The sequence below is a fragment of the Streptomyces sp. NPDC006458 genome (genome assembly GCF_040612135.1).
In the GTDB taxonomy this organism is placed as follows: domain Bacteria; phylum Actinomycetota; class Actinomycetes; order Streptomycetales; family Streptomycetaceae; genus Streptomyces.
Map to the genome: position 1 here is coordinate 1 of NZ_JBEXPR010000020.1, position 56,672 is coordinate 56,672.

General features: G+C 71.4%; 52 protein-coding genes, 5 tRNA genes and 1 pseudogene (1 of these 58 running past the window's edge). 37 read left to right on the forward strand and 21 right to left on the reverse strand.

Translation table 11 applies throughout. The annotated features are described in order from the left end of the window. Both ABZZ79_RS25605 and ABZZ79_RS25610 read left to right on the forward strand, forming a co-directional pair. Nucleotides 1-216: carboxyl transferase domain-containing protein (locus ABZZ79_RS25605; protein ID WP_356692406.1), on the forward strand; the 216-nt coding region annotated here is incomplete at its 5' end. Between the two features lie 57 nt (nt 217-273). Next, entirely contained in the window at nt 274-465 is a 192-nt protein-coding gene (locus tag ABZZ79_RS25610) for an acyl-CoA carboxylase subunit epsilon (protein WP_356692408.1), read from the forward strand. Between the two features lie 171 nt (nt 466-636). On the opposite strand, the gene ABZZ79_RS25615 is transcribed toward ABZZ79_RS25610, so the two are convergent. The 8 genes from ABZZ79_RS25615 to ABZZ79_RS25650 all read right to left on the reverse strand — a co-directional run bounded on the left by ABZZ79_RS25615 (nt 637) and on the right by ABZZ79_RS25650 (nt 11,035). Further along, the gene (locus ABZZ79_RS25615) at nt 637-1,218 is read right to left on the reverse strand and encodes an ATP/GTP-binding protein (protein WP_356692410.1); all 582 of its coding nucleotides are present in this window, start codon (nt 1,216-1,218) and stop codon (nt 637-639) included. Beyond that, nucleotides 1,199-1,765, reverse strand: coding sequence for a DUF742 domain-containing protein (locus tag ABZZ79_RS25620; RefSeq protein ID WP_356692412.1), 567 nt, complete (start codon nt 1,763-1,765; stop codon nt 1,199-1,201). Before ABZZ79_RS25620 ends, ABZZ79_RS25615 begins: the two co-directional genes overlap by 20 nt. 94 nt (nt 1,766-1,859) lie before the next feature. Continuing rightward, nucleotides 1,860-2,273, reverse strand: a complete 414-nt coding sequence (locus ABZZ79_RS25625) for a roadblock/LC7 domain-containing protein (RefSeq protein WP_055493648.1) — start codon at nt 2,271-2,273, stop codon at nt 1,860-1,862. A 10-nt stretch (nt 2,274-2,283) separates the two neighbouring features. Further along, the gene (locus tag ABZZ79_RS25630) at nt 2,284-5,475 is read right to left on the reverse strand and encodes a nitrate- and nitrite sensing domain-containing protein (protein ID WP_356692414.1); all 3,192 of its coding nucleotides are present in this window, start codon (nt 5,473-5,475) and stop codon (nt 2,284-2,286) included. A 378-nt stretch (nt 5,476-5,853) separates the two neighbouring features. Further along, nucleotides 5,854-6,444 carry an ATP/GTP-binding protein gene (locus ABZZ79_RS25635; RefSeq protein WP_356692416.1) on the reverse strand — a complete coding sequence of 197 codons (591 nt, stop codon included), beginning with the start codon at nt 6,442-6,444 and terminating at the stop codon, nt 5,854-5,856. Next, nucleotides 6,425-6,823 (reverse strand): DUF742 domain-containing protein, encoded by a 399-nt coding sequence (locus ABZZ79_RS25640; RefSeq protein ID WP_356692418.1) that lies wholly within the window; start codon nt 6,821-6,823, stop codon nt 6,425-6,427. Before ABZZ79_RS25640 ends, ABZZ79_RS25635 begins: the two co-directional genes overlap by 20 nt. Nucleotides 6,824-6,937: 114 nt before the next feature. Continuing rightward, a complete protein-coding gene (locus ABZZ79_RS25645) occupies nt 6,938-7,351 on the reverse strand; it encodes a roadblock/LC7 domain-containing protein (RefSeq protein ID WP_003993189.1) in 414 nt (137 codons plus the stop codon). A 9-nt stretch (nt 7,352-7,360) separates the two neighbouring features. Further along, nucleotides 7,361-11,035, reverse strand: coding sequence for a nitrate- and nitrite sensing domain-containing protein (locus tag ABZZ79_RS25650; protein ID WP_356692420.1), 3,675 nt, complete (start codon nt 11,033-11,035; stop codon nt 7,361-7,363). A 555-nt stretch (nt 11,036-11,590) separates the two neighbouring features. Here ABZZ79_RS25650 and ABZZ79_RS25655 point away from each other — a divergent pair. The 9 genes from ABZZ79_RS25655 to ABZZ79_RS25695 all read left to right on the forward strand — a co-directional run bounded on the left by ABZZ79_RS25655 (nt 11,591) and on the right by ABZZ79_RS25695 (nt 15,574). Further along, nucleotides 11,591-11,767, forward strand: a complete 177-nt coding sequence (locus tag ABZZ79_RS25655; protein WP_356692422.1) for a hypothetical protein — start codon at nt 11,591-11,593, stop codon at nt 11,765-11,767. A 144-nt stretch (nt 11,768-11,911) separates the two neighbouring features. Then, nucleotides 11,912-12,688, forward strand: coding sequence for a fumarylacetoacetate hydrolase family protein (locus ABZZ79_RS25660; protein WP_356692424.1), 777 nt, complete (start codon nt 11,912-11,914; stop codon nt 12,686-12,688). Beyond that, entirely contained in the window at nt 12,681-14,165 is a 1,485-nt protein-coding gene (gene gltX / locus ABZZ79_RS25665; protein WP_356692426.1) for a glutamate--tRNA ligase, read from the forward strand. Before ABZZ79_RS25660 ends, gltX begins: the two co-directional genes overlap by 8 nt. 94 nt (nt 14,166-14,259) lie before the next feature. After that, complete coding sequence (locus ABZZ79_RS25670; RefSeq protein ID WP_356692428.1) at nt 14,260-14,991, forward strand: HAD family hydrolase; 732 nt, start codon at nt 14,260-14,262, stop codon at nt 14,989-14,991. A gap of 90 nt (nt 14,992-15,081) precedes the next feature. Next, nucleotides 15,082-15,153, forward strand: a tRNA-Gln gene (locus ABZZ79_RS25675). Nucleotides 15,154-15,174: 21 nt separating this feature from the next. Next, nucleotides 15,175-15,247: transfer RNA gene (locus tag ABZZ79_RS25680), tRNA-Glu, on the forward strand. 61 nt (nt 15,248-15,308) lie between these two features. Then, nucleotides 15,309-15,381, forward strand: a tRNA-Glu gene (locus ABZZ79_RS25685). 20 nt (nt 15,382-15,401) lie between these two features. Continuing rightward, nucleotides 15,402-15,473, forward strand: a tRNA-Gln gene (locus ABZZ79_RS25690). 28 nt (nt 15,474-15,501) lie between these two features. Next, nucleotides 15,502-15,574, forward strand: a tRNA-Glu gene (locus tag ABZZ79_RS25695). A gap of 60 nt (nt 15,575-15,634) precedes the next feature. On the opposite strand, the gene ABZZ79_RS25700 is transcribed toward ABZZ79_RS25695, so the two are convergent. Continuing rightward, entirely contained in the window at nt 15,635-16,279 is a 645-nt protein-coding gene (locus ABZZ79_RS25700) for a MerR family transcriptional regulator (protein WP_356692430.1), read from the reverse strand. 506 nt (nt 16,280-16,785) lie between these two features. Continuing rightward, entirely contained in the window at nt 16,786-17,502 is a 717-nt protein-coding gene (ndgR, locus tag ABZZ79_RS25705; protein ID WP_015036427.1) for an IclR family transcriptional regulator NdgR, read from the reverse strand. A 188-nt stretch (nt 17,503-17,690) separates the two neighbouring features. Between ndgR and leuC the strand changes: the two genes are divergently transcribed. The 4 genes from leuC (at nt 17,691) to ABZZ79_RS25725 (ending at nt 20,985) form a co-directional block, all read left to right on the forward strand. Then, on the forward strand, nt 17,691-19,115 hold the full coding sequence (gene leuC, locus ABZZ79_RS25710; RefSeq protein WP_356692432.1) for a 3-isopropylmalate dehydratase large subunit: 1,425 nt from the start codon (nt 17,691-17,693) through the stop codon (nt 19,113-19,115). Nucleotides 19,116-19,121: 6 nt separating this feature from the next. Further along, nucleotides 19,122-19,715 (forward strand): 3-isopropylmalate dehydratase small subunit, encoded by a 594-nt coding sequence (gene leuD, locus ABZZ79_RS25715; RefSeq protein ID WP_356692434.1) that lies wholly within the window; start codon nt 19,122-19,124, stop codon nt 19,713-19,715. Between the two features lie 266 nt (nt 19,716-19,981). Then, on the forward strand, nt 19,982-20,212 hold the full coding sequence (locus tag ABZZ79_RS25720; RefSeq protein WP_356692436.1) for a hypothetical protein: 231 nt from the start codon (nt 19,982-19,984) through the stop codon (nt 20,210-20,212). A 137-nt stretch (nt 20,213-20,349) separates the two neighbouring features. Beyond that, nucleotides 20,350-20,985 carry an HU family DNA-binding protein gene (locus ABZZ79_RS25725; RefSeq protein WP_356692438.1) on the forward strand — a complete coding sequence of 212 codons (636 nt, stop codon included), beginning with the start codon at nt 20,350-20,352 and terminating at the stop codon, nt 20,983-20,985. A gap of 120 nt (nt 20,986-21,105) precedes the next feature. Here ABZZ79_RS25725 and ABZZ79_RS25730 read toward each other — a convergent pair whose 3' ends face one another. Next, nucleotides 21,106-21,309, reverse strand: coding sequence for a hypothetical protein (locus ABZZ79_RS25730; protein ID WP_356692440.1), 204 nt, complete (start codon nt 21,307-21,309; stop codon nt 21,106-21,108). A 9-nt stretch (nt 21,310-21,318) separates the two neighbouring features. Further along, nucleotides 21,319-21,957: a 2-phospho-L-lactate guanylyltransferase gene (cofC, locus tag ABZZ79_RS25735; protein WP_356692442.1), complete on the reverse strand. Its 639-nt coding sequence runs from the start codon at nt 21,955-21,957 to the stop codon at nt 21,319-21,321. A gap of 189 nt (nt 21,958-22,146) precedes the next feature. Between cofC and ABZZ79_RS25740 the strand changes: the two genes are divergently transcribed. From ABZZ79_RS25740 to ABZZ79_RS25750, 3 genes are all read left to right on the forward strand, one after another. Further along, entirely contained in the window at nt 22,147-22,917 is a 771-nt protein-coding gene (locus ABZZ79_RS25740) for a 1-acyl-sn-glycerol-3-phosphate acyltransferase (RefSeq protein WP_356692444.1), read from the forward strand. Then, nucleotides 22,914-23,933, forward strand: a complete 1,020-nt coding sequence (locus tag ABZZ79_RS25745; RefSeq protein ID WP_356692446.1) for an NAD(P)H-dependent glycerol-3-phosphate dehydrogenase — start codon at nt 22,914-22,916, stop codon at nt 23,931-23,933. Before ABZZ79_RS25740 ends, ABZZ79_RS25745 begins: the two co-directional genes overlap by 4 nt. A 92-nt stretch (nt 23,934-24,025) precedes the next feature. Further along, entirely contained in the window at nt 24,026-25,183 is a 1,158-nt protein-coding gene (locus ABZZ79_RS25750) for a D-alanine--D-alanine ligase family protein (RefSeq protein WP_356692448.1), read from the forward strand. An 80-nt stretch (nt 25,184-25,263) separates the two neighbouring features. Here the strand turns inward: ABZZ79_RS25750 and ABZZ79_RS25755 are convergent, their stop codons facing one another. Next, nucleotides 25,264-25,776, reverse strand: coding sequence for a DUF3515 domain-containing protein (locus tag ABZZ79_RS25755; protein WP_356692450.1), 513 nt, complete (start codon nt 25,774-25,776; stop codon nt 25,264-25,266). 20 nt (nt 25,777-25,796) lie between these two features. Further along, entirely contained in the window at nt 25,797-26,030 is a 234-nt protein-coding gene (locus tag ABZZ79_RS25760; RefSeq protein WP_003997603.1) for an Lrp/AsnC ligand binding domain-containing protein, read from the reverse strand. A gap of 206 nt (nt 26,031-26,236) precedes the next feature. Between ABZZ79_RS25760 and ABZZ79_RS25765 the strand changes: the two genes are divergently transcribed. Then, a complete protein-coding gene (locus ABZZ79_RS25765; RefSeq protein WP_356692452.1) occupies nt 26,237-27,202 on the forward strand; it encodes a thiamine-phosphate kinase in 966 nt (321 codons plus the stop codon). Beyond that, on the forward strand, nt 27,199-28,008 hold the full coding sequence (gene thiD / locus ABZZ79_RS25770) for a bifunctional hydroxymethylpyrimidine kinase/phosphomethylpyrimidine kinase (RefSeq protein ID WP_356692454.1): 810 nt from the start codon (nt 27,199-27,201) through the stop codon (nt 28,006-28,008). The genes ABZZ79_RS25765 and thiD overlap by 4 nt, the downstream gene beginning before the upstream one ends. A gap of 180 nt (nt 28,009-28,188) precedes the next feature. Here thiD and rpmB read toward each other — a convergent pair whose 3' ends face one another. Then, nucleotides 28,189-28,374 (reverse strand): 50S ribosomal protein L28, encoded by a 186-nt coding sequence (gene rpmB / locus ABZZ79_RS25775; RefSeq protein WP_003993230.1) that lies wholly within the window; start codon nt 28,372-28,374, stop codon nt 28,189-28,191. 248 nt (nt 28,375-28,622) lie between these two features. Between rpmB and ABZZ79_RS25780 the strand changes: the two genes are divergently transcribed. Beyond that, a complete protein-coding gene (locus tag ABZZ79_RS25780; protein WP_356692456.1) occupies nt 28,623-30,338 on the forward strand; it encodes a DAK2 domain-containing protein in 1,716 nt (571 codons plus the stop codon). 174 nt (nt 30,339-30,512) lie between these two features. On the opposite strand, the gene ABZZ79_RS25785 is transcribed toward ABZZ79_RS25780, so the two are convergent. After that, nucleotides 30,513-33,581, reverse strand: a complete 3,069-nt coding sequence (locus ABZZ79_RS25785; protein ID WP_356692458.1) for a tetratricopeptide repeat protein — start codon at nt 33,579-33,581, stop codon at nt 30,513-30,515. Then, a complete protein-coding gene (locus ABZZ79_RS25790) occupies nt 33,581-35,413 on the reverse strand; it encodes an HSP90 family protein (RefSeq protein ID WP_356692460.1) in 1,833 nt (610 codons plus the stop codon). Before ABZZ79_RS25790 ends, ABZZ79_RS25785 begins: the two co-directional genes overlap by 1 nt. A gap of 172 nt (nt 35,414-35,585) precedes the next feature. On the opposite strand from ABZZ79_RS25790, the gene recG reads away from it, so the two are divergent. The 8 genes from recG to mutM all read left to right on the forward strand — a co-directional run bounded on the left by recG (nt 35,586) and on the right by mutM (nt 42,878). After that, complete coding sequence (recG, locus tag ABZZ79_RS25795) at nt 35,586-37,787, forward strand: ATP-dependent DNA helicase RecG (protein ID WP_356692462.1); 2,202 nt, start codon at nt 35,586-35,588, stop codon at nt 37,785-37,787. A gap of 20 nt (nt 37,788-37,807) precedes the next feature. Continuing rightward, a complete protein-coding gene (gene rsmD / locus ABZZ79_RS25800; protein ID WP_356692464.1) occupies nt 37,808-38,470 on the forward strand; it encodes a 16S rRNA (guanine(966)-N(2))-methyltransferase RsmD in 663 nt (220 codons plus the stop codon). A gap of 26 nt (nt 38,471-38,496) precedes the next feature. Continuing rightward, nucleotides 38,497-38,976, forward strand: a complete 480-nt coding sequence (gene coaD / locus ABZZ79_RS25805; RefSeq protein ID WP_356692666.1) for a pantetheine-phosphate adenylyltransferase — start codon at nt 38,497-38,499, stop codon at nt 38,974-38,976. Nucleotides 38,977-39,034: 58 nt separating this feature from the next. Then, on the forward strand, nt 39,035-40,126 hold the full coding sequence (locus ABZZ79_RS25810) for a cell division initiation protein (protein ID WP_356692466.1): 1,092 nt from the start codon (nt 39,035-39,037) through the stop codon (nt 40,124-40,126). A gap of 144 nt (nt 40,127-40,270) precedes the next feature. Beyond that, nucleotides 40,271-40,924, forward strand: a complete 654-nt coding sequence (locus tag ABZZ79_RS25815) for a YceD family protein (RefSeq protein WP_356692468.1) — start codon at nt 40,271-40,273, stop codon at nt 40,922-40,924. 2 nt (nt 40,925-40,926) lie between these two features. After that, on the forward strand, nt 40,927-41,100 hold the full coding sequence (gene rpmF / locus ABZZ79_RS25820) for a 50S ribosomal protein L32 (RefSeq protein WP_197990530.1): 174 nt from the start codon (nt 40,927-40,929) through the stop codon (nt 41,098-41,100). Nucleotides 41,101-41,119: 19 nt separating this feature from the next. Next, nucleotides 41,120-41,938 (forward strand): ribonuclease III, encoded by an 819-nt coding sequence (gene rnc / locus ABZZ79_RS25825; RefSeq protein ID WP_356692471.1) that lies wholly within the window; start codon nt 41,120-41,122, stop codon nt 41,936-41,938. Between the two features lie 79 nt (nt 41,939-42,017). Next, the gene (mutM, locus tag ABZZ79_RS25830) at nt 42,018-42,878 is read left to right on the forward strand and encodes a bifunctional DNA-formamidopyrimidine glycosylase/DNA-(apurinic or apyrimidinic site) lyase (protein WP_356692473.1); all 861 of its coding nucleotides are present in this window, start codon (nt 42,018-42,020) and stop codon (nt 42,876-42,878) included. Here mutM and ABZZ79_RS25835 read toward each other — a convergent pair. Together ABZZ79_RS25835 and ABZZ79_RS25840 are read right to left on the reverse strand one after the other, a co-directional pair. Next, nucleotides 42,851-43,237 (reverse strand): helix-turn-helix domain-containing protein, encoded by a 387-nt coding sequence (locus tag ABZZ79_RS25835; protein ID WP_356692475.1) that lies wholly within the window; start codon nt 43,235-43,237, stop codon nt 42,851-42,853. The genes mutM and ABZZ79_RS25835 overlap by 28 nt on opposite strands. A gap of 55 nt (nt 43,238-43,292) precedes the next feature. Continuing rightward, a complete protein-coding gene (locus tag ABZZ79_RS25840; RefSeq protein WP_356692668.1) occupies nt 43,293-44,423 on the reverse strand; it encodes a CAP domain-containing protein in 1,131 nt (376 codons plus the stop codon). Nucleotides 44,424-44,593: 170 nt separating this feature from the next. On the opposite strand from ABZZ79_RS25840, the gene ABZZ79_RS25845 reads away from it, so the two are divergent. From ABZZ79_RS25845 to smc, 3 genes are all read left to right on the forward strand, one after another. After that, entirely contained in the window at nt 44,594-44,875 is a 282-nt protein-coding gene (locus ABZZ79_RS25845; protein ID WP_356692477.1) for an acylphosphatase, read from the forward strand. A gap of 382 nt (nt 44,876-45,257) precedes the next feature. Then, nucleotides 45,258-45,461, forward strand: a complete 204-nt coding sequence (locus tag ABZZ79_RS25850; RefSeq protein ID WP_351837238.1) for a hypothetical protein — start codon at nt 45,258-45,260, stop codon at nt 45,459-45,461. A gap of 434 nt (nt 45,462-45,895) precedes the next feature. Then, on the forward strand, nt 45,896-49,516 hold the full coding sequence (gene smc / locus ABZZ79_RS25855) for a chromosome segregation protein SMC (protein ID WP_356692479.1): 3,621 nt from the start codon (nt 45,896-45,898) through the stop codon (nt 49,514-49,516). 26 nt (nt 49,517-49,542) lie between these two features. Here the strand turns inward: smc and ABZZ79_RS25860 are convergent. Further along, nucleotides 49,543-50,127 (reverse strand): annotated as a pseudogene (locus ABZZ79_RS25860) (LLM class flavin-dependent oxidoreductase); the annotation flags it as partial. A gap of 481 nt (nt 50,128-50,608) precedes the next feature. Here ABZZ79_RS25860 and ftsY point away from each other — a divergent pair. After that, nucleotides 50,609-51,820 carry a signal recognition particle-docking protein FtsY gene (ftsY, locus tag ABZZ79_RS25865; protein WP_356692481.1) on the forward strand — a complete coding sequence of 404 codons (1,212 nt, stop codon included), beginning with the start codon at nt 50,609-50,611 and terminating at the stop codon, nt 51,818-51,820. Nucleotides 51,821-51,900: 80 nt separating this feature from the next. On the opposite strand, the gene ABZZ79_RS25870 is transcribed toward ftsY, so the two are convergent. Then, nucleotides 51,901-52,563, reverse strand: a complete 663-nt coding sequence (locus tag ABZZ79_RS25870) for a bifunctional DNA primase/polymerase (protein WP_356692483.1) — start codon at nt 52,561-52,563, stop codon at nt 51,901-51,903. Between the two features lie 434 nt (nt 52,564-52,997). Between ABZZ79_RS25870 and ABZZ79_RS25875 the strand changes: the two genes are divergently transcribed. The 4 genes from ABZZ79_RS25875 to ABZZ79_RS25890 all read left to right on the forward strand — a co-directional run. Beyond that, entirely contained in the window at nt 52,998-54,476 is a 1,479-nt protein-coding gene (locus ABZZ79_RS25875) for a hypothetical protein (RefSeq protein ID WP_356692485.1), read from the forward strand. Nucleotides 54,477-54,881: 405 nt separating this feature from the next. Further along, nucleotides 54,882-56,219 (forward strand): ammonium transporter, encoded by a 1,338-nt coding sequence (locus tag ABZZ79_RS25880; RefSeq protein WP_356692487.1) that lies wholly within the window; start codon nt 54,882-54,884, stop codon nt 56,217-56,219. Continuing rightward, on the forward strand, nt 56,216-56,554 hold the full coding sequence (locus ABZZ79_RS25885; RefSeq protein WP_003997576.1) for a P-II family nitrogen regulator: 339 nt from the start codon (nt 56,216-56,218) through the stop codon (nt 56,552-56,554). The genes ABZZ79_RS25880 and ABZZ79_RS25885 overlap by 4 nt, the downstream gene beginning before the upstream one ends. Before the next feature lie 23 nt (nt 56,555-56,577). Continuing rightward, nucleotides 56,578-56,672, forward strand: the 5' portion of a protein-coding gene (locus tag ABZZ79_RS25890; protein WP_356692490.1) for a [protein-PII] uridylyltransferase. It continues 2,353 nt past the right edge of the window; 95 of the gene's 2,448 nt are visible here — the first part of the coding sequence; the start codon lies at nt 56,578-56,580; the stop codon falls past the right edge of the window.

The window sequence follows — 56,672 nt, forward strand, 5'->3', positions numbered from 1 at the left end:
ATCGCCGACGCCGAGGACCCCGAGGCCATGCGGGCCCGCATGGTCAAGGAGTACAAGGCCGAGCTGATGCACCCGTACTACGCGGCCGAGCGCGGCCTGGTCGACGACGTCATCGACCCCGCCGAGACCCGCGAGGTGCTGATCAAGTCCCTGGCGATGCTCCAGACCAAGCACGCCGACCTGCCGTCCCGCAAGCACGGCAACCCCCCGCAGTAACCCAGCGGATCATCCGCGGTACCCCCGCGGAAACCTCTCTCACGGAGACTGAGACCTATGAACTCCCCTGACATCCGCGTCGAGAAGGGCCACGCCGACCCCGAGGAGGTCGCCGCTCTCACGGCGATCCTCCTGGCCCGCGCGGCCGCCCAGCCGGCCGGCGACCAGGCCCACCCGGGCCGCCCCCGTGCCGGCTGGCGCCGACTGGAGCGCGAGTCCGGCTTCCGCGCACCGCACAGCTGGCGCTGAGCCCACCCGGACGAAACAGCAGGGCCCCTCTCACCACGAGAGGGGCCCTGCTGCATGCCGTGGAAGGGGGCGCGGGGACTGCGCGAACGGCCACCGCCCACTGCGGACGGTCGAGGACCGTCCGGGGCAGCTCGGTGGCCGCGAGGTTCTGCGCCGACCGCGGGAGGAGGATTACCGCAGGCGGGCCATGAGGGCGTGTTCGACCAGGGTGATCAGGGCGGACTTGGCGTCGGCCCGGCCTCTGGCGTCGGTGGTGATGATCGGGGTGTCGGGGCCGATCTGGAGTGCTTCGCGGACTTCTTCGGGGTTGTAGGGCTGGTGTCCGTCGAAGCCGTTGAGGGCGACGACGAAGGGCAGGCCGCTGTTCTCGAAGTAGTCGACGGCGGGGAAGCAGTCGGCGAGGCGTCGGGTGTCGACGAGGACGACGGCGCCGATGGCGCCGCGGACGAGGTCGTCCCACATGAACCAGAAGCGGTCCTGGCCCGGGGTACCGAAGAGGTACAGGATCAGGTCCTGGTCGAGGGTGATGCGGCCGAAGTCCATGGCGACCGTGGTGGTCGTCTTGTCCCCGGTGTGGGTGAGGTCGTCGATGCCCGCGGACGCGGACGTCATGACGGCCTCGGTGCGCAGCGGGTTGATCTCCGAGACGGCACCGACGAACGTGGTCTTGCCCACGCCGAAGCCGCCCGCCACCACGATCTTCGCTGAGGTGGTGGAGCGGGAAGGACCGCCGCTAGAGCTTGCGAAGTCCACTGAGCACCCTTTCGAGCAGTGTCACGTCAGGCTGGCCACCGGCGTTCTCGGCGCCGCCGGGCTGATGGATGGCGACCAGGCCCGCCTCCGCCAAGTCGGCGACGAGGATCCTGGCCACGCCGAGGGGGATCGTCAGCAGGGCCGAGATCTCGGCCACCGACTTGATCTCCCGGCACAGATTGCAGATCCGCTGATGCTCGGGCAACTGCCCCTGCATCTGGTGCGGAGCTGCGGTGGTGTGCACCAGCGCCTCGATGGCGAGCTGGTACCGGGGCCTGGTGCGGCCGCCCGTCATGGCGTACGGACGCACCAGGGGGTTGTTCGTCGCCCCTGCGGGCGCCGGCTCAGGGGCACGTCGCGGCTGCACCGGCTGGATGCGCGGAGCCTGCGGCTGGTCGTACGGCGAAGGACCGGGGCCCTGCGGAGCGTACGGCTGCCGGTGGCCCGGCGCGGAGGGGAAGTTGTACCGGTTCTGGGAACCGTCGTTCTGACCCTGGGCCGGGTCGTACGACCAGTTACCCGATGAACCGCTTGGGGGTGTTGCCACTTTCTCCTCCTCCGACTGTGCCGGGCACCCATCCATGTGGAGCCGCGTCCCGAAACCTTACGGTCTCGGGAGGCGAAAACGCACCGTCCGTTTCTTAGTTGAGAAGGCTGCCCTGGAGTTCCGCACGCAGGTCCGGTGTGAGAACCGTGCCCGCCCGATCCACCAGAAGCGCCATCTCGTACCCGATGAGACCGATGTCCGCATCGGGGTGTGCGAGAACCGCGAGCGACGAACCGTCGGAGATGGACATGATGAACAGGAATCCCCGCTCCATCTCCACAACCGTCTGGTTCACGCTGCCGCCCTCGAAGATGCGCGAGGCACCGGCGGTCAGCGAGGTCAGACCGGAGGCGACGGCCGCGAGCTGATCGGCCCGGTCGCGGGGGAAGCCTTCGGACATCGCCAGAAGGAGTCCGTCGGCGGAGACCACCACGGTGTGGGACACCCCGGGGGTGTTGTCCACGAAGTTGGTGATCAACCAGTTCAGGTTCTGTGCCGCCTGGCTCATCGGGCTCACACTAACGCTCCTGGTTGTAGGTGCTGTCAGGACCGAAGCCCTGACCGTTCGTTTCACTTCCTGCGCTGCGTCCCCGCTGGACACCCCGGCGCAGGTTGCTCAACCTGCCCCGTACGTCCTCGGGGGCGCGGGAGACCTGTGGGCCGCCCTGCGGGGTCGATTCCGCGGTGCCCTCGACCAGGTTCGCCTTGGGTACCCGCCTCGGCAGGCCGGAGGAGGTGACCCCGCCCGCCTTGGGCTTCTTGAGCTGCGAGGCCTGCTGCCAGCGCTCGTCGTTCGCCGAGCGCCAGACGCTGTCGGGCTGCGGCGCGGACGCCGGTGCCCCGCGGTCGGCGGGCCGTGCGCCGTTCGCGCCACCAGGGGTGGAGCCGCGACGCGGAAGCCCTGCGTCGGTCAGCGCGTGTCCGGTGCTGGAAGCCGCGTCCGGACGGTCGAAACCTACACGGTCACGCTCACCCGCGTCAGGGGCCTGCGGGGATTCCGCTTGCGGAGCGTACGGGTCCGGGTAGCCGTTCTGGTAGCCGCTCTGCTGCTGCCAGTCTGCCTGGTAGGACTGCTCCTCGTAACCGGAGAAGTCTTCCGAGGCGCCGGTGGGCACCGTCGCGGGCTCAGCCTGAGCGGCCTCCGCATAGCTGGGCTCGGGATAGCCGCCGGGGGACGAGAAACCGTCGTCCCGGGGCAGGCCGCCGTTGGGCGCGTAGTACTGCTCGTCGTACGCACCCTGCTGCTGGTCGTCGTACGCCGTCTGCTGGCCGTACGACTCCGACTCGTCCGGGTAGCCGCCCTGGCCATCGGCGTAGGGCCGCCCGGTGAACTCGTCGTAGCCGGGTCCCTCGGCGCCGTCCGGACCGGGCTGCCCGTGCGTCCGGGCCTCCAGTTCCGCGCGACGCCCCCCGCGCATCAGCGAACGGCCCACCGGGTCCAGGTCACGGATGTCGTCCGGGACCTCGGTGTAGCGGCTGTCGTCGAAGCCGAGTTCGGCGGCGGTGAGCAGCGGCTGCTGCTGGTTGAAGCTCTCCCCGCTGAACTGCCGCTCCGGGATGATCTGCGAGACGGTGAACTGGTCGCCCGCCATCGCGGGCTCGCCACCGCCACCGTGCGTGATCGCGTCCGGCAGCATGACCAGCGAGGTGGTGCCGGCCTGCTCGCCCGAGGGGCGCAGCTGGACCCGGATGCCGTGCCGGTCGGACAGCCGGCCGACCACGAACAGACCCATGCGCTGGGAGATCGCGGCGTCCACGGTCGGCGGGTTGGCCAGCTTGTGGTTGATGTCCGCGAAGTCCTCGGCCGTCAGGCCGATGCCCTTGTCGTGGATCTCGATCATGACGCGGCCGTCGGGCAGACGGGTCGCGGTGACGCGGACCTTGGTCTGCGGCGAGGAGAACGTGGTGGCGTTCTCCAGCAGCTCGGCCAGCAGGTGCACGAGGTCGGTGACCGCGCGGCCGTGGATCTCGGCCTCGGGGACGCCGGACAGCTCGATGCGCTCGTACTGCTCCACCTCGGAGGAGGCGGCGCGCAGCACGTCCACCAGCGGGACCGGCTGCTCCCAGCGGCGGCCGGGCTCCTCACCGGCGAGGACCAGGAGGTTCTCGCCGTTGCGGCGCATACGGGTGGCCAGGTGGTCCAGGCGGAAGAGGTTCTCCAGCTGGTCCGGGTCGGCCTCGTTGTTCTCCAGGTCGGTGATCAGGGTCAGCTGGCCCTCGATCAGCGACTGGTTGCGGCGCGACAGGTTGGTGAAGATCGCGTTGATGTTGCCCCGCAGCAGGGCCTGCTCGGCGGCGAGCCGGACGGCCTCGCGGTGGACCTGGTCGAAGGCGCGGGCGACCTCGCCGATCTCGTCCGTGGACGTGATCGGGATCGGCGCGACCCGGGTGTCGACCCGGCCGGGGTCGGTGCGCGAGAGCTGGTCGACCAGCATCGGCAGACGCTGCTCGGCGATGCCGAAGGCGGCGTTGCGCAGCTGGCGCATCGACCGGGACATCTGGCGGGCGACCATGCCGGCCAGGATGAACGCGGCGAGCAGCGCGACCACGGTGATGCCGCCGGTGACGAACGCGTCCTGCTTGGCGTCGTCGGCGATCACCTGGGCGGCGTCCACCGCCTTGTCCACGAGCTCGGTCTCGACCGTGTTGTAGCCCTGGTACTTCGCCGTGGAGGCGCCCATCCAGTTCTTGACGGTCACGCCCTTCTCGGCGAGCTGCGCAGTGGTGAACAGACCCGAGGCGATGCCCTCGACCATGCGGTCGGCGGCGGGCATGGCGGAGTAGACGCCGCCCTGCGTGGAGGAGTTCTGGCCGGCGTCGACCGCGGTGCCCTTGTCACCGACGGCCTTGCGCTGCCCGGCCATGACCTCGTCGAGCCGGTCGACGTCGGACTCCGTGGCACCGGAGACGAACTCGTTGACCGCGATGCCTTCGAGGTAGCGGTAGGAGACCAGGGAGACCCGCTGCTGCTGGGCCAGGCTGTCCTTCTCGCTCGGACGCACCAGCAGGTGCGTGCCGATCGAGCGCTGGAGCGAGGCGGCGGCCTTGGCCAGCGAGACGGCGTACACGGTACGGCCGTAGCTGGTGACGTTGCCGGAGCTCAGGCTCAGCTCGTTGGCGAACTCCATCAGACCGTGCTGGACGGCGACGTAGCCCTCCTCGGTCTTCACCGGGTCCATCGCCGTGGTGTAGGCGGCCTTGCGCAGCGCGTCGAGCTTGCTCTCGTTGGAGCGGAACAGCTCCATACGGCGCTGCAGGGACGCCGTGTCCGGCATCTCCTGCGCGGCCTCGTCGAACTTGCCCTTGGCCGCGTCGGTGGCGGCCCGCAACTGCTCGACCTGGTTCGTCGCGCCCTGGCCGCCCAGCAGGTCGGGGGCGCTCAGGTCGCGCTCGTCGAGCAGGGCCTGGCCGTACTCGTCGGCGGCGCGCACCAGGAGCGCCACCTTCTCGGCGTCCTCGGCCGACTGCCAGGTGTCGATCGAGCTCTTCACCTGGAAGCCGCCCATGACGAGGCCGACCAGCACGGGTATGAGCAGGATCGCGTTCAGCCGGGTCGGCACCCGCCAGTTGCGCGGGGAGAACCGGCCACCGCTCTCGACGGGGGCCGCCGCGGGCTCCGAGCCGGGCACCGGGGCAGGCGCCGCTCCACGCGGGGGCGGGGTGAAGTTGCCCCGGGCGGGCGGCTCGGGACCGTTCTTGCTTCGCCTCACTCGACCAACAACCTTCCGGCGGTCGGCACCAACGTTGTGCCGCAGTGTCTCAGAGCCCAGATCTCCATCGACCATGAAGTACGACTTTGACTATTGGGCAGTTCAGGCATTCCAGCACGTCAACCGGTGCTGGACCAAACATGGGAACAGGGCGGATTCCGATCTTGTGAGCCCCAGATAAAACGGTCATAAAGAGCGAGCCCCGCCAAATGGCGGGGCTTTCGTGCGCACAGTGAGACGGCCCGACCGCGACGCGTGTCGGTACCACCGGATTCCTCTGCCGAAACGTTATGAACACCGAAGCCGGCCGTGTCTAAGGCCACAGCCGGCTCCGGAACGTCTACGGCAACTGCCGTACGGCACTGCAGATTTGGCCGCCTACCGCAGGCGGGCCATGAGGGCGTGTTCGACCAGGGTGATCAGGGCGGACTTGGCGTCGGCCCGGTGTCTGGCGTCGGTGGTGATGATCGGGGTGTCGGGGCCGATCTGGAGTGCTTCGCGGACTTCTTCGGGGTTGTAGGGCTGGTGTCCGTCGAAGCCGTTGAGGGCGACGACGAAGGGCAGGCCGCTGTTCTCGAAGTAGTCGACGGCGGGGAAGCAGTCGGCGAGGCGTCGGGTGTCGACGAGGACGACGGCGCCGATGGCGCCGCGGACGAGGTCGTCCCACATGAACCAGAAGCGGTCCTGGCCCGGGGTACCGAAGAGGTACAGGATCAGGTCCTGGTCGAGGGTGATGCGGCCGAAGTCCATGGCGACCGTGGTGGTCGTCTTGTCCCCGGTGTGGGTGAGGTCGTCGATGCCCGCGGACGCGGACGTCATGACGGCCTCGGTGCGCAGCGGGTTGATCTCCGAGACGGCACCGACGAACGTGGTCTTGCCCACGCCGAAGCCGCCCGCCACCACGATCTTCGCGGAGGTGGTGGACCGAGCGGTGGAGACCGGCCCGGCGCTAGAGCTTGCGAAGTCCACTGAGCACCCTTTCGAGCAGTGTCACGTCAGGCGCGCCGGTGGCTTCGTCGCCACCCGGCTGGTGAATGGCGACGAGGCCGGCCTCGGCGAGGTCGGCCACGAGGATCCGCGCCACGCCGAGCGGCATGGACAGCAGGGCGGAGACCTCCGCGACCGACTTCACCTCACGGCACAGATGGCAGATGCGCTGGTGCTCCGGCAGGAGCCCCATGAGCGCAGCCGGGTCGGCCGTGGTGCTGATCAGCGCCTCGATGGCGAGCTGGTAGCGCGGCCGGGTCCGGCCGCCGGTCATGGCGTACGGCCGGACCAGCGGCTGGTCGCCCTCGTCCCCGTACGGATCATCTGCGTACGGATCATGAGAGGCGGTGGGCGGGGTCATGAATCCTCCGGGCGGGACAACAAGTCTCGGTCGGTCGTGCCGTCTGAGCAGGGCCGGTGGGGGGATTGTGTCGGCCGAACGGTGATTTGGTGAGGCGGGTGGATCCGGGGCCGGTCAGTGAAGCAGACTTCCCTGGAGTTCGGCGCGCAGGTCGGGCGTGAGCACCGCACCCGCGCGGTCGACGAGCAGCGCCATCTCGTAGCCGACCAGACCGATGTCGCACTCGGGGTGCGCGAGCACGGCGAGCGACGAGCCGTCCGAGACGGACATGAGGAAGAGGAATCCTCGCTCCATCTCGACCACGGTCTGTGCGACGCTGCCGCCCTCGAAGATCCGGGAGGCTCCGGCCGTCAGCGAGGTGAGCCCCGACGCGACAGCCGCCAGCTGGTCGGCGCGGTCGCGCGGGAAGCCCTCCGACATGGCCAGGAGGAGGCCGTCGGCGGACACCACGACCGTGTGGGACACCCCGGGGGTGTTGTCCACGAAGTTGGTGATCAACCAGTTGAGGTTCTGTGCGGCCTGGCTCATCTGGCTCAACTAACGCTCCTGCTGGTGAGTGGGGCTGGGGAAGCTGCCGGTCTGGCCGTTGCCGGCCTGACGGCCCTGGGCGATGCCCCGACGGAGGTTGGTCAGCCGCCCGCGCACGTCGTCAGGCGCGCGCGAGACCTGCGGACCGGTTTGGTTCTCCTGCTGCTGAGCCGTACCCGGGACGAGGTTCGCCCTGGGCACCCGGCGCGGAAGGCCGGAGGTGGTGATGCCGCCCGCGGCCGGCTGCCGGACGCGCTCGGCCTGCCGGACGAGGTCGTCGTTCGGCGAGCTGCGCCAGGCTCCGGTCGCGGGACGCTGAGGTGCGGGAGCGGCCGGCGGCTGCTGCGGCGGTGCGGCCGGAGCCGGGCCCGCCTCCGCCTGGCGCTCCTGACGGAACCAGTTGGTCTCCAGTGTGTCGTACAGCGGCGTACGGCCGTCGCCCGGCGTCGGGGCCGGCGGCAGCGCCTCCGGCTCCTGGCGGGCGGGCCGCGCCTGCGGACGCTGCGGAGAGGCCGGGCGGCCGAAGTCGGCGTTGCCCTGCTGCTGCGGCCGCTCGAACTGACCGGTGGAGCCGTTGTCGTAGCCCTGGACGGCCGGGAACTGGCCGGTGGAGCCGTTCTGGTAGCCCTGCGGGGCGGGGAACTGGCCCGTGGCGTTGTTCTCGTAGCCCTGCGGCTGCTGGCCGTAGAGGTCCTGGCGGGCGAACTGGCCTGTGTCCTGCGGGCCGTTCGCACCTGGGCGGGCGTAGTCGGAGGGCGCGGGGGGCAGGCCCTGGCGCTCGTCGCCGCGCGGGATCGCCGGCATCTCGGTGGTGGCACCGGGACCGGAGCGGTCGTCGACGCGGGGCAGTCGGCCCGTCGAGGCGACATCGGGCTCCTCGTGGCCGCGCGGGGCGTCCAGCGAGGCGCGCGAGACCTGCGGCTGCGCGGACTCGTCGGTCCAGCCGGACCGCTGCGGCTGCTGCGGTCCGCCGGGCAGCTCGGGCCGCGCACCGCCGCGCGGCGGCAGCTGGGGCCGGCGGCCGCGGGGACCGCCGCCCTGCTCGGCGCCCGCGTTGCCGCGCTGCGGGGGCACCGGGCCGCGGGTGGCGCCGAAGGCGTCCTGACCCTGACCCTGGCCCGCGCCGGTGGACTGGAAGTTCTGGGGAGCGGCGGGCGCCTGGCCGAAGCCGGCCCCGGCCGGGGCGGGACGGCCCTGTCGGCCGCCGGGGGCCTGCTGCTGGTGGCCGGGACCCTGCGGGGCCGCGGGCGCCTGCGGGGCGGACAGACCCTGCGGGCCGCGGGCACCACCGGGGCCACCCGGCGCACCGGCGCCGCCCATGGCGCCGGACTGCGCACCCGGTCGGGCACCGTCACGGCCGGGCAGCGCGGCGCGCGGACCCTGTCCGCCGCCGAGCAGGCCACCGCCCGCGGCGGGAGCACCGCCGCCGAGAGCACCGCCGTTCTGGCGGCGGGCCGCGGCCGCGCCGGCTGCGGCCTGAGCCGCGGCCGGACCGCCGCCGGCACCCTGAACGGGCTTGGGCTGAGGCTTCTTGCCGCCCTGGGCGACATCGACGGGCAGCATGACCAGCGCGGTCGTGCCACCGGAGTCGGAGGGGCGCAGCTGGATGCGGATGCCGTGCCGCTGCGACAGACGGCCGACCACGAAGAGGCCCATGCGGCGGGAGACGGAGACGTCCACCGTCGGGGGAGAGGCGAGGCGCTCGTTGATCGCCGCGAGGTCCTCGGGGGAGAGACCGATGCCCGTGTCGTGGATCTCGATCAGCACCCGGCCGTCGGGCAGGGCGTGACCGGTGACCTTGACCTTGGTCTGCGGCGAGGAGAACGAGGTCGCGTTCTCCAGCAGCTCGGCGAGCAGGTGCACGAGGTCGTTGACGACGCGGCCGGCGACCTGCGTGGTCGGGACCGCGGCCAGTTCGATGCGCTCGTACTGCTCCACCTCGGACGCGGCGGCACGGAGCACGTCGACCAGCGGGACCGGGCGGGTCCAGCGGCGGCCGGGCTCCTCACCCGCGAGGACGAGGAGGTTCTCACCGTTACGGCGCATACGCGTGGCGAGGTGGTCCAGCTTGAACAGCGAGGCCAGCTGGTCCGGGTCCGCCTCGCGGGACTCCAGCTCGGAGATCAGCGACAGCTGGCGCTGGATCAGACCCTGGGAGCGGCGCGAGAGGTTGGTGAACATCGCGTTGACATTGCCCCGCAGCAGGGCCTGCTCGGCGGCGAGGCGGACCGCCTCGCGGTGCACGTCGTCGAAGGCCGCGGCCACCTGGCCGATCTCGTCCCGGGAGTGCACACCGACCGACTCCACGGACGTGTCGACGTCCTGCGGGTCGGCCTCGGACAGCTGCTTGACCAGCTCGGGCAGACGGTCCTGGGCGACCTTGGTGGCGGTCTCCTGCAGGCGGCGCAGCGAGCGGATCATGGAGCGGGCGACCACGAAGGCGCCGACGAGGGACACACCGAGCACGAGCAGGATGAGCGCACCGGAGATGATCGCCTCGCGCTCGGACTCGCTGCGCAGTTCACGGGCCTTCTGCTCCATGTCGTCGAGCAGCGAGGTCTCGATGTTGCGCATCTGCTGGATCTTGGTGGACGCGTCGTCCACCCAGTCCAGGTAGGAGCGGCGCTCCAGGCCGGCGAGGCCGTCGGCCCGGCCGAAGGCACGGTCCGCGTAGAGGTCGGCGTCCTTGATGGTCGCGTTGCCCTCTTCGATCGGCTTCAGCAGCTCGGCCGCGCTCTCGTCGCCGTAGATGCTGCGGAAGCTGGCGAGCTCGGACTCCTCGCTCTCCAGCGCCGACTGGGCGTAGAGGCGGTCGTTCTCCGAGAGGTCACCGGTGGTCTTGGTGTTGGCGGGGAGCGCGGCGGCCAGCACGGCCCGCTGGATCGACGCGTACTCCTTGGCGGAGGAGAACGCCGCCAGCGCACGCGTCCGCTTGATCATCTCCGAGTTGCTGGTGGACTCCGCCATGTCCTGGGAGAGGTCGAGCAGGTGGGTGATCAGGCGGTGGTACGCCTCCACCGTCTGGGTGGAGTTGTCATCGGTCTCGTACGCCTTGGAGCGGATCTTGGCGACGTTGCCGAGCTCGCCCACCAGGCCGACGAGGGTGTCGCGCACGCCCTGGAGGTTGCCGTCCCTGGCGGCGGCGTCGATCTTCTCCGAGGCGTCGACGAAGTTCGTCACGGCCCGGTCCGTCTTGGTCCGGTAGCCCTTGATCGTCAGCTCGTTGGCCGTGGAGTTGTGCGCCAGCGGACCGGCCGACTTGTCGCGCTCCTCCTGGAGCGCGGCCGCCAGCTCGGTGGCCTGCTTGGTCATCTCCGTCAGCAGCCGCATGTTGTCGAGCTGCTGCATGTCTTCCATCGACTGGTTGATGCGCAGCGCGCCCAGCGTGGTCGCGGCGACGACGGGGAGTGCCAGCAGCGACACCAGTCGGGTGGAGATGCGCCAGTTGCGCATCGCTATTCGCGGGCCGGGGCCGGTCGGACCGGTCGGTGGCTTCACGCCGGGGGTGGGCGGAGCCGAGGCCGCGGATACGCCGGAACGCCCGCCGCGGTCGGCCGCGTCGGGCTGGGGCGAACCCTGGTTCTGGGCGTGCTGGGGCGAGGAGCTGACGGCCTTGGGGCCCGTCCCGCCATGCGGCTCCGGCCCCGCCGAAGCGCTGCCATCCCTCTTGAAACGTCCCTGCACTAGCGTCGCAACCTCTGGACCAGGCGTTCTTCCGGGTGAACGGAAAAACGGTGTCGGCATCCGGGGGCCGCCCTGAATTACGTCCCCGGATGGTCGTGAGTGACCGGCGCGGTTTCCCCCTTCTGGCCGCCACTCGGCGCTGTTGCGCCCTTGCGCGCCGGCTCGATCCCGCGGCGGTTCGTGGAATTCCAGCACAGTGCAGGATCTCCAACAAGGCCCGTTGGTCAGGCTGTGACCTCCGTGACAGCATGTGAGTGACGCGTCACATGTCGTACACCTGCGGCGCCCGGATAGCGGACATACCTGCACCATCCGTCGAGGTGGGTCCCGTGTCCCAGTCGCGATGATCAGGAGCGGAATGGCGGGTTCAGGGGGGAAATGCCCGATTGGTCGGCATCGATCTTGGGCCTGAATTGACCGGTTTGAGGATCGATTCGTGAGCAAACTCACATGCCGATCATGGGGTCTTCACGCGTTGCGCAGGGAATCGGATGTTTAGCCTGAAGCTTTACAAGAGGTAACCATCTGACAAGCGACCCCGTGGAGACGAGGACCATGTTCCGCACCACCGCCAACCCGCGGCGCACGACGCTGGCCCACCTGGATGACACCGGCGAACTGTTCACCCCGGAGCAGCCGGAGCACTCGGTCGACCTCCCCGCCCAGACCGCCAACCCCCGGCGCACGGTCCTCATGGACCTGCCGGTCGCCGTCGGCGCCTCCGCAGAGTAGTACGCACGCGGCCCACAGATCGTTCGAGGGCGCCGCGGACCCGTCCGGTCCGCGGCGCCCTCGTGTATTACGCGCGGCCGTCGCCGCCTGCCGCGTTAGCCTGGAGCGTCAGATCCAGCTCGAGTCATAGGGGCCAAGCAACCCGTGCGCATCGCCAGGTTCTCCATCGACGGGAACGTCGCCTTCGGCGCGGTCGAGGGCGAGAAGCAGGACGAGCTCGTCCTCGACATCATCAAGGGCATCCCGTTCGCGGACTTCGAGCTCTCCGGTACGAAGGTGCCGCTGAGCAAGGTCAGGCTGCTGCCGCCGGTGCTTCCCAACAAGGTCGTGGCCTTCGGCCGCAACTACGCGGAGCACGCGCGCGAGCTGGGCAACGAGGTGCCGGACGCCCCGTTCGCCTTCTTCAAGCCCGCCACCTCCGTGATCGGCCCCGGTGACGCCATCCAGTACCCGTCCTTCACCGAGGACCTCCAGCACGAGGCCGAGCTCGCGGTCGTCATCGGCCGCATGTGCCGCGAGGTCCCGCGCGAACGCGTCAAGGACGTGATCTTCGGCTACACCTGCGCCAACGACGTCACCGCCCGTGACGTGCAGAAGCGTGAGCAGCAGTGGGCGCGGGCCAAGGGCTTCGACACCGCCTGCCCGCTCGGCCCCTGGGTGGAGACCGAACTCGACCCGGGCGACCTCACCATCCAGCTCACGGTCGACGGCCAGCAGCGCCAGCTCGGCCGCACCAGCGAGATGATCCACTCGGTCGAGGACCTGATCGTCAACATCACCGAGGCCATGACGCTGCTGCCCGGCGACGTCATCCTCACGGGCACCCCGGCAGGGGTCGGCCCCCTGGCTGTCGGCGACGAGGTCGCCGTCACCATCGAAGGCATCGGCACTCTCACCAACAAGGTTGTCAAGCGTGGCTAGCGCACCCGGCTCCCCCGTACGCGTCCGTTTCTGCCCCTCGCCCACCGGTAACCCCCATGTGGGCCTGGTCCGCACCGCCCTGTTCAACTGGGCGTTCGCGCGGCACCACCAGGGCACCCTGGTCTTCCGCATCGAGGACACCGACGCGGCCCGCGACTCCGAGGAGTCGTACAACCAGCTGCTCGACGCGATGCGCTGGCTGGGCTTCGACTGGGACGAGGGCCCCGAGGTCGGCGGCCCGCACGCGCCCTACCGGCAGTCGCAGCGCATGGACCTCTACAAGGACGTCGCGCAGAAGCTGCTGGACGCCGGCCACGCCTACCGCTGCTACTGCTCCCAGGACGAGCTGGACGAGCGCCGCGAGGCCGCCCGCGCGGCCGGAAAGCCGTCCGGCTACGACGGCCACTGCCGCGAGCTCACCGAGGAGCAGGTCACGCGGTACCAGGCCGAGGGCCGCGCGCCGATCGTCCGCTTCCGGATGCCCGACGAGACGATCACCTTCGACGACCTGGTCCGCGGCGAGCTGACCTTCACACCGGAGAACGTCCCCGACTACGGCATCGTCCGCGCGAACGGCGCCCCGCTGTACACGCTGGTCAACCCGGTCGACGACGCCCTGATGGAGATCACCCACGTCCTGCGCGGCGAGGACCTGCTCTCCTCCACCCCGCGCCAGATCGCGCTGTACAAGGCCCTGATCGAGCTGGGCATCGCGGGGGCCGTCCCCGCCTTCGGTCACCTGCCGTACGTGATGGGCGAGGGCAACAAGAAGCTCTCCAAGCGTGACCCGCAGGCCTCGCTGAACCTCTACCGCGAGCAGGGTTTCCTGCCCGAGGGCCTGCTCAACTACCTCTCCCTGCTCGGCTGGTCGCTCTCGGCCGACCAGGACATCTTCTCGATCGAGGAGATGGTCGCGGCCTTCGACATCAAGGACGTGAACCCCAACCCGGCCCGCTTCGACCTCAAGAAGTGCGAGTCGATCAACGGCGACCACATCCGCATGCTCGATGTGAAGGACTTCACGGAGCGCTGCGCGCCCTGGCTGACGGCCCCGTTCGCGCCCTGGGCCCCGGAGGACTTCGACGAGTCGAAGTGGCAGGCGATCGCGCCGCACGCGCAGACCCGTCTGAAGGTCCTGTCGGAGATCACCGACAACGTCGACTTCCTCTTCCTCGACGAGCCGGTCCTCGACGAGGCGAGCTGGACCAAGGCGATGAAGGAGGGCAGCGACGCCCTGCTGCGCACGGCCCGCGAGAAGCTGGAGTCGGCCGACTGGACCTCGGCGGAGTCCCTGAAGGAGGCCGTCCTGGCGGCCGGCGAGGCCCACGGACTCAAGCTCGGCAAGGCCCAGGCCCCCGTCCGTGTCGCCGTCACCGGCCGCACCGTCGGCCTCCCGCTCTTCGAGTCCCTGGAGGTCCTGGGCAAGGAGACGACGCTGGCCCGCATCGACGCCGCACTGGCGAAGCTGGCCGCGTAAGCCACTCGCGCGAAGGGGCGGTATCCGGGGTCCCGGGTACCGCCCCTTCGCCGTATCCGCCCCGGGAACGGCCCCGTCGCGTTACGGTCGGAGCATGAGCATCCGTGCCGTGGTCTGGGACGTGGACGACACGCTGTTCGACTATTCGAGCGCGGACCGCGAGGGCATGCGGGCGCATCTGGCCGCCGAGGGGCTGCTGGAGGACTTCGGGGGAGCCCGGGCGGCGCTGGTGCGCTGGCGCGAGGTCACCGACGCCCAGTGGGCACGCTTCTCGGCGGGCGAGACGACCTTCCAGGGGCAGCGCCGGGACCGGGTCAGGGACTTCCTCGGCCGGGAGCTGACGGACGCCGACGCGGACGACTGGTTCGAGCGTTACGTGGCTCACTACGAGACGGCCTGGGCGCTGTTCCCGGACGTGGTGCCGGCGCTCGACCTCCTGGCCCGCCGGTACCGGCACGGTGTGCTGTCCAACTCCAGCCTGACCGTGCAGGACCGCAAGCTGCGGGTGCTCGGTGTGCACGACCGGTTCGAGACCATCCTGTGCGCCGCCGAGCTGGGCGTCTCCAAACCCGAGGCGGCCGCGTTCTACGCGGCCTGCGAGGCCATGTCGCTGCCCGCGCACCAGGTCGCCTACGTCGGCGACCACCCGGACATCGACGGGCGCGGGGCCGCCGAGGCGGGTCTGCTGTCGGTGTGGCTCGACCGTGACGGAGCCTGTGCCGTCGGCGACGCACCCCCTGGCGGACACCGGATCAGGACTCTCGCCGAACTCCCGGACGTCCTCGGCTCGGATACCCGTTTTGGAGCCCCGGACACCTTCGGGTAATGTTCTTCCTGCGCCGAGGGGCGTGGGCCGAAAGGCCGAAGCCCCGAGGAGCAAGCTAGAACGAGAACCCCTCAGGGGCTTGAGTTCCAGTGGCCTATGGTGTAATTGGCAGCACGACTGATTCTGGTTCAGTTAGTCTTGGTTCGAGTCCAGGTAGGCCAGCTCGCAGAGCTTATCTGCAAAGCCCCCGTTGTGTAGCGGCCTAGCACGCTGCCCTCTCAAGGCAGTAGCGCCGGTTCGAATCCGGTCGGGGGTACAGATCCTTCCCGCGAGGACAGTTGGGTAGATCCCGCTGACCCCGATGCAGGATCGCTAGGGCCCCCGTTGTGTAGCGGCCTAGCACGCCGCCCTCTCAAGGCGGTAGCGCCGGTTCGAATCCGGTCGGGGGTACTGACTGGTCTAAACCACATTGGTCTATGGTGTAATTGGCAGCACGACTGATTCTGGTTCAGTTAGTCTTGGTTCGAGTCCAGGTAGACCAGCTCGGGCCTGCGGAAACGCAGTGTCCATGCCCCCGTTGTGTAGCGGCCTAGCACGCCGCCCTCTCAAGGCGGTAGCGCCGGTTCGAATCCGGTCGGGGGTACATCCAGGAAGGCCCTTCGCTTCGGCGGAGGGCCTTCTGCCATGTGCCCCGCTGACACCGTCAGGCGAACCCGTACCGCCGTGCCGACTCCTCCTCCTGTGCCAGCCGGTGCAGCGCCCTCAGCACCGGCTCGAACAGCACCGCCGAGGCCACCGCCATCTCGACGCGCTCCGTGTCGGACTCGTACGACTCCGTGCGGTCCAGATCGCGCCTGGCCGCCTCGTGCATCAACTCCGCGTAGGGAGCCATGAGTTGGGCGTCGCAGGGATAGCCGAGCCGGACCAGCGCGGCCACCAGGGCGACCAGCGAGCGGTGGACGGGGGAGAGGGGGCCGATCTTCCGGGCCGACTCCCAGCCGACGATGCGCAGCAGTTGGTCCACCTCGGCTCGGGCGGCGGCCGCGGCCGGGTCCTCCTCGTCCGGCTCGGGCCCCTGCGGCAGCTCCCACAGGGCCGCGCCCAGCCGGATCGTGCGCCCCAGGGACTCGTCGTCGACATGCCGCAGCACCTCCCGGGCGCTCGCCACGGGAACCCGTCCCACCTGGATCAACGCCCGCACCAGCCGCAGCCGTCGCAGATGTGTGCCGTCGTACTCGGCCGTGGTCGCGTTGATCTGCCGGCCCGGCGGCAACAGGCCCTCGCGCAGGTAGTACTTGATCGTCGCGATGGACACACCGCTGCGTCTGCTCAGTTCGGCGAGCCGCATTCCTTGCGCCTTTCCTTGGGTAGCGGCGCTATCCAAACATGGCTGACGCCGCTCCGCGAGCGCCGGCCGTACGCCGCCGCATGACCGCATGCCGGCGACCACCCTGGCGGCCGCGAGGGGAGGGAGGCGGGTCGGCCTTCACGTACGCAGGCGACCACCCCTTGAGGGGCGCGGGGAGCTGCGTGACAAGCCGCACACGACCCGCAGCCGCGAGGGGAGGGATGCAGGTCGGCCTTCACGTACGCAGGCGACCACCCCTTGAGGGGCGCGGGGAACTGCGCGACAAGCCACAGACAACCGGCAGCCGCGACAGGACAGCACCACCCCCGGCGTCAGGCGCGCAGAAGACCGTGAGGCATGGTCGTGGCCGTACGTGGATGCGGGCCCGTGACCCCGAGAGGGAGCCCCCAGCAGAGCCCCCGGCAGGGCCCCGGCAGAACAGGGACAGAGCCGCCGCGGCGTCGAGGCTGCTCTGTCCCTGTGGAGGGTCGTTCTTCCGGGCCGGGTCAGCCCGTGCGGCGCAGCGCCTCGGAGAGGCGGGCCGCCGCGTCGATGACGGCCTGGGCGTGCATCCGGCCCGGGTGACGGGTGAGCCGCTCGATGGGGCCGGAGACGGAGACCGCGGCCACCACACGGTTGGAGGGGCCCCGCACGGGCGCGGAGACCGAGGCCACGCCCGGCTCGCGCTCACCGATGGACTGGGCCCAGCCGCGGCGGCGCACGCCCGACAGGGCCGTGGCCGTGAAGCGGGCGCCCTGGAGGCCGCGGTGCAGGCGCTCGGGCTCCTCCCAGGCCATGAGGATCTGCGCCGAGGAGCCCGCCTTCATCGTGAGCGTCGAGCCGACCGGGACGGTGTCCCGAAGTCCGGACAGGCGCTCCGCCGCGGCGACGCAGATGCGCATGTCGCCCTGGCGGCGGTAGAGCTGCGCGCTCTCGCCGGTGACGTCACGGAGGTGGGTGAGCACCGGGCCCGCCGTGGCGAGGAGGCGGTCCTCACCGGCTGCCGCGGCCAGTTCTGCCAGGCGCGGGCCGAGGATGAAACGGCCCTGCATGTCGCGTGCCACCATGCGGTGGTGTTCCAGAGCCACGGCCAGGCGGTGGGCCGTGGGTCGTGCCAGTCCGGTAGCCGCGACCAGACCCGCGAGGGTGGCCGGACCGGACTCCAGAGCGCTCAGGACGAGGGCCGCCTTGTCCAGAACGCCGACGCCGCTACTGTTGTCCATGCAACGATACTCGCGTCTCACTCTGTGAAACGCAAGTTCAATTTTCTCCAGAACGCGCAACCCTTGGATACACAGTGGCCCGCGCACCGAACGGGCCCGGCGGCTGGTGCCCGCATCAGGGGTGCGGGTGCCGCCACCTCAGATCTCTAGTTGGGCCGGCGCACCTCTTGCCGGCCGGAGGGAAAGCGATGGGTAGGACACTCGCGGAGAAGGTCTGGGACGACCATGTCGTCCGGCGCGCCGAGGGCGAGCCCGACCTCCTCTACATCGATCTGCACCTGCTGCACGAGGTGACCAGCCCGCAGGCTTTCGACGGCCTCCGCAAGAGCGGCCGCCAGGTGCGCAGGCTCGACCTGACCATCGCCACCGAGGATCACAACACCCCCACCCTCGACATCGACAAGCCCATCGCCGACCCGGTCTCCCGCGTCCAGCTGGAGACCCTGCGCAAGAACTGCGCCGAGTTCGGTGTGCGGCTGCACCCGCTGGGCGACGTCGAGCAGGGCGTGGTCCACGTGGTGGGACCGCAGCTGGGTCTGACCCAGCCGGGCACCACCGTCGTCTGCGGCGACTCCCACACCTCCACGCACGGCGCCTTCGGCGCGCTGGCCTTCGGCATCGGCACCTCGCAGGTCGAGCACGTGCTGGCCACCCAGACGCTGCCCCTGGCCCGCCCGAAGACCATGGCGATCACGGTCGAGGGCGAACTGCCCGAGGGCGTCACCGCCAAGGACCTGATCCTGGCGATCATCGCCAGGATCGGCACCGGCGGCGGCCAGGGCTACATCCTGGAGTACCGCGGTGAGGCCATCGAGAAGCTCTCGATGGAGGCCCGGATGACCATCTGCAACATGTCGATCGAGGCCGGCGCCCGCGCGGGCATGATCGCTCCCGACGAGACGACCTTCGAGTACCTCAAGGGCCGCCCGCACGCCCCCGAGGGCGCCGACTGGGACGCCGCCGTCGCGTACTGGAAGACGCTGCGCACCGACGACGACGCCGAGTTCGACGCCGAGGTCGTCATCGACGGTGCCGCGCTGTCGCCGTTCGTCACCTGGGGCACCAACCCGGGCCAGGGTGCGCCGCTTTCGGCGGCCGTCCCCGACCCGGCTTCGTACGAAGACGCTTCGGAGCGGCTCGCCGCCGAAAAGGCCCTGGAGTACATGGGGTTGGAGGCCGGCCAGACGCTGCGCTCCATCAAGGTGGACACCGTCTTCGTAGGCTCCTGCACCAACGGCCGCATCGAGGACCTGCGCGCCGCCGCCGACCTGCTGAAGGGCCGCAAAGTCGCCGACGGCGTACGGATGCTGGTCGTCCCCGGCTCCGTGCGCGTGGGCCTGCAGGCCGTCTCCGAGGGTCTGGACGTCGTCTTCAAGGAGGCCGGCGCCGAGTGGCGGCACGCGGGCTGTTCGATGTGCCTGGGCATGAACCCCGACCAGCTGGCGCCCGGTGAGCGCTCCGCGTCCACCTCCAACCGCAACTTCGAGGGCCGGCAGGGCAAGGGCGGCCGCACCCACCTGGTGTCGCCGCAGGTCGCGGCCGCAACGGCCGTGCTGGGCCACCTGGCCTCCCCGGCCGACCTGTCCGACGCTCGTACGCCCGCTGGAGTCTGATCAGCAATGGAAGCATTCACCACGCACACCGGCCGGGCCGTCCCGCTGCGCCGCTCCAACGTCGACACCGACCAGATCATCCCTGCTCACTGGCTCAAGAAGGTGACCCGGGACGGCTTCGAGGACGGTCTGTTCGAGGCCTGGCGCAAGGACCCGGAGTTCATCCTCAACCGGCCCGAGCGGCAGGGCGCGACGGTGCTGGTCGCCGGCCCCGACTTCGGTACCGGCTCCTCCCGTGAGCACGCCGTCTGGGCGCTGCAGAACTACGGCTTCAAGGCCGTGATCTCCGCCCGCTTCGCCGACATCTTCCGCGGCAACTCCCTGAAGAACGGCCTGCTCACGGTCGTGCTGGAGCAGAAGATCGTGGACGCGCTGTGGGAGCTCACCGAGAGCGACCCCCAGGCCGAGATCACGGTCGACCTGGAGAACCGAGAGGTGCGCGCCGCCGGCATCACCGCCTCCTTCGAGCTGGACGAGAACTCCCGCTGGCGGCTGCTGAACGGCCTGGACGACATCTCCATCACCCTCCAGAACGAGGACGACATCGCGGCGTACGAGGCCGAGCGCCCCGAATACAAGCCGCGGACTCTCCAGGTCTGACCCCGACCCCCTGAGCGGGGTCGAATTCAGGCCACCCGCAACCCCCGCTGTACCCCCGATCACCCCGATCGGGGGTACAGCTGTTTTCACACTCGTACGGCCGTGCGCATCACTGGCCCGCCCTGTCAACTTCCCTGGTTACAGGGGTGATTGCCGGGGTAGGCGGGCCCTCGGACCGTGGCGGCGGCGGGAGTTCGGACGGCCCGCCGGGGGGTGAGTTGCCCCCCGAGCAGGCGACAACTCGCCCCAGATGGCACAATCTGTGCATGGAACGCGACGGCCAACTTCAGCTCTATGCGGCGGTCGCGATCCAACTCAAGGAAGCGCACTCAAAGGTGCGCGCACTGCAAGTCCCGGAGGGCGTACGGATGGCGCTGACCCGGAAGCTGCTGGTCATTACGGCCGCGGCCAAGCACGATCTCGCCGATGCGGCAAGGCGTCTGGAGCGGTTCAACGCGGACCTCGTCGAGGGTCGACTCCCCGAAGAGGACGGCTGAACAAGCCCGGTGCGGTCGAGTCCGTTGCGGCACAAGGGTGATAAGCCCGTTTCGTGTTTGATTTGCGGTATATATCTGCCTAACGTGCGAAAAAGCTTGAACACTTTCGTTCTGGCGATGTCTCCGAAGGGGAAGACGTGAACAAGGCGCAGCTCGTAGAAGCGATTGCCGACAAGGTGGGCGGCCGCCAGCAGGCCGCCGACGCTGTCGACGCGGTCCTGGACGCCATCGTCCGCGCGGTCGTCGCCGGCGACCGGGTCTCGGTCACCGGCTTCGGTTCGTTCGAGAAGGTCGAGCGTCCTGCTCGCTACGCCCGCAACCCCCAGACGGGCGAGCGGGTTCGGGTCAAGAAGACGTCCGTCCCGCGCTTCCGTGCCGGTCAGGGCTTCAAGGACCTGGTCAGCGGCTCGAAGAAGCTGCCGCGCGGCGGCGAGGTCGCCGTCAAGAAGGCGCCCAAGGGCAGCCTGACCGGAGGCGCCTCCGCGACGGTGAAGAAGGCCGCCGCGAAGAAGACGACCGCCAAGAAGGCGACGGCGGCCGCGAAGAAGACCACGGCGAAGAAGGCGCCCGCCAAGAAGGCGACGGCGGCCGCGAAGAAGACCACGGCGAAGAAGGCGCCCGCCAAGAAGACCACGGCGGCCGCGAAGAGCACCGCGGCCAAGAAGACCACCGCCAAGAAGGCCCCGGCGAAGAAGGTCACCGCCAAGAAGGCGCCCGCCAAGAAGTCGACGGCCCGCAAGACCACCGCCAAGAAGACCACCGCGCGCAAGTAGGCGACGGCACAGGGCACTCACGCGCCGGGCCGGACTCCCCAGGGAGTCCGGCCCGCGGCGTTCCACAAGGGTCCGGGGGAACGGGCACTTCAAAGGCCCGCAAGCGCAAGACCCGTGGATTCAGAGGGTCTGCAGGGTGATCAGCGTGATCCGGCGGGCCTCGCCCTCGCCCTCGGTCTCGATCCGCACCCGCTGTCCGGGGCGCAGCAGCCGCAGCCCGCCCGCGTCGAACGCGGCCGTGCCGAAGGGGACGGGGGTGCCGTCGTCGAGCAGCACCTGGCCGCTGCGTGTCTCGGCGTCGTACGTGTATGCGGTCGCATGCATGGCCGCAGCCTACTGCCCGGAGGTCAGCAGCCGCGCGGCCGCGGCCGCCGTACGGGGGCCCACGCCCAGGGCGAGCGCCGCCCGCAGATCGTCGCCCGTGTCCACGTCCTGCCGTACGGAATCCACCGAGGGCGGCAGGAGTTCCGCCGCGCCGGACGCGCGGTGGCGTGCCCGGGAATCGGGGCCGAATGCCGGGAGCAGATCCCGGCCGGGGGCCGCGGCGAGAAGAGTCGTGCCGATTCCGGCCGAGTCAGGGAGGAAAGCGCGCGGGAATTCCGCCGCCGCGTCCAGGACCCGAGCCAATTCCTCAGGACGCAGGGCCGGCAGATCGGCGTTCAGAGCCGCCAGCGGGGTTTCGGGGCGCGAAGTGCGTACGACCGCCTCCGCGTGCGCCAGCGCGGCGTTCAGGCCCCCGCGGGGCTCGTCCGGGACGATGCGCGCCCCCAGGGCCGCCAGCTCTCGCGCGGCCAGCGCGTCGTCCGTGACGACCGCCACACGCCGCACCGCTGCCGAGGCCAGCGCGGCAGCCACCGTGTCCTGCGCGAACGCGAGGGCCAGCCCCGGCCGGACCCCGTCCGAGGCGGTGTCCGAGAGCCTGCTCTTGGCTTGCGCCAGGGGCTTCAGGGGAATGACCAACGTCCACTGCACGCGTATGTGTCCCTCTCTAGTCCGGGCCATTGTCACCTGCCGCTTCCGGCGCGCTCCGGTACGGGGAGCGGCGCTGAGCCGCACGCGGGGGCGGTGACGGCAGACGGGCGGGCGTACGGTGTTCTCGACAGACCGGCGACCTGGGGCGACACTTGTGCGGCCCCCCAGGTCCTAGAGGAAGGTGCTCGCGTGCCGCGCCGCAGAATCGGCTTCTGGTACCGCTTCGCCGCGGTGATCTGCAAACCACCGCTGGTGGTTCTGCTCAAGCGGGACTGGCGTGGAATGGAGAACATTCCGGCCGAGGGTGGATTTATCACCGTGGTGAACCACAATTCGCACATCGACCCCTTCGGATACGCCCACTACCAGTACAACACCGGGCGCGTTCCGCGATTCCTCGCGAAGAGCGGCCTTTTCAAGAAGGGATTCCTCGGCGCCGCGATGCGCGGCACGGGACAGATTCCCGTCTACCGCGAGAGCACCGACGCGCTCAGCGCCTTCCGCGCCGCGATCGAGGCCGTGGAACGCGGCGAATGCGTCTCCTTCTACCCCGAGGGCACCCTCACCCGCGACCCCGACGGCTGGCCCATGACCGGCAAGACCGGCGCCGCCCGCGTCGCCCTGCAGACCAAGTGCCCGGTGATCCCGGTGGCCCAGTGGGGCTGCAACGAACTGCTGCCGCCCTACGCCAAGAAGCCCGAGCTGCTGCCGCGCAAGACGCACCGCGTGCTGGCCGGCCCGCCGGTGGACCTCGCCCGCTTCTACGACCGCGAGATGACCGCGGACGTGCTCAAGGAGGCCACCGAGGAGATCATGGCCGCGATCACCCGCCTGCTGGAGGAGATCCGCGGCGAGAAGGCGCCCGAGACGCCCTACGACCCGCGCCGCGAGCGGATCGAGCAGCGGCGTCGCACGGAGGCGCAGAACCAGGGTAGGCAGGCAGAAGGGCAGGGCACGTGAGCAAGGCGGTCAGGCCGGTCAAGGCAGCGGTCTTCAGCGCCGGTTCGTGGGGCACGGCCTTCGGCATGGTGCTCGCCGACGCGGGGTGCGAGGTCACCCTGTGGGCGCGGCGCCCCGAGGTCGCCGAGGCGATCAACTCCACCCGGATCAACCCGGACTACCTGCCGGGCGTGGAACTCCCGGAGAACGTGCGGGCCACCACGGATCCCGCCGAGGCGGCCGCCGGCGCCGACTTCACGGTGCTGTCGGTGCCGTCGCAGACGCTGCGGCAGAACCTCGCCGCGTGGACGCCGCTGCTGGCCCCGGGAACGGTCCTCGTCTCCCTGATGAAGGGCGTCGAACTCGGCACCACCATGCGGATGAGCGAGGTCGTCGCCGACGTCGCCAAGGTCGGCCCGGACCGCGTCGCCGTGGTCACCGGACCCAACCTGGCCCGGGAGATCGCCGCGCGTATGCCGGCCGCCGCCGTGGTCGCCTGCACCGACGAGTCGGTCGCGCAGCGGCTCCAGGCCGCCTGCCACACGCCGTACTTCCGCCCGTACACCAACACCGACGTCGTCGGCTGCGAGCTGGGCGGCGCGGTGAAGAACGTCATCGGGCTCGCCGTGGGCATCGCCGACGGCATGGGCCTGGGCGACAACGCCAAGGGCTCGCTGATCACCCGCGGCCTCGCCGAGACGACTCGGCTGGGCCTGGCGATGGGCGCCGACCCGCTGACCTTCTCCGGACTGGCGGGCCTGGGCGACCTGGTGGCGACCTGCTCCTCGCCGCTCTCGCGCAACCACACCTTCGGCACCAACCTCGGCCGGGGCATGACCCTGCAGGAGACCATCGCGGTCACCAAGCAGACCGCCGAGGGCGTCAAGTCCTGCGAGTCCGTGCTGGATCTGGCCCGCAGGCACGGCGTCGACATGCCCATCACCGAGACGGTCGTCGGCATCGTCCACGAGGCCAAGCCGCCGGTGGTCGCCCTCAAGGAGCTGATGTCGCGCAGCGCCAAGGCCGAGCGCCGCTGATCACGACAGGGAGCGACCGTACGTGCGACGTTGAGCGACAGCGGGCGGCGGGCACTGACGAAGCCGGTACCAGCGGGTACTCTCAACGCGATATGAGCAGCGAGAACCTCCCCCAGACCCCCCAGCAGGCCGCCCGCAAGCCGCGGGTGGCCGTCGTGTTCGGCGGACGCAGCTCCGAACACGGGATCTCCGTGGTCACCGCCGGCGCCGTCCTGAAGGCCATCGACCGGACGAAGTACGAGGTCCTGCCGATCGGCATCACCCGGGACGGCCGGTGGGCGCTGACCGCCGACGAGCCGGAGCGCATGGCGATCACCGAGCGCCGTACGCCCAGCGTCGACGAACTGGCCGAGTCCGGCGAGGGCGGCGTGGTGCTTCCCGTCGACCCCGCCAGCCGTGAAGTCGTCTACAGCGAGCCGGGATCGGTGCCCAAGGCCCTCGGCGAGGTCGACGTGGTCTTCCCCGTCCTGCACGGCCCCTACGGCGAGGACGGCACCCTCCAGGGCCTCCTGGAGCTCTCCGGTGTCCCCTACGTCGGCTCGGGCGTGCTCGCCTCGGCCGTCGGGCAGGACAAGGAGTACATGAAGCGGGTGTTCACCTCCTTCGGGCTCAAGGTCGGCCCGTACGTGGTGATCCGCCCCCGCGAGTGGCAGCAGGACGAGCCGGCCGCCCGCAAGAAGATCGTCGACTTGGCCGGCGAGCACGGCTGGCCGCTGTTCGTGAAGCCCGCGCGCGCGGGTTCCTCGATCGGCATCACCAAGGTCGACGACCTCTCCGGACTGGGCGAGGCGATCGCCGAGGCCCAGCGCCACGACCCGAAGATCCTCGTCGAGGCCGCCCTGCGCGGCCGCGAGATCGAGTGCGGCGTCCTGGAGTTCGAGGACGGCCCGCGCGCCTCGGTCCCCGCCGAGATCCCGCCGCCGGACGCGCACGCCTACTACGACTTCGATGCCAAGTACATCGACTCCACCCCCGGCATCGTCCCGGCGCCCCTCACCCCCGAGGAGACCGCCGAGGTGCAGCGCCTCGCGGTGGACGCCTTCGAGGCCGCCTCCTGCGAGGGCCTGGTCCGCGCGGACTTCTTCCTCACCGAGGACGGGGAGTTCGTGATCAACGAGATCAACACGATGCCCGGCTTCACGCCCATCTCGATGTATCCCCAGATGTGGCAGGCGACGGGCGTCGAGTACCCCGAGCTGGTGGACCGCCTGATCCAGGCGGCTTTGCGCAGGTCCACCGGGCTGAGGTGACCCGGGCGCGCGGGGCCGTACCGGGGTGCGGCTCCGCCGCGCGGGCGCGAGAAGCCCGCGCCGGAGTACGTTCCGCACCCCTACGGCGCCGTATAGCCCTCCCGCCACGGAACGGTCTTCCTGACCGCGGACGCCAGGTCGATGAGGACGGCCGAGCTGTCGACGCCCGAGGGCACCGTCACCTCGACATAGGCCTCACGATTGGCTGTGGTGAAGCGGTACGCGCCCGCGTCCCGCTTCTCCATCAGCCAGTCGACGCCCTCGACGCCGCCCGGGACGGCGTCGGGATCGCGCCCCTCGGCCACTTCGGGAGAGACCATCTTCGGCGGTTGCGGCACCCCGCACCGCAGTATGATCGCCGGGTCGTCCCCCCAGCCCGCGGTCAGCGCCGACGCCGGCTCGGGATCGGACCGGCGCGCACCGCCCACCTCGGCCGGCAGCACCTCGTCCAGGTTCCGGCACAGCCCGGCGACCTTCGCGCCGGGCTCGGGAACCGCCGCCGACGCGCTGTCGTCCCCTGTGGAGCAGCCGGCGACGGCGAACAGCAGGGCGAACGCGGACAGGCCGATGAGCCGGTGACGATGAGAGTGCACCGGCCAAGGGTAGACGGGGGCTACAGATGGACGACCGGGCAGGTCAGGGTACGGGTGATCCCGTCCACCTGCTGGACCTTGGCGACCACCATGCGACCGAGGTCGTCGACGGTGTCGGCCTGGGCGCGCACGATGACGTCGTACGGACCCGTCACGTCCTCGGCCTGGATGACACCAGGGATCTTGCTGATCGTCTCGGCGACGGTCGACGCTTTGCCGACCTCCGTCTGGATCAGGATGTACGCCTGTACCACGGAACCTCCAGGGCGGCCACGAGGATCATGTGGGGAAAAGGAACGCCACGGTATCGCGTCGCCGCTCGCCGCGGGGAGACCTGCGGGTACCGGAGCTCGCGCGCCGGGGTGCAGGCACGACAGAAGTTGACGGTCATCACGACCGTAACGAGGACAGAGTTGGCTCGCGACCTGGCATGCACAGGGAGAGAAGGGGCGATATCCCGATGAAGGGCACTGTTGGTGAGCTCGGCGAGTTCGGGCTCATCAGGGAGCTCACCTCCCGTCTCACCACCACCCCGGCGGTCCGGGTCGGCCCCGGCGACGACGCCGCGGTGGTGGCCGCGCCCGACCGCAGGGTCGTGGCGAGCACCGACATCCTGCTGGAGGGCCGGCACTTCCGCCGCGACTGGTCCACGGCCTACGACGTGGGCCGCAAGGCCGCCGCCCAGAACCTCGCGGACATCGCCGCCATGGGCGCCGTGCCGACCGCGCTGCTGCTCGGCCTCGTCGTCCCCGCCGAACTCCCGGTCACCTGGCCGAGCGAGCTGATGGACGGACTGCGCGACGAGTGCCAGGTCGCGGGCGCCGCCGTGGTCGGCGGGGACGTCGTGCGCGGTGACACGATCACGGTGTCGATCACCGCGCTCGGCGATCTGCGCAACCAGGAGCCCGTCACCCGGGCCGGCGCCCAGCCCGGCGACCTCGTCGCGGTGACCGGCTGGCTCGGCTGGTCCGCGGCCGGATACGCGGTGCTCTCCCGCGGCTTCCGCTCGCCGCGCGCCTTCGTGGAGGCCCATCGCCGCCCCGAGCCGCCGTACCACGCCGGTCCGGCCGCCGCGGGGCTCGGCGCCACCGCGATGTGCGACGTGAGCGACGGGCTGATCGCCGACCTCGGGCACATCGCGGAGGCCAGCAAGGTCCGTATCGACATCCGCTCCGGCGCGATCGATGTGCCCTCGCAGATGAACGACATCGGCCAGGCCGTCGGCGTCGACCCCATGCAGTGGGTGCTCACCGGCGGCGAGGACCACGCGATCGTGGCGACCTTCCCGCCGGATGTGAAGCTGCCCGCCCGCTGGAAGGTCATCGGCGAGGTCCTCAACCCGTCCGCGCTGCCGCAGGTGACCGTCGACGGGGCCCCGTGGACGAGCAAGGGCGGCTGGGACCACTTCGGGGACGAGGAGCCGTGATCCCCCGGGTGCTCACGGTGGCGGGCTCGGACTCCGGCGGGGGCGCGGGCATCCAGGCCGACCTGAAGACGATGCTCGCGCACGGCGTGCACGGCATGAGCGTGCTCACCGCTGTGACCGCGCAGAACTCCGTGGGCGTGCAGGGGGCCTGGGAACTGCCCGTGGAGGCCGTCCGGGCCCAGTACCGCAGCGTCGTCGACGACATCGGCGTACAGGCCGTGAAGACCGGCATGCTGGCCTCGGCCGAACTGGTCGAGGCGGTCGCCGAGTTGATCTCCGGCACGGACGCGCCGGCCGTCGTCGACCCGGTCGGCTTCTCCAAGCACGGCGACCCGCTGCTGGCGGCCTCCGCGCTGGACTCCGTCCGCGCCAAGCTGCTGCCGGTGGCCACCGTGGCGACCCCGAACCTCGACGAGGTGATCCAACTCACAGGCGTGAGGGTCGAGTCCGAGGGAGATATGCGCCGGGCCGCGGCTGCCGTGCTGGAGTTCGGGCCGCGCTGGGCGCTGATCAAGGGCGGGCATCTGCCCGGGGACACCGGGCGGGCGGGTGGGAGTCAGGCCGTGGATCTGCTCACCGACGGCTTCGCCGAGCACTGGCTGAGGGCGCCCCGGTACGACAACCGGCACACCCACGGCACCGGCTGCACGCTCGCCTCGGCGGTCGCCTGCGGGCTCGCGAAGGGCCTGTCCGTGCCGGAGGCCGTCACGGCGGCCAAGGAGTACGTCACCGGCGCCATCGCCGCCGGGTTCGCGCTCGGGGCGGGGATCGGGCCGGTGGATCACGGGTGGCGCTTCAGGGGCTGATCCGCGGGGCGGACGATCTGTGGCGGTGGAGCGGTCCGGGGCGGTGCACCTCTCCACCGCCGGTGGACTGATCCGCGGGCGTGGCCTGGTCCGCCAGGGCATGGCAAAAAGCCGGTCCACCCTGAGGTGGACCGGCTCTGTGCGGCGGACCAGGCAGTGGCAGCGCGCTCAGCTGTTGCGTCAGCGCGAGACCTTGCCGGCCTTGATGCACGAGGTGCAGGCGTTCACGCGCTTCGGCGTCCCGCCGACCACGGTACGCACACGCTGGATGTTCGGGTTCCAGCGACGGGACGTACGGCGGTGCGAGTGCGAGATGTTGTTGCCGAAGCCCGGCCCCTTGCCGCAGACGTCGCAGTTGGCAGCCACGGGTCACTCCAAAGACTTCAGATGCACTTACGGTTGATCCCGGCATGCCGGAATCAAGATCAAGGATCTCAGTGGCGGTGCCAGGGGGAGAGCCCGATGTGGATCGGGCAACCGGAGCAGCATACAACGGCTGCTCCCGTACAAGGAAACTACCATGGCAGCTCAGGGGCCCGCTCCCGGCCCTCTTCCGGCGGGCACCGCCCCAAGGTCTACGCTGCGTCCACGTCCAGCATGTCAGGGAGGCGCAGGTGCCGCAGGTGCCGCAGACATTCTTCGATGCTCTCGCGGTGCGCACCTGGTGCGGACTGGCGCTGCGAGCGCTCGGGCGCGCGCGCGAGGAGATCGACGCGATCAACGTGTACCCCGTCGCGGACGGTGACACCGGCACCAACCTCTATCTGACGCTGGAGTCCGCCGCCGCCGCGGTCGAGGCCGTCTTCGACGGGCACGCGGCCGGCCGCCAGGGCCCGGCCGGCCCCTCGCTCGCCGACGCCGTCCGGGCGATGGCCCACGGCGCGCTCATCGGGGCGCGCGGGAACTCCGGCACGATCGTCGCCCAGCTGCTGCGCGGCATGTCCCAGGTGCTGGCCGCCGACGGCGCCGCACCGCACACCGACGGACCCGGCCTCAAACTCGCCCTGCGCCAGGCAGCCGATTCCGCCCGCCAGGCCGTCGCCCATCCCGTCGAGGGAACCGTGCTGACCGTCGCATCGGCGGCCGCCGACGCGGCCGAGGGCGCCGAGGGCGACTGCGGCAAGGTGGCCCTCGCCGCCTACGACGGTGCCCGTGCCGCCCTCGCCGCCACCCCGGGCCAGCTCGCCGTCCTGCGCCGGGCCGGGGTGGTGGACGCCGGGGGACGCGGGCTGGTGACGGTGCTCGGGGCGCTGGTGGAGACGTTCACAGGGGAGTCGCCGACAGCGGCTTCCGACGGGGCACGCGCACGCGAGGAGGCGGCCGAAGCGGCCCACGCGCGCGTGCACGGGCTCCCGCAGGCCGGGACCGAGCACCCCGTGGCGTGCGCGGACGGCGGCCACGAGGACGGTCCCGCCTTCGAGGTGATCTACCTCCTGGAGGCCGAGGACGAGGCCGTGGCGCGGCTGCGGCGACGGCTGGACGTACTGGGCGACTCCCTGGTCGTGGTCGGCGGCGACGGACTGTGGAACGTCCATGTGCATGTGGACGACGCCGGAGCCGCCGTGGAGGCGGGCGTCGAGGCCGGGCGTCCGTACCGGATCCGGATCACGCACTTCGGGCTCGGCGACGTCCACACCACGCGCGGGGAGCGGCCGCCGCGCGAGCGTGCCCAGCGGGCCGTGGTCGCCGTCGTGCCCGGCGAGGGTCTGGCCGGGCTCTACACCGAGGCGGGTGCCACCGCCGTGCTCGCCCGGCCCGGGGAGCCGCCCGCCAGCGGCGAGCTCGTCCACGCCGTTCGGTGCGCCCACGCGCGCGAGGTCGTGCTGCTGCCCAACGACGCCGACCTGCGCCACACGGCCGCGGCGGCGGCCGAGCAGGCCCGTGCCGAGGGCATCAGGGTGGCACTGATCCCGACGCGCTCGGCGGTCCAGGGCATCGCCGCGCTCGCCGTGCACGAGCCGGAGCGCCGCTTCGACGAGGACGTCGTGGCCATGACCTCAGCGGCCGGCACGACCCGCTACGCCGAGGTCACCGTCGCCGAGCACGAGTCCTGGACCACGGCCGGGATCTGCCAGGCCGGGGACGTCCTCGGGCTGATCGACGGCGATGTGGCGGTGATCGGCTCCGACGTCACCGACACGGCCCGCACCGTCCTGGATCGCATGCTCGCGGCCGGCGGCGAGCTGGTCACCCTCGTCCTCGGCGACGAGGCGCCCGAGGACATCGCCGAGTGCCTGGAGGCACGCGTGCGCGAGACCTATCTCGCGGTCGACACGGTCGTCTACCAGGGCGGGCGGCAGGGAGCGCTGCTGCTCATCGGCGTGGAGTAGGGCGTTTGCTGGTGGTCGGCGTCTCGCTGTAGTGGGCGCCCCGCGCGTGGGGGGCGTCCTGCTCGCGGGGGAGCGTCCGCTCATGGGTGGGTGCCCGCTTAGGGGGGCCTCCCGCTTGTGGTGGGCGCCCCGCTCGTAGGTGGGCGTCCGCTCGGGGGTGGGCGCCGCCCCGGCTCAGGTTTCCTCCCGCTCCCGCGCCAGCCGCAGCAGTCGGCCAGCCTCCCTGACCCGCTCCCGCGCCGTGTCCTCGGACCCAGAGGTGGAGCCGGGGTCGGCATCGAGGCCGGACTCGGGGCCGGACTCGGGGCCCAGCGCCGCGTACGCCGCCACCACGGCACTCGCGCGGGCCCGCGCCTCCCCGGGGCGGCCGAGGTCGAGGGCGAGCCTTCCCGCCGCGAGTTCCGCCTCGGTGCGGGCGTGCACGGCGAGGTCCCCGAGCGCGGCGAACACCGCGACGGCCTCCAGCAGCCGGGCCAGGGCCGCCTCGAAACCGGCCCCGTTCCCGACGGCCGTCTCCGTCTCGGCGATCCGGGCCAGCAGTTCGCCGAACTGCCGGTGGGTGTCGCCCAGTTCGTTGGTCAGCAGCCGCCGGGAGTCCTCGCCGGCCGCCGCGTCGAGAGCCGACGCGCACTCCTCGACGGCCTCCTCCATCCACCGTACGGCCGCCGCCGACCCCGTCGCGGGCTCAGCTCCGTCCGGTGCGTCCGGTGCGTCCGGTGCGTCCAGCGCGAGCCACGCCCTGGCGCGCAGGGACCGGACCAGCCCGTGCGGGTCACCCAGCTCACGCCACAGCGCGCCCGCGCGCGCGTACGCCCGGTCGGCCTCGGCGGGCAGCCCCGCGGCGCCCAGGGCCTCGCCGGCCAGATGCGCGAGCGTGGCGTGGTCCTGCTGCTCGGGCCAGTGCCGGGCGGTCTCGGCGGCCAGCAACCACCGCTCCGCCGCCGCCCGGTGCTCGCCCAGCTCGCTCAGGCAGTCCCCGAGCCACCACAGGGTCTGCACCACCGGGCCGTCGCCGTGCACCTCGGCCGACAGGTCCGTCAGCGCCGACTCCAGCACCTCGGCCGCCTCCGCCCAGTCGCCCTGCCGCAGCAGGAACCCGCCGAGCATCTGCCGGGCCCACGCGCCGAACGCAGCGTCGCCCGCCTCGTCGGCCCAGTGCGCCGCCTCCAAGGCCTGGCGGGCCGCCTCGTCGACCTCGTCGAGCCCGCCGAGCACCTCGGCGAGCTGGAGATGCAGCTGAGCCCGCCCCGGCGGCTCCAGATAGGGTCCGCCGTGCTCCAGGGCCGCCCGCAGCGCCCGCTCGGTCCCGTCCACGTCCTCCAGCTGGTGGGCGAGCATCGCCAGCCGGGCCTCGTACTCCACCGCGAACCACGGCAGCCCCGCCGCCACGAACTGCGCCGCGGCCCGCTCGAACAGCGCCGCCGCCCGCGCCGGCTCACCGGCGTGCGCCGCCAGGTCCGCCAGCATCGCCCGTGCCTCGGCCGCCCGCGCCGCCAGCCGTACGTCCCCGTCGCCGCGCCCGTCGACCAGCGCCAGCACCTCCGTCACGGCGTCCCGGGCCGCACCGAGCACCTCGGGAGCCGGTACGGCACCGGTGCGTTCCACCGCCTCCTGCGCCCGGCGCATCAGCACCCGGGCCCGGCCCATCAGGACCGAGGCGGCCTGCCGTACACCGGTCGCGTCCTCGGCGTACAGCGCGAGGACCTCCTCGTAGGGCCCGGCGACGGAGGCGAGGGCGCCCTCGACGTCACCGCCCAGGGCCCGGACATAGGCCGCACGCGTGCGTGCCGCGAGGGACTCGCCCGGGTCGCCCGCCTCCGCGTAGAGCTCCGCCGCGTGCTCGAACAGCGCCGCGCCCTCGGGGCCCTGCCCCATCGCCCGGTGGTCGGCGAGCTCCGCCCGCTCGCGGACGTCCAGCTCGACTCCCTCGCACGCCCGCGCGGCGGCCGCCCACGCCTCCATCGCGTTCGGCCGCAGGGCCTCCGACAGCCGCCGCGCACGGTCCAGCAGGGCGGCCGGACCGGGCTCCGCGAGGGGCGTTCCGGGTGGCACGGTGTCGTGCGGCACGGCAACGGGTGGCACGGCAACGGGCGGCACAGTCGGCTCCGGCCCGCGCGCGGGCGGCGAGGGCGTCACCCGCACCCCGAGCGGCAGCCGCTCCACCAGCGGAGCCCGCTCCATACGCGCGCGCGTGCGCTCACCGACGTACGGCGTGCCGTTGCGCGCGTCGAACCTGGCGGCCAGCGACAGGGCGTTCTCCCGCGCGTGGCCGGCCAGTTCGCGCGCGGTCCACGCACGGCCCGCCGGGCCCGGCACCGCCTGCTCGCCCAGGCCGAGCGCGGCCAGCCGGTCCATGAGCAGGGCGACCGTGCTCAGGTACTCCATCCTGCCGCGCGGATGCCCGGCCCCGTCGAAGTACGCGGGCCGCTCCGCCAGCAGCTCCAGGCCGCGCGCCTCGTTCCCGGTCAGCGCGCAGAACTCCACATGGTCCGCGTACGCGGTGCGCATGCTCTCCATCGGCCGGACCAGCCGCAGGCCCCGCAGATGGTTCGCGCGGGCCTCCGCCGCACGGCCCAGCCGCAGCAGCGGCAGCAGGGACGAGGCCAGGACATTGTGCGGCTCGTGCGCGCAGACGAACTCCCCCTCGACGACCGGCGCCCACGCAGCGAGCGCCTCCGCGTCCCGGCCGCGCTCCGCGTGCCACCGGCCCTGCCCGTTCAGCTCACAGGCGTGACAGTCGGCCATGTCGTCCCGGTCGGCGCCGAGCCACGCCACGAACGCCCGCTCGGCCCGCTCCGTGTCACCGACATGCGCGGCGACCCACAGCTCCGAGGCACGCACCGCGCGGTCCGAGTACCCGGCCAGGCGGTAGCGGCGCTCCATCTCGCCCAGCCACTTCTCGATCGAGGCCAGCGGGACGTCCACCTGGTCGAGCATCCCGGCCGACATCCACTTGAAGAACCAGTGCAGGGAGTGCGCCTCCGCCTCGCCGAAGTGCTCCGGGTGCTCGTCCCACAGCCCCAGCAGCCGCGTGAAGGGCACGAACACCCGGTCCTTCTCGGAGCTGTGGTTGCCCACCCGCACGTGATGCGCCAGCGCCTCGACCAGCGCCGCCGGATCGCCCAGCCGCTCGGCCTCGCCCACGAGTTGCTCCGCGCGCGCGTTGCGGGCCGGCCCCTCCGGCTGCCCCGCGTTGTCCTCCATCGCCGACCGCAGGCCGCCCAAGTCCCCTACGCCGCGCATCAATGGCCGCCTTCCTCGTGGGTGGCCCACTCCAGCAGGCCGATGAACGCCCGGTTCAACAGCGCCGAGTCGGCGGGCCGCAGCGGGCGCTGCGCCCTCAGCAACGCCTGCCCGTACAGGGACTGCACCGCGGTGCGCACCAGGTCCGGCTCCTTCAGCGAACTGATACGCCGCACCAGCGGGTTGAGATGGTTCAGCACCACGCGCGCGCGTGGCGCGCCGCCGCGCAGCGAGCCGAGGATGCCGGCCCACAGCTCGTCCGCCCGCGCCTCGGCCTCGGCACGGGCAAGCTCGTGCCGGGCGGCCCGGTCGTCCAGGTGCAGCGCGGGCACCGACAGCGGAAGGAAGGCCCGCAGCGAGACGTCGCAGCCGAGCGGGTCGAGCACCGCCCTCGCGGTGGCCAGGAAGTCCGACAGCGCCGGCTCCTCGGCCGGGTCGACACGGTCCAGGTGCGCGGTCACCGTGTCCGCGTCCAGCTCGGCCACCGAGGTGCCCGGCCGCACCGAGGGCAGCGCCTCGACCAGCTCGCCGTCGTAGGTGTAGCCGCCGTTGACGACGCCGATGCCCTGCGCGGAGGCGATCGGCGCGACCTGCCGGAACTCCTCCACGGTCCGCGTGAAGTGCACGACCGGGTGCCGCTGGGCGAACTCCTCCAGGGACATCTGCCCCTCCGTGGTCTCGAACGGCAGCCACGGCAGCATCGTGCGCAGCATCTCGCCGTCGTGCCGGGCCAGCGCCCGCACCCCGAGGTGGTGCACGCCCAGGAACGCCGACAGCCGCTCGGGGTCCCCGGCCGCGAGATCGGCCAGCCACCCCCGGATGCGGGCGCCGAGCGCCTCCCGTACGGCCGCCAGGGTCTCGTCCTCGTACACCGCCTCGCGCGAGGCGGTGGGGCGCAGACTGTCCGTGTCGAGCACACAGCGCACGAAGAACGCCCAGTCGGGCAGCAGTTGTCCGGCCCGCTCGGTGAGCAGCATGCCCTTGAGGTGGACCCGGTGGCGGGCGCGCTGCGCCGGGCTCACCGCCGTCGGCAGCACGTACGCCACCCCGCGGATCCCGGCCAGCGGCACCGACAGGTCGACGACGTCCAGCGGCGTGAACCCGAACAGCCCGTGGCAGTGCCGGGCGAGGGCCACGCGGCGGTCGGCGGGGGAGGGGTGGGGCCGGTCCCAGGGCGCCGGCGCGGTGACCGCCTCGTCGTCCACGCGCACGTCGTACGGCAGCAGCGCGCCGAAGTCCCGCGCGAGCTCCAGCACCCGCCGCGGGGCCAGCCACTCGGCGGCGCCGGGCCGGGCCACCAGGTGCACGGTGGTGCCCGGTTCGCGGCGCGCCTCGTGCGGCAGGGTCCGCACGGTGTAGGAGCCGTCGTCGCCCGCCGTCCACTCCACCGGGCGAGCCTCGGGCGTACGGGCGCTGCGGCTGACCACCCGGATGCGCTCGGCCACCACGAAACAGGCCAGCAGGCCGATGCCGAACTGGCCGAGGAAGTCGGAGCGGGCCGCCTGGATGCCCTCGGCGCGCTTGGAGCTGCGTCCGATGGTCGCCAGCAGACTGTGCACATCGGCCTCGGTCAGCCCGATGCCGGAGTCCTCCACCCGCAGTCCGGCGCCGCCCTCGCAGTCCGTGTGCAGCCGCACCCGGGCCGGGGCGCCGGGCTGCTCGGCGCGCCGGGCCGTGACGGCGTCCACGGCGTTCTGCAGCAGCTCGCGCAGGTAGACCTTGGGGCTGGAGTAGAGGTGATGGGACAGCAGATCCACCAGACCGCGCAGGTCGACCTGGAAGGTATGAGGTGTCTGGGATGCCTGGGGTGACTGTGAGGTCTGGGAGTCCATCGTCGCAGCGCCGGAGGGGGGGAGGAACGACGGCGCGGGGTCGGGCGGCACCGGGGGTCGGGGCGGCGGCCGCGGAAAAGGATGGCCGGGCTGGCCATCCTAGGGTCCGAACGAGCCGTCTGACCAGGTGTTTCCCGGTACGTATACGGCAATGTCAGTGCTGTGGTGTGCAATGGATCTCGTGCCCGCACTGGAAGAACCACTGAAGAAAGTGCTCGGCCCCGCCACCGCGAAGGTGATGGCCGAGCACCTCGGCCTGCACACGGTGGGCGACCTGCTGCACCACTATCCCCGCAGATACGAGGAGCGCGGCCAGCTCACCCACCTCGCCGATCTGCCGATGGACGAGCACGTCACCGTGGTCGCCCAGGTCGCCGACGCCCGCCTGCACTCCTTCGCCTCGGCCAAGGCGCCCCGCGGCAAGGGCCAGCGCCTGGAGGTGACGATCACCGACGGCAGCGGCCGGCTCCAACTGGTCTTCTTCGGCAACGGCGTGCACAAACCCCACAAGGAACTCCTGCCGGGCACCCGCGCGATGTTCGCGGGCAAGGTCTCGGTCTTCAACCGCAGACTCCAACTCGCCCACCCTGCCTATGAACTGCTGCGCGGCGACAGCGAGGAGGCGGTGGAGACCTGGGCCGGGTCACTGATCCCGATCTACCCCGCCACCGCCAAGCTGGAGTCCTGGAAGATCGGCAAGGCCGTCCAGACGGTCCTGCCCAGCGCCCAGGAAGCCCTCGACCCGCTGCCGCCCGCCCTGCGCGAGGGCCGGGGCCTCGTCGCCCTTCCCGAGGCCCTCCTCAAGATCCACCGGCCCCACACCAAGTCCGACATCGACGAAGCCCGCTCCCGGCTGAAGTGGGACGAGGCCTTCGTCCTCCAGGTGGCGCTGGCCCGCCGCCGCCACGCGGACGGCCAACTCCCGGCCGCGGCCCGCAGGCCGAAGCCCGACGGCCTTCTGAGCGCCTTCGACGACCGCCTCCCCTTCACCCTCACCGAGGGCCAGCGGAAGGTCTCGAAGGAGATCTTCGACGACCTCGCCACGGAACACCCGATGCACCGGCTGCTCCAGGGGGAGGTGGGCTCCGGGAAGACGCTGGTGGCCCTGCGCGCCATGCTCGCCGTCGTGGACGCCGGCGGGCAGGCGGCCATGCTGGCGCCCACCGAGGTGCTGGCGCAGCAGCATCACCGGTCGGTCGTGGAGATGATGGGCGAGCTGGCCGAGGGCGGGATGCTGGGCGGGGCCGAGCACGCCACCAAGGTGGTGGTGCTCACCGGGTCCATGGGCGCGGCCGCCCGGCGTCAGTCGCTGCTCGACCTGGTCACCGGCGACGCCGGGATCGTGATCGGCACGCACGCGCTGATCGAGGACAAGGTGCAGTTCCACGATCTCGGCCTGGTGGTCGTCGACGAGCAGCACCGCTTCGGGGTGGAGCAGCGTGACGCCCTGCGCGGCAAGGGCGCGCAGCCGCCGCATCTGCTGGTCATGACGGCGACGCCGATCCCGCGGACGGTCGCCATGACGGTCTTCGGTGACCTGGAGACCTCCGTCCTGGACCAGCTCCCCGCAGGTCGTTCCCCCATCGCCAGCCATGTCGTGCCCGCCGCCGACAAGCCGCACTTCCTGGCCCGTGCCTGGGAGCGGGTCCGTGAGGAGGTGGGCAAAGGCCATCAGGCGTACGTGGTCTGCCCCCGCATCGGCGACGAGGAGGACGACCCGAAGAAGGCCAGGAAGTCCGCCGAGGACGAGGCCGAGAAGCGGCCCCCGCTCGCCGTCCTGGAGACGGCCGACCAGCTCGCCAAGGGGCCGCTCCAGGGGCTGCGGGTGGAGGTTCTGCACGGCCGTATGCACCCCGACGACAAGGACGCGGTGATGCGCCGCTTCGCCGCGGGCGACACGGACGTCCTGGTGGCCACGACCGTCATCGAGGTCGGGGTGAACGTCCCCAACGCCACCGCCATGGTGATCATGGACGCCGACCGTTTCGGGGTCTCGCAGCTCCACCAGCTGCGCGGCCGTGTGGGCCGTGGTTCCGCCCCCGGTCTGTGCCTGCTGGTCACTGAGATGCCCGAGGCCAGTGCCGCCCGGCAGCGGCTGAACGCCGTCGCCTCCACGCTCGACGGCTTCGAGCTCTCCCGTATCGACCTCGAACAGCGCCGCGAGGGCGATGTGCTCGGCCAGGCCCAGTCGGGTGCCCGTTCCTCGCTGCGGGTCCTCGCCGTCATCGAGGACGAGGAGATCATCGCGGAGGCGAGGGAGGAGGCGGCGGCGGTGGTGGCCGCCGACCCCGAGCTGACCGCCCTTCCCGGCCTGCGCACGGCCCTGGACGCCCTCCTGGACGAGGAGAGGGAGCAGTACCTGGAGAAGGGCTGAGGAAGGACGCCTCTCAAGGGGTGCGGGGACTGCGCGAGCAACCACGACGGACCGCCTGCCAGACTGAATCCGTAACCGCCCTCCAGCAAGGACCGAAGATGACCCGCGTGATCGCAGGCGCAGCCGGTGGACGTCGCCTGGCCGTGCCGCCGGGGACCGGCACCCGTCCCACCTCCGACCGTGCACGCGAAGGTCTCTTCTCCACCTGGCAGTCGCTCCTCGGCGGCCCCCTGGACGGCGAGCGCGTCCTGGACCTCTACGCCGGTTCGGGCGCGGTCGGCCTGGAGGCCCTGTCCCGGGGCGCCGGGCACACCCTCCTCGTCGAGGCCGACCCCAAGGCGGCCCGCGTCATCCGCGAGAACGTGAAGAACCTCGGCCTCCCCGGCGCGGAGGCCAGGTCCGGCAAAGCCGAACAGGTCATCAGGACCGCGCCCGCGCAGCCGTACGACATCGTCTTCCTGGACCCGCCGTACGCCGTGACGGACGACGATCTTCGCGAGATCCTCCTCACACTCCGCTCGGAGGGCTGGCTCACGGCCCATGCGCTCGTCACCGTGGAGCGCAGCACCAGAGGTGGCGAATTCCGGTGGCCGGACGGCTTCGAACCGCTCCGGGCCCGGCGCTACGGCGAGGGAACGTTTTGGTACGGTCGCGCCGCCTCCGCGTGCGAAGACGCACGATGACCGGACCCGAGAGCGAGGGATACCCAGTGCGCCGCGCCGTCTGTCCAGGGTCGTTCGACCCGATCACCAACGGACATCTCGACATCATCTCCCGAGCCTCCCGCCTCTATGACGAGGTGTATGTCGCGGTGATGATCAACAAGGCCAAGAAGGGCCTGTTCGAGATCGAGGAGCGGATCGACCTGATCCGCCAGGTCACCGCCGAGTACGCGAACGTCCGGGTCGAGGCATTCCACGGCCTGCTCGTCGACTTCTGCAAGCAGCGCGAGATCCCCGCCATCGTCAAGGGCCTCAGGGCGGTCAGCGACTTCGACTACGAGTTGCAGATGGCTCAGATGAACATCGGCCTCACCGGCGTGGAGACGCTGTTCGTGCCGACGAACCCCACCTACAGCTTCCTGTCCTCCTCGCTCGTCAAGGAGGTCGCGACCTGGGGCGGCGACGTCTCCCACCTGGTTCCGCCGGTCGTCTTCGAGGCCCTGAACAGGCGCCTGCGCGAAGCCTGATGGGGCTACAGTCGTCCCGTCCGTCTCCATCACAGCTGTAGAGAGTGGCGAGCACACGGTGGACGTGCAGAACAAGCTCGACGAGATCGTCGCCGCGGTCTCCGGCGCCCGGTCGATGCCCATGTCGGCCTCGTGCGTGGTCAACCGCGCCGACCTGCTCTCGATGCTCGAAGAGGTGCGGGCGGCACTGCCCGACTCCCTCGCACAGGCCCGGGAACTGATCGGCGACCGCGAGCAGATGGTCGAGCGGGCCCGCCAGGAGGCCGACCGGATCATCGAGCACGCACACGCCGAGCGCGGCTCCCTGATCTCCGACACGGAGGTCGCCCGCCGTTCCCGGACGGAGGCCGACCGCATCCTCGCCGAGGCCCGTCAGGAGGCCGAGGAGATCCGCGCGGAGGCCGACGACTACGTCGACTCCAAGCTCGCCAACTTCGAGGTCGTCCTCACCAAGACGCTCGGCTCGGTCGGCCGCGGCCGCGAGAAGCTCCTGGGCACCGGACCGGGCCTGGACGAGCAGGGCTACGCGAACCCCGAAGAGGACGACGCCCCCGAGCGCAGCCACGACCCCGAGACCCTGCGCCGCGACGCCGACGCCTACGTCGACCTGAAGCTGGGCGCGTTCGAGGCGGTGCTCGCCAAGACCCTGGAGGCCGTCGGCCGCGGCCGGCAGAAGCTCCACGGCCGGATCGCCACCGACGACCTCGGCGCCCTCGCCGACGACACCAGCACCCTCCAGCACTCCAGCGACGCCGACTACCTCGCCGACCTCGCGGCCCTGGCCGAGCGGGACGCCCCGGCCGAGCAGCACCGCCGTCCCGAGTACGAGCCCGAGCCGCAGCCGGCCTACGGCTACCAGCAGCAGGCGGCCGACCCCTACGCGGGCTACCAGCAGCCGGACCCGTACGCCACCACCGCGGGCTACGCGCAGACGGACGGCGACCCCTTCCAACAGGCCGGCCAGGCCGACCCGTACGGCTACCCGGGCTACGCCCCCCAGCAGCCCGCCTACGAACCGCACCAGGCCCACCAGGCCCACCAGCCCCATGAGCCGCAGCAGGGCTACGCGCTGGACGAGACCAGCCTCTTCGACACGAGCATGATCAGTGCCGAGCAGCTCAGGGCGTACGAACAGGGCCGCGGCCAGTAGCTCCCGGACGGCCGCCGGCACCGGATTGGGCCAGGAGCGAAAGGTCCAGTATCCTGGCTGTTCGGTCGCGCCTACGTCCGCGATCAGCGCTGCCCCGGCACACGAGGGGCGGCGTCCCTCTGAACCAGAAGATCGAAAGCAGGAATGTCCTCCAACGCCCGCCTCGACCACCGCAACCCCTTCGTGTTCGACACGCACGAGCTGGGGCGGCGTCCTGGTGCGCTGCAGCGGCAGACCCGCACGGTCGACGCTCCGAGGGACCTCGGTATCGCGGGAGTCATCGGAATGCCGGAAGGCGTCCCGGTGGAGCTCGAACTCCGACTCGAGTCGGTCATGGAAGGGGTGCTTGTCACAGGCACCGCCCGTGCACAGGCCGAGGGGGAGTGCGTAAGGTGTCTGGAGCCGCTTCAGCTCGACGTCGAAGCGGAATTCCAGGAGATGTTCTCGTACCCTGACGCCGACGAGCGGGGCCGTGTGAAGACGGCTCCCGACGACGACGCCGAGGACGACGAGGACATGCTCTTCATCGAGGACGGCATGTTCGACCTCGAACCCGTGCTGCGCGATGCGGTGGTGCTCGCACTGCCGATGCAGCCGGTGTGCCAGGAAGACTGCCCGGGCCTGTGCTCCGAATGCGGAGCGCGCCTCGCGGACGACCCGGACCACCACCATGACGCCGTCGACATCCGTTGGGCGGCATTGCAGGGACTCGCCGGTTCGCTCGAACCCGGCGAGAAGGACGAGATGAGCGGCGGCGCGACTCGATCAGCGCGCGCCGACGAGAAGCAGGAGAAGTAGCCGTGGCTGTTCCGAAGCGGAAGATGTCGCGCAGCAACACGCGCCACCGCCGGTCGCAGTGGAAGGCTGCGGTCCCCACCCTGGTTGCGTGCGAGCGCTGCCACGAGCCCAAGCTGCAGCACATCGCGTGCCCGTCTTGCGGCACCTACAACAAGCGCCAGGTCCTCGCGGTCTGAGCGGCTGGTGAGAGGCACTGTGTCCACGCCGAAGAAGAACGCATCGGACAATCAGGCCTCGTCCCACACGCTTCTGGAAGGGCGGCTCGGCTACCAGCTCGAGTCCGCCCTTCTGGTGCGAGCGCTGACCCACCGTTCCTACGCGTACGAGAACGGCGGTCTGCCGACGAACGAGCGCCTGGAGTTCCTCGGGGACTCCGTGCTGGGCCTCGTCGTGACGGACACGCTGTACCGCACTCACCCCGATCTGCCCGAAGGACAGCTGGCCAAGCTGCGGGCCGCGGTGGTGAACTCGCGTGCGCTGGCGGACGTGGGACGCACGCTCGACCTCGGCTCCTTCATCCGGCTCGGCCGCGGTGAAGAGGGCACGGGAGGCCGGGACAAGGCGTCCATCCTCGCCGACACCCTTGAAGCGGTGATCGGCGCGGTCTATCTCGACCAGGGCCTGGACTCGGCGGCGGAGCTGGTGCACCGCCTGTTCGACCCCCTGATCGAGAAGTCCTCGAACCTCGGAGCCGGCCTGGACTGGAAGACCAGTCTCCAGGAGCTCACCGCGACCGAAGGACTCGGTGTCCCCGAGTACCTGGTCACGGAGACCGGACCCGATCACGAGAAGACCTTCACTGCTGCCGCCCGCGTCGGAGGCGTCTCGTACGGCACCGGCACCGGCCGCAGCAAGAAGGAGGCGGAGCAGCAGGCCGCGGAGTCCGCGTGGCGGGCCATCCGGGCCGCCGCCGACGAGCGCGCCAAGGCCGCCGCCCAGGCGACGGCCGAGGGCGGTACCGACGCCCCGGCCACGGCCGAGGGCGACGCCGATGCTCCGAAGGCCTCCGCCTGACCGACACACACGACCGAGCGCCCGCGCCCCTCGGGGGCCGGGCGCTCGGCTCGTCCGCCCGCCAGTCACCGGGGGAGCCATGCCGGAGTTGCCCGAGGTCGAGGTCGTACGACGGGGACTGGAACGGTGGGTCTCCCACCGGGCCGTCGCCGAGACCGAGGTACTGCACCCGCGCGCGGTGCGCCGCCACACCGCCGGAGCCGACGACTTCGCCCATCGCCTCAAGGGCCATCGCGTGGGCGTCCCGCGCCGCCGCGGCAAGTACCTGTGGCTGCCGCTGGAGGATTCCGGCCAGGCGGTCCTCGCCCACCTCGGCATGAGCGGCCAGCTCCTCGTCCAGCCGCACGAGGCACCCGACGAGAAGCATCTGCGCATCCGGGTCCGGTTCGCCGACGGCCTGGGCACCGAGCTGCGGTTCGTCGACCAGCGCACCTTCGGCGGACTGTCGTTGCACGACACCACCGAGGACGGCCTGCCCGACGTCATCGCGCACATCGCCCGCGACCCCCTGGACCCGCTGTTCGACGACGAAGCCTTCCACCAGGCCCTGCGCCGCAAGCGGACCACCATCAAACGGGCGCTGCTGGACCAGTCGTTGATCAGCGGCGTCGGCAACATCTACGCGGACGAGGCCCTTTGGCGGGCCCGCCTGCACTACGACCGCCCCACCGCCGGCTTCACCCGTCCCCGCACCCTCGAACTCCTGGGCCACGTACGGGACGTGATGAACGCGGCCCTCGCCGTCGGCGGCACCAGCTTCGACAGCCTCTACGTCAACGTCAACGGCGAGTCCGGCTACTTCGACCGTTCCCTCGACGCGTACGGCCGCGAGGGACTGCCGTGCAAGCGCTGCGGCACCCCGATGCGGCGACGGCCGTGGATGAACAGGTCCAGCTACTTCTGCCCGAAGTGTCAGAGGGTGCCGCGGGCCTCGTCGTAGCGGCCGCGCGCGGCCAGCACCTCGTCCATCCGGCCCTCCACGAAGTGGATCAGGCCCAGCAGACGGGTGGCGACCTCATGGCCGAGCGGGGTGAGTTCGTAGTCCACGCGGGGCGGGTTGGTCGGCTGGGCCTCGCGGTGGACCAGGCCGTCGCGCTCCAGGGCGTGCAGGGTCTGGGAGAGCATCTTCTCGCTGACGCCGTCGACGCGCCGGCGCAGCTCGCTGAAGCGGAGAGAACCCTCGTGCAGCGCCCCGAGTGTGAGCGCGCCCCAGCGCCCGGTGACGTGCTCCAGCGTGCCGCGCGAGGGGCAGGCCCTGGCGAAGACGTCGTACGGGAGGTCCTGGGGCGTGGTCGTCATGCTTTCGAGCGTACAGCGCTAACCGTGGGTTAGCGCTGCGGTCGTCCCGGTGGCGCTAGTACCCGAAGTCCTGCGTCCACCACGGCCCGCCGTCGCCGTAGTGCACGCCGACGCCGAGGGCCTTGAAGTCGCAGTTGAGGATGTTGGCGCGGTGGCCGGGGCTGTTCATCCAGGCCTGCATCACGGCCGCGGCGTCGGTCTGGCCGCGGGCTATGTTCTCGCCGCCGAGGTCGATGATGCCGAGCTTCTCGGCACGTTCCCAGGGCGAGGCGCCGTCGGGGTCGGTGTGGTCGAAGAAGCCCCGCTGCGCCATGTCCTCGCTGAACACGCGGGCCAGGCCGGCCAGGGCGCTGTTCGCCGCGAGCGGGGTGCAGCCCGCGTTCTGGCGCTCGACGTTGACCAGCCGCAGGACCTCGGCCTCGGCCGCCGCCTCCGCGGACACCGTCACCGGCGCCTTCGGCTCGGCGGGCTCCTTGGTGGCCTTCCTGGAAGGTGTCGTGCTCGGCTTCTTCGAGGGGGTCGCCTTCGGCTTCCTCTTCTCGGCCGGGGGCCTGGTCGGTGACGCCGAGGCGGAGGGCGACGCGCTGGGGGCGGGTGCCGGGGGCTTGCTGCCGCGCGAGGCCGAGCCGGGCTGCTCGTGGCTCGGCTCCTCGGGGGCCGCGCCGGACGTGCCGCCCTGCTGGGCCCCCACGTTGCCCGGGCTGTGCGCGGACCGCGTCTGGTCGGATCCGGACCCGCCGAGCCGGTAGTTGTCGACGCCGGGCAGCATGCCGGTGGAGACCGCGACCGCCCCGAGCGCGACCGCGGCGGAGACCCCGAGCAGCCCGGTGCGCACCGGAGTGACGGCCTTCTTGCGGGGCCGGCGGTGCGACTGGGTGCGGAACGGAGCGTCCTGGCCCGTGAAGCGTGTGCCGTCCCCGTGCCGCGGGCCCGAGACGGGCGGGCCGAGCGGGTCGGCCCCGTCGCCCCCGCGCCCTTCGGTCGCGTAGAGGTAGGCCGTGCTCCTGGCGTGGACCTCGGCGTACGCCTCGGGGTTCAGATAGGGCGCGATGCCCGGAGCGCCGTGGCCGCCCCCGTACGAGTGCTGCGGGTCGCGGCTCCCGGCGACGGAACCGTCCGTCGGCGTGACCCCCGTGACGCGGCCCGTGGCGGCCCGGCCGGCGGCGATGCGTCGGTGCCGTCCCATGTTCTGGCCTTCCTCGTCCATGCGGTACTGGCCGTCGACTCGTCCCCCCACGGCCAACGCAGCTCACCCGATCGAGTGAGTTTCAGATGAGATTCATTGGGTGGGGACGGTACCGCATGCCACGCGGGGAGGAAGTGTCCCGAGTGACAATGGGCGGTTAGGTTGCAGTCATGAGCGACGATGTGCGACTGGTCGCCTGGGTGCGCGGGCGCGTCCAAGGTGTGGGTTTCCGCTGGTTCACCCGGGCCAAGGCCCTGGAGATCGGCGAGCTGAGTGGTTTTGCTCTCAATCTCGACGACGGCCGTGTACAAGTGGTCGCCGAGGGGCCGCGGACGGGCTGCGAGGGGCTGCTCGACTGGCTGCTGGGTGACGACACGCCCGGGCGCGTGGACGGTGTCACCGAGATCTGGGACACACCTCGTGGCGGCTACGACGGCTTCGCCATTCGCTGACCCCGTGCGAGGCAAGGGCCCCGGCGGGGTGCGCCGGGGCATTCCGCCAGAGGCCCTCAGGAGGGAAAACCGCCTGGTGGTTGCCAAGAACCCCTTGCCGTGTCAGGCTCCGCACGGAAAGATGATCGCCACACCCCCAGGGCCCCGAAGGAGTCGTCACGCCGCCGTTCTTCCGGCCGCGGACCCCGGGTCGCCCCCAATACGGGGTGTGATCGTGTTGACCGTCAAACTTTTTGGTGAGACGCTGAAAGCCCCGCGCACCTCAGCTGTTTGGCATGGAACAACGGCAGAGCAACACGTACTCCCGCCAAGCACCGCGGGTGCGAATCCCTCACGACCCACACCGCTTCGGTCGGTCACTCAGTGTGGAGGACCATCCATCATGGCAAAGGCGCTTCTCGGTTACGTCGGCGGCTCCGACCCTCGACTCCTCGCCGAGATGCGACGGCTCCAGCAGCGCGTGCAGGACCTGGAATCGGAGCTCGTGCGAATCCAGGCCGAGAACGACGCGCTGACGGCTGCCGCTTCTCACCACGAGATCATGGAGAGCATCGACGCACACCAGGCGGAGCCTGCGCTCACCTGATCACTGCATCGCACCACATCGACACGCAGTGGTTGGGCAGCCCGTATCAACCGCTCAGTTGTCAGATTTGCAAGGGACGCTCCGGCGTCCCTTCTTTCTTTCCCCCGCGCATCCTTTCACCCTCTTCAACGTCTGGTGTGCCCTTCGCGTTCACCCGCGAAACCGCGCGTTCATGGAGTGAGACGGGGGGCTGCCGTTCGGATCAGGTCGGCCGCGAGTGACGGCACCTCTCGGCCGAGTCGAGCGGGGGTCTGGTGGGTGCAGTCGCACGGCGCGGGAGGGCGTCGAGGCGACGGAGGTCCCCCCGGGCGAGTGAAGCCGAGAGTGGGGATTCGGGGGCCTGGCGGCAACGCCGCAGATGTGCGTGCCGGACCCCGCGACGCCGACATGATCTGAACGACAGCCCCAGGGACCGGAAGGTAGAGTCCAGCGCCGTGCACCTCAAGGCCCTGACCCTCCGCGGGTTCAAGTCGTTCGCCTCCGCGACCACACTCCGGTTCGAGCCGGGCATCACCTGTGTCGTGGGGCCGAACGGCTCGGGCAAGTCCAACGTCGTGGACGCCCTGAGCTGGGTCATGGGGGAGCAGGGCGCGAAGTCGCTGCGCGGCGGAAAGATGGAGGACGTCATCTTCGCCGGCACCACCGGCCGTCCGCCGCTGGGCCGCGCCGAGGTGTCGCTGACCATCGACAACTCCGACGGGGCTCTGCCCATCGAGTACGCCGAGGTCACCATCACGCGGATCATGTTCCGCAACGGCGGCAGCGAGTACCAGATCAACGGCGACACCTGCCGCCTCCTCGACATCCAGGAACTGCTCTCCGACTCCGGCATCGGCCGCGAGATGCACGTCATCGTCGGCCAGGGTCAGCTCGACTCCGTCCTGCACGCCGATCCGACGGGCCGCCGGGCCTTCATCGAAGAGGCCGCGGGTGTGCTGAAGCACCGCAAGCGCAAGGAGAAGGCGCTGCGGAAGCTGGACGCGATGCAGGCCAACCTCGCACGCGTGCAGGACCTGACGGACGAGTTGCGCCGCCAGCTCAAGCCGCTGGGCCGCCAGGCCGCGGTCGCCCGACGCGCCGCGGTCATCCAGGCGGACCTGCGCGACGCGCGCCTGCGGCTGCTCGCCGACGATCTCGTACGGCTGCGGGAGGCACTCAGCGCCGAGGTCGCCGACGAGGCCGAGCTGAAGCAACGCAAGGAGACGGCCGAGCAGGAGCTGCGCAAGGCCGTTCAGCGCGAAGGGGCTCTGGAGGACGAGGTCCGCCGGCTCACGCCCCGCCTCCAGCGCGCCCAGCAGACCTGGTACGAGCTCTCCCAGCTCGCCGAGCGGGTGCGCGGCACGATCTCGCTGGCCGACGCGCGCGTGAAGAGCGCGACCTCCGCGCCCCCGGAGGAGCGCCGCGGCCGTGACCCCGAGGACATGGAGCGCGAGGCCGCCCGTATCCGCGAGCAGGAGGCCGAACTGGAAGCCGCCCTGGAGGCGGCCCAGCGAGCCCTCGACGACACCGTCGCCCACCGCGCCGAACTGGAACGCGACCTCGCGACCGAGGAACGGCGTCTGAAGGACGCGGCCCGCGCCATCGCTGACCGCCGCGAGGGGCTCGCCCGGCTCGCCGGGCAGGTCAACGCCGCCCGCTCCCGCGCGACTTCCGCCCAGGCCGAGATCGACCGGCTCGCCCTCGCCAGCGACGAGGCCCAGGAGCGCGCCGTCGCCGCGCAGGAGGAGTACGAGGCGCTCCAGGCCGAGGTCGACGGCCTCGACGCGGGCGACGCCGAACTCGCCGAGCGCCACGAGAGCGCCAAGCGGCAGCTCGCCGAGGCCGAGGCCGCCCTGACCGCCGCCCGCGAGGCGGTCACCGCGGCCGAACGCCGCCGTGCCGCGACCCGGGCCCGCCACGAGGCGCTGGCGCTGGGCCTTCGCCGCAAGGACGGCTCGGGCATGCTGCTCGGCGCGCGGGATCGTCTGACCGGAATCCTGGGCCCGGCGGCGGAGCTGCTGACGGTCACCGCGGGGTACGAGGTCCCGTTGGCGGCCGCCTTCGCGGCGGCGGCGGACGCCATCGCCGTATCGACGCCGGCGGCGGCGGCCGAGGCGATCAGACTGCTGCGCAAGCAGGATGGCGGACGGGCGGCCCTACTGCTTTCGAACGCCCCGGCTGAGCCTGCTTCCAGGGGCGCGGGGCTGTGTTCGACCTGCGGCCACCGCCGCGCGGGCACGACCGGCCACGGCGAAGCCGCGGACGACGATCCACCCGCGCCGCCCGCGACCCGGTTCGTCCGAGCCCCCTCCGACCTGCTGCCCGCAGTGCACCGCCTCCTGCGGGGCATCGTCGTGGTCGACACCCTCGAAGACGCGGAAGACCTCGTCTACGCCCACCCCCACCTCACCGCGGTGACAACGGAAGGCGACCTCCTGGGCGCCCACTTCGCCCACGGCGGCTCGGCCGGAGCCCCCAGCCTCCTGGAGGTCCAGGCCTCCGTGGACGAGGCGGCGGCGGAACTGGAGGAGCTGGAAGCCCGCTGCGAGGAACTCGCGAGGGGGCAGCAGACCGCGGCCGAGCGGCGCAGGGAGCTGGGCGCGCTCGTCGAGGAACTCGGCGAACGGCGCCGCGCCGCCGAGCGTGAGAAGTCGGCGGTGGCCCAGCAGCTCGGACGGCTCGCCGGCCAGGCGCGAGGCGCCGCGGGCGAGGCCGAGCGCAGCAGCGCCGCGGCCGCGCGGGCGCAGGAGGCGCTGGAGAAGGCGCTCCAGGAGGTCGAGGAGCTGGCCGAACGGCAGGCGGTCGCCGAGGAGATGCCGTTCGAGGAGGAGCCCGACACGTCGGTACGGGACCGTCTCGCCGCCGACGGCGCCAACGCGCGCCAGACCGAGATGGAGGCCCGTCTCCAGGTCCGTACGCACGAGGAACGCGTCAGGGGACTGGCCGGGCGGGCCGACTCGCTCGACCGGGCCGCCCGCGCGGAGCGCGAGGCACGCGCGCGTGCCGAGCAGCGCCGGGCACGGCTGCGGCACGAGGCGGCCGTGGCGCAGGCGGTGGCGGCGGGGGCGCGTGTCCTGCTGGCGCATGTCGAGGTCTCCCTCGGCCGCGCCGAACGCGAGCGCGCCGCGGCCGAGGCCGCCAAGGCGCGCCGCGAGCAGGAGCTGACCGCGGCCCGTACCTCGGGCCGGGATCTGAAGGCGGAGCTGGACAAGCTGACCGACTCGGTGCACCGGGGCGAGGTGCTGGGCGCGGAGAAGCGGCTGCGGATCGAGCAGTTGGAGACGAAGGCGCTGGAGGAGCTGGGCGTGGAGCCGGCCGGGCTGGTCTCCGAGTACGGCCCGCACCAGCTCGTGCCGCCGTCCCCGCCGGCCGAGGGCGAGGTGCTGCCCGAGGACCCCGAGCATCCGCGCAACCAGCCGAAGGTGTTCGTGCGGGCGGAGCAGGAGAAGCGGCTCAAGGCCGCGGAACGGGCGTACCAGCAGCTCGGGAAGGTCAATCCGCTCGCCCTTGAGGAGTTCGCGGCGCTGGAGGAACGGCACAAGTTCCTCAGCGAGCAGCTGGAGGACCTGAAGAAGACCCGCGCCGACCTGCTCCAGGTCGTCAAGGAGGTCGACGAGCGCGTCGAGCAGGTCTTCACCGAGGCGTACCGGGACACCGCCCGGGAGTTCGAGGGGGTCTTCGGCCGGCTGTTCCCGGGCGGTGAGGGCCGGCTGGTGCTGACCGATCCCGACAACATGCTCACGACCGGCGTGGACGTCGAGGCGCGTCCGCCGGGCAAGAAGGTCAAGCGGCTGAGTCTGCTCTCCGGCGGCGAGCGCTCGCTGACGGCCGTCGCGCTGCTGGTGTCGATCTTCAAGGCCCGTCCGAGCCCGTTCTACGTCATGGATGAGGTCGAGGCGGCGCTGGACGACACCAACCTCCAGCGGCTGATCCGGATCATGCAGGAGCTCCAGGAGGCTTCGCAGCTGATCGTGATCACCCATCAGAAGCGCACGATGGAGGTCGCCGACGCGCTCTACGGCGTGTCCATGCAGGGCGACGGCGTGTCGAAGGTCATCTCCCAGCGTCTTCGCTAGGGCTCTCGTTCGGATCACGCCGACCCCGGCAGATGCGCGCTGGGGAAGAACGGCAGCCCGAACCGCGCGGCCCGGCGGGCGGCCGGCTTCGAGGAGCCGCCGACCAGCAGCAGGGGATGCGGCCGGGTGAAGGGACGGGGCGTGACCCGTACCGTACGGCCGCGGAAGGTGAACTCCTCGCCGGTCCACGCCCTGAGCAGCGTCTGCAGCAGCTCGTCCTGGAGCGCGCCGCGCCGGGCGAAGTCCACGCCGAACATCGTGTACTCCTCGGGCCGGTACCCGATCCCGGCGACCGTCACCAGCCGCCCGCCGCCGATCAGATCCAGGACGGCGATGTCCTCCGCCGGCCGCAGCGGGTCGTGCAGCGGCCCGATCACCACCGACACGGTCACCGCCAGCCGCCGGGTCGCGCCCAGGACCGCCGCCGCGAAGGCGAACGGCGACGGCAGCCAGTTGTCCGCGACCCCGTGGCGCTCCTCGGTCTGCACGGTGGCGATCCCGCGGTCGTCGGCGTACGCGGCCATCTCCAGTGCCGCGCGGTAGCGGGCGGCGAGCGAGGCGGGGGTAGCGCCGGGTTCGACGAGATTGAGGCGTACGACCGTGACGGGCATGGGGTTCCCCTCCGACGGGCGGTTCGGCACGGGCCCGTAGCTGACGGGGTGTCAGATGGCCAGGGCGGGGCACCCCGCCCGCACCGCCCTGGCGCCTTGTCCCGGCATCCGCGCCTCGTTCCGGGCGCCCGCGCCCCGTCCCGGCATCTGCCCGGGTGCTCCGTTCTGGTGCCAGCCTCGGTTGCCTCGTCCCGGCGTCTGCGCGTCGTCCCGGCATCCGCGCCTCGCCCCGGTACCCGCGCTCCGTCCCGGCACCCGCCCCGGGTGCCCCCTCGCCGGGCCAACCCGGTCGCCTCGGCCCGGCGCCTGCGCCTTGTCCCGGCGCTCGCGCCTCGTCCCGCCCCCACCCGGGCGCCCCGTCCCCGCACCCCGCCCTGGTGCCCAACCCCCGCCCCCGCCCGGGCGCCCCGCCCACGCCCGCCCATTGGAGGAACGTCCAAGCCGTGTCCGAGCCGGGCCCATGGCCGATACTGGACGGGTTATGGAAACCGTCATCCTTGCTGTAGTCATCGCCGTGGTCGTGCTCGGCGCGCTCGGCGGGCTCGTCATCGGCAGCCGACGGAAGAAGTCGCTGCCCCCGCCCCCGCCCGCCGCACCCGAGATCACCACCCCACCGGCCGAGCCGCATGTCGGCGACGAGGCCGAGACGCCCCGGGACGAGCCCCGCCGCACGATCGAGGAGGTGGACCTCCCCGGCGGCGGCACCCCCGTCACGGTGGAGGAGCCGCCCGTCGCCGAGGAGCTCCCGCCGGTAGAGATCGAGGTCCCGGAGCCCACCGAGGGGCGCCTGGTGCGCCTGCGTGCCCGGCTCTCCCGCTCCCAGAACGCCCTCGGCAAGGGGCTGCTCTCGCTGCTGTCGCGCGAGCACCTCGACGACGAGACCTGGGACGAGATCGAGGACACCCTGCTGACCGCCGACGTCGGTGTGCAGCCCACCCTGGAGCTGGTCGAGCAGCTGCGCGAGCGGGTGAAGGTGCTCGGCACCCGCACGCCCGAGGAACTGCGCGGGCTGCTGCGCGAGGAGCTGCTGAAGCTCGTCGGCACCGACGTCGACCGCACCGTGAAGACCGAGCCGGAGGACCGCAAGCCCGGCATCGTGATGGTCGTCGGCGTCAACGGCACCGGCAAGACCACCACCACCGGCAAGCTCGCCCGTGTCCTGGTCGCCGACGGGCGCACGGTCGTCCTCGGCGCCGCCGACACCTTCCGGGCCGCCGCCGCCGACCAGCTCCAGACCTGGGGCGAGCGCGTGGGCGCCCACACCGTGCGCGGGCCCGAGGCTGGCGACCCGGCCTCCGTCGCCTTCGACGCGGTGAAGGAGGGCAAGGAGATCGGGGTCGACGTGGTCCTCATCGACACCGCCGGCCGGCTCCACACCAAGACCGGCCTCATGGACGAGCTGGGCAAGGTCAAGCGCGTCGTGGAGAAGCACGCCCCGCTCGACGAGGTGCTGCTCGTGCTCGACGCCACGACCGGTCAGAACGGCCTGGTGCAGGCCCGCGTCTTCGCCGAGGTCGTCGACATCACCGGCATCGTCCTGACCAAGCTCGACGGCACCGCCAAGGGCGGCATCGTCATCGCCGTCCAGCGCGAGCTCGGCGTGCCCGTCAAGCTCGTCGGTCTCGGCGAGGGACCGGACGACCTGGCCCCGTTCGAGCCGGAGGCGTTCGTGGACGCGCTCATCGGGGAGTGACACCCGCCAACAGATCCGTGATCGAGAAGCGCTCGCCCCCAAGGTGCAGTTGGGGACGGGCGCTTCGTCATGGGGCCCGGTCAGGCGCCTGAGCGGTGCGCCACATAGGCGAGCGTGCCCAGCAGCAGCCGGGCCTGGGGCGGCTTCGTGGCCGAGTCGAGGCAGGGCGCGCGGAGCCACTGGACCGGGCCGAGACCGCCACGGTCGGAGGGCGGCGCGGTGATGTGCGCGCCGTGCCCCAGGGCGCGCAGATCGAGGCCCGGGTCGTCCCAGCCCATGCGGTAGAGCAGCGAGGGCAGCTCGGTCGCGGCACCGGGGGCGACGAAGAAGTGGGCGCGTCCGTCGGGGGTGACGCAGACCGGGCCGAGGGGCAGGCCCATGCGCTCCAGCCGCACCAGCGCGCGCCGCCCGGTCGCCTCGGCGACCTCGATGACGTCGAACGCCCGCCCGACCGGCAGCATCACCGCGGCGCCCGGGAACTCCGCCCATGCCTCGGTCGCCTCGTCCAGCGTCGCTCCGGCCGGTACCTCGGGGGCGAACTCCAGGGGATGGGCGCCGGGCGTGCGGCAGCCGGCCCGGCCGCAGGAGCAGGCGCCCGCGGCGGTCCGTGCGCCGGGGACGACGTTCCAGCCCCACAGACCGGTGTACTCGGCCACGGCGGTGCACTCCGACGCGCGCCCGCGGCGGCGCGTGCCAGACCGGATGTCGCGAATGCCCCGACTACTGCCGATCGTGAAACCCATGCCCCCTCCAACGGGTCCGACGCACCGGTGGTTACGAGACGGCCGGTCGGTGAACGAAGGCGCTCCGTCGCCGGTTCGAAGGGCGCCTTCGCGTGCACCGGGTGGTGTGTCCGGCGGCGTGCGCCCCTGTGCGCACCGCTCCGCCCACTTCCGGCTGTCCTATGTCAAGTGAATCGTGAGGAGGCCACTGTGAGTTCATTCGAAGGGGTGGCGAATGGTGGCGTTTCCTGGATCGCCATGGCTGGAGCGGTGATCGTAGGGTTACTTTGAGTACACAAGACGGTGCGGCACTTGCACTCGTGGGTATGCCGGGGGCAACCCGGCTTCCCGTTCGAAGGGTGAGAACTTCCGGACGGGCGGCCCGTTTGACGGGCATTCTGATAGGGCTTGACGCAGAGCGGCGACAAGCGGTCTTCAGGGATGGGGGCGTTGCAGTGGGCGGCAACGGCGGAGGCGGGACGAACGCTGAGAAGCGCCCCAACGAGCTGCTCGGCTCGTGGTTCGTGCGCAGTGGCTGGTCGAAGGGCGAACTCGCACGTCAAGTGAACCGCCGTGCGCGTCAGTTGGGCGCCGGCCACATCTCCACCGACACCTCGCGGGTGCGCCGCTGGCTCGACGGGGAGAACCCGCGCGAGCCGATCCCCAGGATCCTGTCCGAGCTGTTCTCCGAGCGCTTCGGCTGTGTCGTCTCCGTCGAGGACCTCGGACTGCGCGCCGCCCGCCAGTCGCCCTCCGCGTCCGGCGTCGACCTGCCCTGGACCGGCCCCCAGACGGTGGCGCTGCTCAGCGAGTTCTCGCGCAGCGACCTGATGCTGGCCCGGCGCGGCTTCCTCGGCACCTCGCTCGCCCTGTCCGCCGGTCCGTCCCTCATCGAGCCCATGCAGCGCTGGCTGGTCCCGGTCGCCCCGGGGCCCGTGCCGCAGCCTGAGACCGGCGGCCCCGCCACCCGCGCACGCGGTGAACTGTCCAGGCCCGAGCTGGATCTGCTGGAGTCCACCACCGTGATGTTCCGGCAGTGGGACGCCCAGTGCGGCGGCGGTCTGCGCCGCAAGGCGGTCGTCGGCCAGCTGCACGAGGTCACCGACCTGCTCCAGGAGAGCCAGCCCGAGGCCACCAGCCGCCGCCTGTTCAAGGTCGCCGCCGAACTCGCCGAACTGGCGGGCTGGATGTCGTACGACGTCGGTCTCCAGCCCACCGCCCAGAAGTACTTCGTCCTCGCGCTGCACGCCGCCAAGGAGGCGGGCGACCGGCCGCTCGGCTCCTACGTCCTGTCCAGCATGAGCCGCCAGATGATCCACCTCGGACGGCCCGAGGACGCCCTGGAACTGATCCACCTCGCCCAGTACGGCAGCCGGGACTGCGCCAGCCCGCGCACCCAGGCGATGCTGTATGCGATGGAGGCCCGCGCCTACGCCAACATGGGCCAGCCCGGCAAGTGCAAGCGGGCCGTGCGGATGGCCGAGGACACCTTCACCGAGGCCGACGAGTGGGACGAGCCGGACCCCGACTGGATCCGCTTCTTCTCCGAGGCCGAACTGCACGGCGAGAACTCCCACTCCTTCCGCGACCTCGCCTACGTCGCCGGCCGCAGCCCCGCCTACGCCTCCCTGGCCGAGCCCCTGATGCAGCGGGCCGTGGAGCTGTTCGCCAAGGACTCCGAGCACCAGCGCTCCTACGTGCTCAACCTCATCGGCATGGCCACCGTGCACCTGCTCCGGCGAGAGCCCGAGCAGAGCACCGTGCTGGCCGCCGAGGCCATGCGGGTGGCCAAGAAGGTGCGTTCCGAGCGCGTGAACACTCGTATCCGAAAGACCGTGGACACCGCCGTACGCGATTTCGGCGACCTCGCCGAGGTCCTGGACCTCACCGACCGGCTCGCGGTCGAACTGCCCGAGACCGCCGAGGCGGTCTGAGACACCGGCACCACCCCTGAACCCCGGCCGCGGCCGGCCCTCCCGAACTGCCCGACTCGGCTCCCCCATGCCAGTCATTCGGAAGGCCGCCCGCGGCCGGACTGATTTTTTGCGCCTGAGCCGACGCGGCTCTCGCGGACGTGGCTGCTCGCCGTCCGGGTACCTCGATGACCCGGCCGCGGTCCGTCCCGGCGAAGGTTGCGCCACGATAACGATCCTCCGGGCCCGAATCCGCCGATTCACCGACGCGTAACACACACGGCACCTTCGTCACCGCCGCGAAACAACGAGGGGCTTCCACCGAAACCGCGCTGCGCCAATCTCATGGCGCATAACCGGCCCACCCCTCAAATCCCGCTCAAGGCTTCGCCCGCACGGGGCCGTACCAACGACGAGGAGACGCCGATGGCACCTGCCATCACGCTTGCCGCAGAGACAGAGCTCTCTGCCGCCAACACAGGTTTCATGCTCATCTGCTCCGCCCTGGTGATGCTCATGACGCCGGCGCTGGCCTTCTTCTACGGAGGCATGGTCCGGGTCAAGAGCACCCTGAACATGCTGATGATGAGCTTCATCAGCCTCGGGATCGTCACCATCCTGTGGGTGCTCTACGGCTTCTCACTCGCCTTCGGCACCGACTCCGGCAGCCTCATCGGCTGGAACTCCGACTGGGTCGGCCTCAGCGGGGTCGACAAGAACGAGCTGTGGGGTTCGTACAACATCCCGCTCCTTGTCTTCATGGTCTTCCAGCTGATGTTCGCGATCATCACTCCCGCCCTGATAAGCGGCGCGCTCGCGGACCGTGTGAAGTTCAGCGCCTGGGCGCTGTTCATCGCCCTGTGGGCGACCGTCGTCTACTTCCCCGTGGCCCACTGGGTCTGGGGTGAGGGCGGCTGGGCCTTCGACATGGGCGTGATCGACTTCGCGGGTGGTACGGCGGTCCACATCAACGCCGGTGCCGCGGCCCTCGGCGTGATCCTCGTCATCGGCAAGCGCGTCGGCTTCAAGAAGGACCCGATGCGCCCGCACAGCCTCCCGCTGGTCATGCTCGGCGCGGGCCTGCTGTGGTTCGGCTGGTTCGGCTTCAACGCCGGCTCGTGGCTCGGCAACGACGACGGCGTCGGCTCCCTGATGTTCGTCAACACCCAGATCGCCACCGCCGCCGCCATGCTGGCCTGGCTGCTCTACGAGAAGATCCGCCACGGCGCGTTCACCACGCTGGGCGCCGCCTCCGGTGCCGTCGCCGGTCTGGTCGCCATCACCCCGTCCGGTGGTGCGGTCTCCCCGCTCGGCGCGATCGCCGTCGGTGCCGTCGCCGGTCTGCTGTGCGCCATGGCGGTCGGCCTGAAGTACAAGCTCGGCTACGACGACTCGCTCGACGTCGTCGGCGTCCACCTGGTCGGCGGTGTCGTCGGCTCCCTGCTCGTCGGCCTCCTCGCCAGCGGCAAGGGCCAGTCCGACGTCGAGGGCCTGTTCTACGGTGGCGGCCTGGAGCAGTTCTGGAAGCAGTGCGCCGGAGTCTTCGCGGTCCTCGCCTACTCGCTGGTCGTCTCCGCGATCCTCGCCTTCATCCTCGACAAGACCATCGGAATGCGGGTCTCCGAGGACGACGAGGTCGCCGGCATCGACCAGGCCGAGCACGCCGAGACCGCATACGACTTCAGCGGCGCCGGTGGCGGTGCCGCCCGCACGGCCGTCCCGGCCCCCGTCGCCGAGGCTGCGAGCAAGAAGGTGGACGCATGAAGCTCATCACCGCGGTCGTCAAGCCCCACCGGCTCGACGAGATCAAGGAAGCCCTCCAGGCCTTCGGCGTGCACGGTCTGACCGTCACCGAGGCAAGCGGCTACGGTCGGCAGCGCGGCCACACCGAGGTCTACCGGGGTGCCGAGTACACCGTCGACCTGGTCCCCAAGATCCGCATCGAGGTGCTGGCCGAGGACGACGACGCCGAACAGCTGATCGACGTCATCGTCAAGGCCGCCCGCACGGGCAAGATCGGTGACGGCAAGGTCTGGTCCCTGCCGGTCGAGACGGCCGTACGGGTCCGCACCGGCGAGCGCGGCCCGGACGCGCTCTGACACAGAAGAACAGGAGTCGCTGGGTGACGAGCACGAACGTTCGTACGGAAGAAGAGGACTCGGGACCCAGCGGCTATGCGGCGGCCCGGCTGCGTCTCCTCACTGAGGGGGCGCGGTC

Coding starts and splice junctions, on each gene's coding strand:
- ABZZ79_RS25835 (WP_356692475.1), bottom strand. CDS start 43,237: ATGACGACCACGCCCCAGGACCTCCCGTACGACGTCTTCGCCAGGGCC.
- ABZZ79_RS25700 (WP_356692430.1), bottom strand. CDS start 16,279: ATGCGGCTCGCCGAACTGAGCAGACGCAGCGGTGTGTCCATCGCGACG.
- ABZZ79_RS25670 (WP_356692428.1), top strand. CDS start 14,260: ATGAGCATCCGTGCCGTGGTCTGGGACGTGGACGACACGCTGTTCGAC.
- ABZZ79_RS25640 (WP_356692418.1), bottom strand. CDS start 6,823: ATGACCCCGCCCACCGCCTCTCATGATCCGTACGCAGATGATCCGTAC.
- ABZZ79_RS25765 (WP_356692452.1), top strand. CDS start 26,237: ATGAAGGGCACTGTTGGTGAGCTCGGCGAGTTCGGGCTCATCAGGGAG.
- ndgR (WP_015036427.1), bottom strand. CDS start 17,502: ATGGACAACAGTAGCGGCGTCGGCGTTCTGGACAAGGCGGCCCTCGTC.
- ABZZ79_RS25885 (WP_003997576.1), top strand. CDS start 56,216: ATGAAGCTCATCACCGCGGTCGTCAAGCCCCACCGGCTCGACGAGATC.
- ABZZ79_RS25870 (WP_356692483.1), bottom strand. CDS start 52,563: ATGGGTTTCACGATCGGCAGTAGTCGGGGCATTCGCGACATCCGGTCT.
- ABZZ79_RS25655 (WP_356692422.1), top strand. CDS start 11,591: ATGTTCCGCACCACCGCCAACCCGCGGCGCACGACGCTGGCCCACCTG.
- ABZZ79_RS25850 (WP_351837238.1), top strand. CDS start 45,258: ATGGCAAAGGCGCTTCTCGGTTACGTCGGCGGCTCCGACCCTCGACTC.
- ABZZ79_RS25730 (WP_356692440.1), bottom strand. CDS start 21,309: ATGCATGCGACCGCATACACGTACGACGCCGAGACACGCAGCGGCCAG.
- ABZZ79_RS25790 (WP_356692460.1), bottom strand. CDS start 35,413: ATGGACTCCCAGACCTCACAGTCACCCCAGGCATCCCAGACACCTCAT.
- ABZZ79_RS25785 (WP_356692458.1), bottom strand. CDS start 33,581: ATGCGCGGCGTAGGGGACTTGGGCGGCCTGCGGTCGGCGATGGAGGAC.
- ABZZ79_RS25880 (WP_356692487.1), top strand. CDS start 54,882: ATGGCACCTGCCATCACGCTTGCCGCAGAGACAGAGCTCTCTGCCGCC.
- ABZZ79_RS25815 (WP_356692468.1), top strand. CDS start 40,271: ATGTCCTCCAACGCCCGCCTCGACCACCGCAACCCCTTCGTGTTCGAC.
- ABZZ79_RS25720 (WP_356692436.1), top strand. CDS start 19,982: ATGGAACGCGACGGCCAACTTCAGCTCTATGCGGCGGTCGCGATCCAA.
- ABZZ79_RS25750 (WP_356692448.1), top strand. CDS start 24,026: ATGAGCAGCGAGAACCTCCCCCAGACCCCCCAGCAGGCCGCCCGCAAG.
- leuC (WP_356692432.1), top strand. CDS start 17,691: ATGGGTAGGACACTCGCGGAGAAGGTCTGGGACGACCATGTCGTCCGG.
- ABZZ79_RS25610 (WP_356692408.1), top strand. CDS start 274: ATGAACTCCCCTGACATCCGCGTCGAGAAGGGCCACGCCGACCCCGAG.
- leuD (WP_356692434.1), top strand. CDS start 19,122: ATGGAAGCATTCACCACGCACACCGGCCGGGCCGTCCCGCTGCGCCGC.
- ABZZ79_RS25845 (WP_356692477.1), top strand. CDS start 44,594: ATGAGCGACGATGTGCGACTGGTCGCCTGGGTGCGCGGGCGCGTCCAA.
- mutM (WP_356692473.1), top strand. CDS start 42,018: ATGCCGGAGTTGCCCGAGGTCGAGGTCGTACGACGGGGACTGGAACGG.
- ABZZ79_RS25840 (WP_356692668.1), bottom strand. CDS start 44,423: ATGGGACGGCACCGACGCATCGCCGCCGGCCGGGCCGCCACGGGCCGC.
- ABZZ79_RS25645 (WP_003993189.1), bottom strand. CDS start 7,351: ATGAGCCAGGCCGCACAGAACCTCAACTGGTTGATCACCAACTTCGTG.
- ftsY (WP_356692481.1), top strand. CDS start 50,609: ATGGAAACCGTCATCCTTGCTGTAGTCATCGCCGTGGTCGTGCTCGGC.
- recG (WP_356692462.1), top strand. CDS start 35,586: ATGGATCTCGTGCCCGCACTGGAAGAACCACTGAAGAAAGTGCTCGGC.
- ABZZ79_RS25625 (WP_055493648.1), bottom strand. CDS start 2,273: ATGAGCCAGGCGGCACAGAACCTGAACTGGTTGATCACCAACTTCGTG.